Genomic DNA, 57,671 nt, shown 5'->3' on the forward strand with positions numbered 1-57,671 from the left:
CCTTGGTGAGCCGTTACCTCACCAACTAGCTAATGCGCCGCGGGCCCATCTTATAGCGACAGCCGAAACCGTCTTTCAGTATTTCACCATGAAGTAAAATAGATTATTCGGTATTAGCCCCGGTTTCCCGGAGTTATCCCAAACTATAAGGTAGGTTGCCCACGTGTTACTCACCCGTCCGCCGCTAACGTCAAAGGAGCAAGCTCCTTCTCTGTTCGCTCGACTTGCATGTATTAGGCACGCCGCCAGCGTTCGTCCTGAGCCAGGATCAAACTCTCCATAAAAAGAAATTTGATTAGCTCAAATTGTTTTGCTGGCATCATGTTTGATGTCCAAAATTTTGTTTCGTTCACCAACTCAAGGTTAGCTACTAAAAACTTTATTGATTACGTTTTGCTTGTTCAGTTTTCAAGGTTCATTTTGTTGCTGTTGTTTTCAGCGACTTTATTATCATAACTTGTATCCGATAAGAAGTCAACAACTTTTTTCAAATCTTTTTTCAAATCTTTTTTTCAAGTCGTCCTTCTTGTTAAGGACAAGTAATAATATATAATATAGCAATTTATAAATCAAGCTTTTTTAAAAAAAAGTTTAAAAATCTTTTTCTCATCGACTACAAATAAGAGAATTCCTACTATAACAATGAATCCGCCAAAAATTTGTGTGGCTATTAAATACTCTTTAAAAATTAGAAGAGCTAAAATGGCCGCGCCAATTGGTTCAAATAAGATCGCAACGGAGACTACATTTGTACTAACGTATTTAATAGACCAATTAAATAGAGTATGACCAAATAAATTAGGAACTATCGCTAATAAAATAAACCATATCCAGTCCATAGCAGAATATGGACCGAACGATTCCCCTTTAATAAGAACATAGATAAACAATGTAATTGTACTAACAGCATAAACAATCATCGTATATGTCACAAGAGATAATCTTTTCCGTACATCTTGTCCAAATAAAAAGTAAGCTGTAACGAGTGCGCACGCGACAAGAGCAAGCATGTCTCCATAAAATGCAGTACCGCTAAGTTTAAAATCTCCCCAACTAATTAAAATACTACCGACAATAGCAATAACTCCTGCAAAAATGGTTTTCAGGGTAATGTTCTCTTTAAAGAAAAAATATGTACCTACAAATGCAAACAATGGCTGTAGTGTAACCAAAACTGTAGAACTTGCTACAGAAGTGTAATTAAGTGATTCAAACCACAAAATAAAATGAAAGGCTAAAAATATACCTGCAACAGAAGAAAATAGCCAATCACGTATTCTTAATCCCTTTACCTCCTTAGCGTACTTCCAAAAAAACAGAGGAGCCATTATTAACACCGAAAAGAACATACGGTAAAACGCAATAACCCCCGCTTCTGCATTTGCTAATTTTACAAATATGGCAGATAAGGATACTGAAATAACGCCAATAAAAATAGGTATGTATGGATGAATTTTTGGTTTCTCCATAAAATCCAACCTCCAATCAATTTTGTCTAGGTAGCATTACGTCTGGATTCGGTTTTACGCTCAGGCCTGCATGAGGGCCGACACGATGTCGGTCATTTCGGTAATGCCACAGGACGTGGCGTTTTTACCGATGCAGGTCAGTTAGCCGTTATCGCATGGATACGATGATTTTAGGCTAACATCCTTTAAAGACTCCTTTCCAATCCCGTGAAATCTGCGGGAAACTTTAACTTATACTCACATTCATCTCACTACATATAGAGGTAAAGACATTTGTAGCCGACGCTTTGCTTTCGCTACATAAAACTTTTGTGGCTGTCGCTTTGCTTTCGCTGTATAGAACAATTGTGGCTGCAGCTTTCTTTCGCTACCAAAAATATGTGCAGAAAGAATTAAAAATACTTATACTTCATTACGATCGTGATGTACAATACAAAAAAGTAATGTACATATAATAATGACACCTTGCATATCTCTTAGCAATACGAAATATCTGTGGAGGGTTGCGTATGGAAACCTTGGAAAATATGATTACATATGAAGTTGGCATAAAATTAGTAATTGCAGCCACATTAAGTTTAGTAATCGGCATCGAAAGGGAATTAAAAAAGAAGCCTGTAGGATTAAAAACGAGCTTAGTTATTGCTACATTTAGCTGTTTACTCACTATTATTTCGATTGAAACCGCCTACTCAACACCCCCTAGGTCAGGAATCAATATAACAATGGACCCCCTTCGTTTGGCTGCTCAAATTGTTAGTGGAATTGGATTTCTTGGAGCAGGTGTTATTTTAAGACGCGGGAATGATAGTATCTCAGGTTTAACAACTGCAGCAATGATTTGGGGAGCTGCGGGAATAGGGATTGCAGTTGGTGCAGGCTTCTATATAGATGCTACATTAGCCGTTATTATCATTGTCTTCGGAATTGAGGTTTTATCGCCGTTTCTAATGAAAATAGGACCAAGAAGAATTCGTATGCGAGAAATATCATTGAAGGTTCAGATTAATAATGATGAAAAGAGTGAATCCTTTTTACAATTCCTAAAGGAAAACAATATTATTATCGAAAACATACGCATTCAAGATATTCCGGATCCTGAACATGTTTTTCACGAATTAGATTTACGCTTATCATTAATAGTCTCTGATAACTTACTGTCATTTTATCGTTCATTACGAACACTACCCTATATAGAAAAAATCGAGATGGAAATTTTAAACTAGTTGGAGGATTCTTTTGTGGCAGAAATATTGAAACTATTAAAAAACGGGAATAAACCTTCTCTGTTGGCAGCAGTTGTCAATGCCTTTTTAGGAATTATTAAAGGTGTTGCCTTCTTCTTTACAGGTAATGTTGCCATGTTTGCAGAAATGATGCACTCACTAGGAGATGCAGCAAACCAATTATTCGTTTATATCGGCTCAGCGCTTTCGAAAAAAGCACCGACAAAACAGTTTCCTGGAGGCTTTGGCCGAATAGTAAATTTAGTTTGTCTTTTTGCTGTTATAATTGTGGCGATCCTTTCTTATGAAACTATAAAAGAAGGCTGGCATCATTTTATACACCCAGCTGGAGAATCTAAAGGAATGTTCATTGCACTTGGCGTATTATTGATTGGTATTGTTTTAGAAGGGTCAGTTCTTGCGAAGGCTGCCGTTGAAATACTACATGACGCTGGGCAGGAGAAAACTGGAATAATAACTGCTATCCCTAAAGCTTTTCCCTATTTAAATCGCGCAAAACCAGCAACAAAATTAGTGTTTATGGAAGACTTAGTGGCTACAGGCGGTAACTTCTTGGCCTTCGCAGCTATTTTAATCGCACATTTTACAGGCTGGACAAGAATAGAAGGACTTGTATCAATGATTATTGGCTGTATGATGTTCTATGTAGTAGCGAAAGTTTTCCTTGATAATGCGCGTGGGGTTATTGGTGAAACAGACGAAGAAATGCTAAATCATATTGCTCATCTTGTTATGGATGACCCAAACATTAAAGATATTGTTCGTTTAGAGGTCGTTAAAGAAGGCGAATTTTTACATGTGGAATTAGTTGCCGAAGCTGATCCTAACCTATCACTCGCTTTTTTAGATGATGTACGCGACCATTTAACAGAGGTCATTTCAAGTCAGAAAGGCGTATCAAAAGTAGCCATTTTATTTGATGAGGATGATGGGAAACTAGCTTGGGTGCATATTGGTGAAAGACCGGAAAACTCAACACCCAAACAATAACATCATGATCCAAAATAATTTTTCTAAATAAAATAAATAGCCAATTGCCTTATTTCAGGCAGTTGGCTATTTATTATACCAGCACTAGATGACTTTGTTCTCGTTTAACTTCTTTTGTATCTTCTATTAAGTAATCTAGAATCTCTTCATTATTTACAAAAACATGATCTGTTATCATAAAAGTTAATAACATTTTTAATGCAATAACCTTTTTTACACCTTGCTGTTGAATAACGATTTTTGAGAATTTTAATGTTGCCAATCGATTAGCTAATGCATATTCTTCTGCATTTGTAATCTCTCTTCCATCTGCATAGCAACCTAATATGAAATTACCCGCATAAGAATCTTTCAATACATTAGGATGCATAGATCGGTAATGTACCTCTGCAATTGAATCATCATTATTCATCATTTGATGAGTCACCAAATAATGTTTTAAAGCACCTTTTAAATCAATCGCAATAGCTGTATCTGCTAGTATTGTTCGATAATAAACTAGCACTATTTCAGCATCTCGTAAATAAGGTTCCACTTCTACAACGATTTCTCCAGAAGGACGTACAAAAACTTGTACATTTGCTTTATTTACACCATCTGTAAAGGTAATATTCGTTTGGCCACATTGTAAACTTTTAAAGAATATACTTTGATCAACGATATATCCCGTGACAATTTGGTCATTCTCAACTTGCAGTGATTTCGTTTCAATCCCCAATACTTCTACACAATTCTGCATTTTATAAACGTGCCGCTGAAATGGAGTCTTTATGCAACCCGATGTGACATTGCAATCTTCAAGCATTTGTTTCAACATTTGTCCCTCTCTATCCTAGTTTATTATTATCTTTATTTTAATAAACATAGTTGAACAAATTCTGAACAATTTTACAATTAACGAGAACATTCGACAAGGAATTAGTTATTTCCTAAGATTTTTGTTAGGACACTTGCACAATAAAAAATATGAGACTACAACGGGTAGCCTCATGTCTATTTTCATATTAAAGAGCGTTTTGCAAAATAGTTCGCACATCTTCTTCCTGTAATTTTTTGAAGTTTCCAAAGGGTCCATTTTGCATAGCATGCTCTACAATTTGCTGGAATTTTGAATCATCAATTTCATAATCTACAAGTCGACTCGGAGCTCCTAGTGAAGTCCAGAATGCCGATAAACGATCAATTCCTTCGTATGCAACCTCTTCTGGAGACTTCCCTGATGCGTCAACACCAAAAACGCGTGTTGCAATGCCTGCAAAACGTTCTGGATTTACGGGTACACATAGACGCATCCAATGTGGTTGTAATATCGCTAAACCACCTGCGTGCGGAATATCGTACACTGCAGATACAGCGTGCTCAATATTATGTGACGCCCAATCACCGCGAGAGCCAATTGATAAGAATCCATTTAACCCAATTGTTCCGGCTAATAAAATCGTTTCACGCAACGGAATATTCTCTAAATCTTCTATTAATTCAGGTGCTGTTGCAATGACAGTTCTTAATACTCCTTCACACATTTCGTCTGTAATCGGTGTATTCGTCGTATTATGGAAATATTGTTCAAGTACATGCGACATCATATCAACCATACCGTAAACTGTATGATTTTTTGGTACTGTCACCGTATACGCTGGATTTAAAATCGAAAATTTCGGGAATACCGCAGGGCTACCCCAGCTTAGTTTTTCCTCAGTAGCCGCATTTGTAATAACAGAGCCTGAGTTCATTTCGGAACCTGTTGCAGCTAGCGTTAATACCGTTCCAAGCGGTAAAGCGTCCTGCACAAATACTTTACGCTTTACAATACCCCAAGCATCGCCATCATATTTTGCACCAGCGGCTATTAGCTTAGAACAGTCAATTACGGAACCACCTCCTACAGCTAGGACTAGATCAATATCTTCTTTTTTACAAAGATCAATACCAAGTCTTGCTGTTTCAACACGTGGATTTGGCTCAACACCACTTAGTTCAAATATTGTTTTATCGGCTTCTTGTAACTTCTCGATGACAGCATCGTATACACCATTTTTCTTAACGCTACCTCCACCATATACAACTAGCACCTTTTTACCATGCTGCGCTAACTCATTCGAAAGCTTTTCCAATGCATTTTCACCAAAATGTAACTTCACTGGGTTATAAAATGTAAATGAATCCATTCAATTCGCCCCTTTCTGCTTGGATTTTCTCATATTTATATTGGAGAAAGCAAAGAATAAAGATCCCTAAACATGAATCATGTAAGCATTATAAATACTAAAAATTTTCTCTGGTACTGAAATACCAATTTCCGATAATTTTTCTTGTATCCTCTCATAGCACTTTATACAATCCTGTTTTTTGTTTTGCCCAATTAAAAATTCTAGTAGTAGAAACATATAGTTTTCGTTAAACTCATCTAGCTCTAACGTCTTTTGTAAACAGTTTAATTTTAGTAATGAATTAATAGAAATTGTAGTAGTAATATACATTTCGAGTACATGTAAGATCCCTTGCTTTAAGCGCAGCTGGGTTTGAATAGCCCAAGAGTACTCCTCCTCCGCTAAAAAATCACCTTCATAGTAATTTAAAAGCTGCTGGATGGATATTTCATCATGCCTTTTCTGCTCTAGCAAATAAATAAATTTATCATAATCACTAGCAATTTCCACATTTAATTGATAATGATTATTGACCAATCGAATTGGATCTTGAATACCTTTTTCTTTAAGGTGCTTCCTTAACTGGTAAATAGACGTATGTAAGTTACTGGCCGCCTTCTCAAATTCTAAATCTGGCCAGAGCTCCTCTATTATGACAACATTTAACATAGGCTTTTTTTGATGAAACCATAAATATAAAAATAGTTCTCGCACTTTCCTAGTACGCCACTTCATAACCTCATGCTGGGCATCCAATAAATAAAAGCTTCCAAATGTATGTGCATATAAGAGATGTTCTTTTTTCACTTTTGCTACATCTTCTTGTAATTGCAACTTCTGCTGCGCTTTGATCAACGCCTTTATGAGCCGCTTCTCATGAACAGGTTTTAACAAATAATCCGTTGCCTCTACATCAAATGCATCCACTGCAAATTGGGCATGTGCTGTAACAAATATTATTTGTGTAGATGATGATTTCCCTTTTAATTGTTTTGCTACCTGTAAGCCATGCACATCAATCATTTCTATATCTAGAAAAACAACATCAATAGATTCTTTTTCTAGAAAAATCAGGGCATCGGCTGCATTCGTAAATGTTCCTTTAATAGAAATCTGAAATTGTGTAAGTCGATTTAACTTGAAACGTAAAACATCAATAGCCATTTTTTCATCATCTATGATAATAATATTCATGCTCCATCACCCTTCGGTAATAATATTAGAATAGTTGTCCCCTTTCCTTCCTCACTATTTAAACGAAGGCTCGCATTTTTCATTAATTTAAATTTTTTTAACGGATTTGTAAAACCAATGCGCGAACTTTCTTCATTAATTAATTGTTGTAACTTTTTAGCGGGTATACCTACCCCATTATCTTGTATTTTAATCCGAACAAATTGTCCTTCTCTCTGGACACTTACTTCAATTGTACCTCCCTCTGGCTTTTTGGAAATACCATGAAAAACGGCATTTTCCACTAAAGGCTGTAGCGATAATGCTGGAATCATAAGTTGTATAGATTCATCAATATCATATTTGACAGTTAAACGATTACCAAAACGCATCTTTTCAATATAAAGATATGCTTTTACGAGCTCCAATTCTTCTTCAATCAACACCATACTGTTACGATAATGAACATTGAGCTTTGCACGGAAGTAAGTTGCTAGGCAGTATAGTGCTTCCCTTGTATTATCCATATCGGAATAGCTCAATCCAATAATTGTATTGAGTGTATTATAGACAAAATGAGGGGTCACTTGCGCATATAAATAATTCATCTCAACTTCGATTGCATCTATTGATGATTGTCTAACCGCTAATAATGATTCTATTCGTATAAGCAATTCATCAGTTGCTACAGGCTTTCGTAAATAATCATTCGCTCCTACTTGCAAGGTTAGCACTAAATCAGAATGTTTCATAATAGCAGTTAAAACAATGATTGGTAGTTCTAACATGTCATATTGCTTGCGCACTTGCTTACATAATTCATAGCCCGACATACCTTCCATCATTAAGTCGACTAGCATACAATCCACTTGATTCGTTTTGATGTAGTCGATAGCGTCAAAGCCATTATCAACACCAATCACTGTATAGCCCTTTAGTGCTAATACATCCGCTAAAACCTTTATATTGACATGATCATCATCTACTACAAGTATTTTTTTATCGTTTCCATTATGAATCAACGGTAGCTCAAGTTGTAATATTTTGGATGTGTTGGCACGTGAGACGATTGCGAATGAGTTTTCAATACCCACTTGCTCTTCTGTTGCAAGAGGCATTGTGAATGTAAAGATTGTTCCTTCTCCTAAAGTACTTTTTACATAAATATCACCATTTAATTTATCTACAATATTTTTTGCAATGCTTAATCCTATTCCAAGGCCCTCTTTCTGATGATTATTTTTCACTTGATAAAACGAATTAAAAATGCGTTCTAAATCCTGAGCAGGAATCCCTTTTCCGGTATCGCTTACCTCGATGACCATATGTTTCTCTTGCTGATAGGCAGTTACAGTAATTTCTCCAATTTCGGTATGCTGGATAGCATTGTGTAACAGATTGTACAACACCTGCTTAAAGCGCAATTCATCGGTCAGCATGGGTGGCAATGTCAAATCTACTTCAACGAGTAATCGTACGTGACTATTAGTAGACATCACACTGCGAATTTCTGCTACTACCTCATTAATCACCGTTATTGCCACTGTACGAGGAGAGACACGTATTTCGCCAGACATATAATTGGATGAAAACAGTAAATCCTCTACTAAATAACCTAAACGCTGCGTCACATTATGAATTAAAATCACTTGCTCCTGTTGGGTACGCTTCAACGGCCCCTCAGCACCTTCCATTAGTGACTTTGATAAATTCAAAATCCCATTTAACGGTGTGCGCAATTCATGGGAGGTTTTCAGTAAAAATTCATCCTTCATTTGATTGTGTACTAATAGCTCTTTTGATAATGTCTGTGCATCCGTAAAGGCCTGATTCATACGATAGTTTAGGAGTAAAGTGAAGCCAACTAATGTACAACCCAAAAATACCAATTTACTATACTCATTAGGTACTTCTATTAAAAAATTAATGATTACTAATAACGCATAACAGCAACCTCCTGTAAAAATGATTAATATATATCGTGCACCTTCTAGTTTTTTCAAGATAACACGGATTAACATCAATTGCGTGTAGCCAGTTAACAAAATAATCAAAGCTACGTATGTAATTTGTCGAATAATCATTGCTTGTGCAGTCATTTCACTTGTATCGATATAAAATGGATTATAAATACCATATAGAAAAAAAACGCAACCTAGTGAAATAACAATTGTATTGACAATTTTTTTATTCGCCACTTGTGGATACATAGTATAAAGAAAAAGTATTTGACAAATATCGATTAGAGGGATAACACCGAGCTGTAAACGTGACTGCGTAAAGGTTTCTGCTATAGGAAAAACTTGAAAGAAAATCTTGTGATTAGTAAAGGACGACTGAAAACCTATCAGTAACATATAAAGTCCGAAAAACAATTCTTCTTTCCTTTTGCGACTTTGTCCATAGATAGTCAGATAAATGATGCCAAAAACGATATATCCAAAAATCACCAATACATCAATTAACCTCTTGTGATCGTAGAAATTCTGTATGCTCTCCCTTGTTCCAAATTCAACAGGATAAATCATTCCCGCTGTCGGATATTTATTGTAGCTAGCTACCTGTATTAATATATCAAGCTCTTGCTCGTCACTTTGCCCAATGGCAATAAATGTATCATCATTTTCTGATTGAAAGCTTGAGAAAGACGTACTTGGGTTTCCTTTTCCCCCAACCTTAATACCATTAATGAAAACACGACTAGATGAGTGAATATAGCGAAAAAACAAACCATACTGCCCTTCTGTAGGAACCTTTACTACAAGATGATATGTACCGACAAGAGGACCTTTTTCATTGAATTGAAAATAATCCTCCCATTTATCAGGAACTTTCATAGATATACGCCGCTCTTCGAAATCATCTAATGACTGTTGAGGCGATATCAGAACGTTTGGATAAAAAGACCAATCTCCATTGAGCTTAATGGTGTTATTATTTTCAAGTTGCTCATTTGAAACAACCGTCATTCCCTGTTTCACAATACTGTCATTATTTTCTAAAAAATAATGCCTATTCCCTATTACAAAAACTATGGCAAATAGCATGAAGATACTAAACACTATTACAAAATCTTTTTTCATTATTATGTTCCTACTATCGTTTGATTTATTTACATACATTCGATTGCTTAGTCATTTATTTTTTTATGTAATTTTTTCTATTATAAAATATTTGAACAAATTCTGAACAATAATTGGGAAGTTATTTAATAATTTACCCATTCACAAAGCCACGTTCAAACAATTCATTAACATATTCATAGTAGTCAGAGGTTGTTTTGACATCCGTAAATACTTCCTATTTGCGGCTTTTGCCATGTTTGATGCCACAACAGCAATTACACTTGTAGCCATAGCTGCTTTAAATAGTTTGTCGTAAAGTGTTGTGCTATTTTTCATCTTTATGTTCTCCCCTTCACTAAATATCGGCTTCATGATTTTCCTATTTAGTCTATAAGGGATGCCTGAACAGAATCTGAACAGATCTTTTAAAAATATCAACTTATTACCAAAAAAATCTTTTCAATCAATAAATAACTGAAAAACAGGCTAAAAAATACTTAGCCTGTAATTGCCCATACTTATTCAATTAATCTGCTCTTGCCCCTCTTCATCGATGAAATATGCATGAGGTTTTGCAGCCTCTTCAATTTCGTTAAACGCCCAGTGAGATGCCTTTACATCTGGGAAGCTTGGTGTTGTCACACCATGTAGTGGACCGCGTTCAAACATACGGTTCATCATCACCACGGCTTGGGCACGTGTTAAGTGCTCATCTGGTGCGAAACTTCTGTCTGCGCGACCGTTAATAATGCCTGCATTACGATTCGCTTCAATAATCCATTGCGCCCAGTGGCCTTTTGTATCATTGAATGTAATTGCTACATTTTCTTCGATATGCAGCTGCTTATAGTTCGCGACCACTGTAGCCATTTGTGCACGTGTGATATTCTCACTTGCGCGGAAGTTGCCATCCACATCCCCATTCATAATACCGCGCTCTTTGACAAAGGCAATTGCGCCAGCTGCAAAATGATTACTTGGAATATCATTGAATGGTGCCTTGCTAACTGCTTGGCCATCTGTATAGCCTAAGATACGCGCAATCATCGTTGCCACTTGGGCACGTGTCACGTTTTTCTCCGGACCAAATGTACCATTAGGGAAGCCTTTAATGTATGCTTCATGGTGGTGAATAGCTTGCTTTTCCACCTGAATAATCGTAAATGTACTAAACTTGTCCACTGTGAAACGTAAGCCAAGTTCACCCTTCGCCTTTGTCACGACTTCAGGGAATACAACTTTTTTCTCGCCATCCGAATGTTCAATAAAGACAGCTAATTGGTCTAGGAATGCTTGTCGCTCAGCTGCCGCTACTGGCACATTAACACCTTTCAATGGAAGTGTCACTTGTACTGGTCGACTTGGCATATTCGTTTCAATCGTCATTGGACGAGCTACGACACGTACATTATTGCTTTGCAGTGTTTTACGGACAACCTTCTCCACTCTTGCACGTTCTTCAATCGCCTTACGCTCACTTTCCTTTTTCACAGGTACTAAACGGAAGTAGAAATTATCATTCACACCGTCCATTGAGCTGAGTGGAATTGCAATCAGTCCATTCTCTGTAGCAAATTCTAATGATAAACCATTGTCATGTAGTAATTGAAGAGATTGTTTCGCTATTTCTATCGTTACTTTATCTACTTCATCATTGACATCCGGAATGACGATACGAACAATGTTATTGCCAATTCGGTTCGCTTTTTCTACAGCTTCCTTCGAGTTCGCTTCTGTTAATACCACAAAATCTGTGATTTCACCCTTGGCATGTTTTGTGCGCTCAATTTCTACTGTTGTTTTTTCCAGTGGGTTTTCGCCATCAATTTCTAATGCCACTTGGATTTTCGTTGTAGTTGTACCAGGTTCAGTCGTTGTTGGTGGAGCTGTCGTCCATGTATCTCCGCCACCGCCTGAGCCTGATGACGAGTCAGCGGCACGATAAACCGTAATTGTATATTGTTTGACTCCTGTACCATCTTGAACCGTAATAACTACGGTATTTGCACCGACTTGGAGTGGAACAAGACCATTTGTCGCAACTTGTCCATTCACAGTCATCGTCACTGTAGCATCTGGATTGCTCGGGAGTGCTGTAAATGTTAATTGAGACGTTGCGTAATTCACATTCATTGTGTAATTTGTGACTTTTGATGAGAAGTTTGGACTTAATGCGCCTGTTGATGGTGTTAGTGAGCCTAGACCTGATGTTGGTTGTGTAGGTTTCTTTACAAGTGCATTCTGCGCTGCTGTTAATGCTTGTAAGGCATCGTCTATTTCTGTTTGCGTAGCGCTTCCTTTTGTCAACATAGCTATTGCATCATTTAACGCTTTTTGGTAGTTTGACCAACTTTCTGGTGTATAGCTACCTGCCGATAAGTTCGCTGATTCATCTACTTTAGCTTGCAATGCTGTTTTATCTACTGTAGGAGCAGTCGGGGCATCTATTAATGCATGACGCGCTGCAACTAATTTTTCCCAAGCTGCATTCACCTCTTCTTGGGTTGCTTGTGGATTATTGAATACATCTTGAGCATCTTTTTTTGCCGTTTCAAATGCAGACCAACTATCTTGCGTATAATTCAACTCGCTAAACCCAGCGGCAATTGTAAGCTCTTTTTGCAGATTCGTTTTATCAACTGTTTTATCCGGATCTACAAACTCCAATCCATCATGTTTTGCTTTTAAAGCATTGTAAGCTGCTTCTATGTCAGCTTGTGTTGCATTTGGATTGTCCAATACAGCTTTTGCTGCACTCAATACTGGCTCTAAGTTATTCCAACTTTCAGGAGTATAATCTTCGTTTGTTAAGCCTTCGACAATCTCCACTCGTGTCGCTAAAAGTGATTTATCTGGCGCATCGACTGTTAAAAGTTTTGATACTATGCCAGATGTATGACCATTAAGTTCGGCTGTATACTCGACATTGTATATGCCGTTAGGTATATCTTTGTTCGGTGTGATGCTCCAGTTTCCATGTTCATCTGCTGTTGTTGTTAACGTTATGTTATCAGAATTTTTGATTTTTACTGTTGCACCTGGTGTTGCTGTTCCAGTAAATGTTGGTTTACCTGTACTCACCGTTTCTGTTGGTGCTGTTACTCCCACTGTTGGATTTGGAGCTGCTGTATCTACTGTCATGTTTACCGTTTGTTTTGCTATCTTGTCGCCTTTTTTTGCCTCGACTTCGATTATGTAGTCGCCATCTACTAAGTCAATGCTTGGCGTGAATGCCCAATTGCCACTTCCATCAACCGTCGCATTCCCACTCGCATTTGGTACTTCATTGCCGTCTTTATCTTTAATCACAACTTTCACCGTTGCGTCTTTATCTACTGTTCCTTTAATGTCTGGTTTCTTAGTGCTCACTTTACCTGTTGGATCCGTGATTTGTAGAGATGGTATGGCAGTGTTTGTCATAGTTTCTTCAAAGCTATTTACCGGTACACCATCTGTACCTGTTAATTTTCCTTGTCCGTCATACTCTACTTTTACGGATTTACCAGTGGAATCTGTCCCTGGTAATGTAATCAGTAATTGCTTTGGATCAGCTGGATTTACTTTCACATCGGCATCAGTTAGTGTAATTGTTTCAGTTCCTACTGTCACTGTAAATCCAGTTGCTTCAGGTGCTGTTAATTTGATGTCTTTATCAAACGACACGATAATTTGATTTTGATTCGCTGTGATTTCTTCCACTTTCACGCTTAGTGGTGCTGGTGCATCCGCTGCAAACGTGAAATATTGACCATTGGCTAATGTCGCTTTTGCAGCATAATGAGGTGCGCCATTTAAAGTAATCTCTGTTAATGTATGTTCAGTCGCTAGTGCAAAATCTGTATCGCTGCTTCCTACTCGTAATGTTGTGTTTTCTGGAAGAGCACTCTTTGGAATGGCAATTTCTACTTCACCCACACTTCCTGTATTTTGTACTTTCCAAATACGTTCAGCATGATTTTTGTGAGTTGTGCCGATTTGCTTTGTGAACGCTAGATCCTTGCCGTTATCGGCCCAAATCAAATATTGTCCATCTGTAAGCGTACCTTGATTAGCCAAATTTGTAGCTGTAAGTGCCTCAACACCAATTGCAACCTGTGTACCTTCGTTAATGCTTCGGCTTTGCTTTTGCTCAAGGTCCTCTGCATTGTCACGACCGATACCAGCGATATTTTGTTGATACTTGGTGTTTGCATCCCACACAACCGTGTTATTCGTCGCAACGTAATTGCTAGCACCATCATTTAACGTAATGCCATATTTTACGGCTAAATACGTTTCAATTTTAGCAGCATCTGCACTTATTTCCCCATCATACAAAATAACCTCTGCCACATCAGCATTGAGACCTGAGAAGTTACTACCAGAAGCTCCAGGTCCAGTAGCTCCAATAACAGGTGTAAATGTAATGGGTTTAATTGTAATTGTTGGTTGGCCTACAGTAGTCAGCTGTCCATTTATTCTTGCTAATGCCTTTGTGCCATCATCATTCATTTCATAGTTTGCCATTTGGAATATTTTTCTATTAGCAGGTCCAAAAGAGCGCCATGTAGAGTTTGCACCTGTCCCTACTGCGAAATAGTTTCCACCGCTTCCACCCCCACCTAAAATCTGAGTACCGTACTTGATTATTTCCGTAGAACCAACAAGTGCCCCTGCAGTCCCAGCTTCAGGCCATTTATAAACCGCATATCCAGACTGGAAAGTAATCTGTTTATCTCCTACTAATTTAGCAGATTGATTATAGTGAGCTGCTCCACTTGGGTTATCAAATTTTACACTTGGGTTAAAGTTCACACCATTTACGTTATACTTCGGTGTTCTCTCTTCTTGTCCTGTTGGAATATCAAGTGTAAAATTCACTGGTGCTACAGATTGATCAGCCCAATGTGTTAAATTTCCAGCACTTTCTTTTACACCTTCATTTGATTTCAACCATAGTACTGGTTGTGTACTTACACCACCCGGATTCACAGGATCCGCTGCTAGCGCTTTTTTAGGCAACCCTGTCAGCGAAACACTACTTGTCACAAGTGTAAGTGAAAGCATGACCGTAAGTGAACGCTTCCACCATTTTTTCTGTTTCGTTTTGATATGCATCCTTTTCCCTCCTACCTATTTAAAACTCCGTTGTTTTTCATTAAATATTTTCGCCCCTTTCAAATTTTTAACACCGTCATACCTCAATTTACTATAGTCTTCCTGAACAGAATCTGAACAATTAGTTCTATTTGTCTATATATCAATTCTATCTACCTGCACATATAATCTATCCATATGTTCAGATTTTGTTTAGGTAGTCATTGTATAGTAGAGACAGTGCATAGAACAAAGGAATTTTGCTTATGATTATGTTAAATATTGTAACTATTTGGTTTGTTGTTATTTTCGGTGGATTAGGTATATTGAAATATATGGTTATACAAAAGGAGCGGAAAGTAAGAAAAGCGATGTTAGAAAAGCGGCTGGAGCATCTTATCCAAACGAATAAATTCAAATCGCCCCAAGAAAAAAACGAGTCATCCTAATGATATAGGAGTGACTCGTTTTGTATTTATTTATTTATTTATTTATTTATTTATTAAACCCATCCACGGAAGCGTGAAGCTTCTGCAGTGCGGCGAACACCTACCATATAAGCTGCTAAACGCATGTTAATGTTACGTGTTGTCGCTGTTGTATAAACGTTTTCAAACGCATCAACCATTTTTTTGTAAAGACGTTCTTCAACTTCTTCTTCTGTCCAGTAATAACCTTGGTTATTTTGTACCCATTCGAAGTAAGAAACTGTTACACCACCAGCAGATGCTAATACGTCTGGTACAAGTAAAATGCCACGATCAGTTAAAATTCTAGTTGCTTCAGAAGTTGTTGGACCGTTCGCTGCTTCAACTACAATGTTTGCTTTAATGTTGTTTGCATTATCAGCAGTAATTTGGTTTTCAATAGCAGCTGGCACTAAAATATCACAATCAAGTTCTAGTAATTCTTTGTTTGAAATTGTGTTTTCAAATAATGTTGTTACCGTACCAAAGCTATCGCGACGATCTAATAAGTAGTCGATATCTAAACCTTCAGGATCATGTAGTGCACCATAAGCATCTGAAATACCGATTACTTTTGCACCTAAATCATGCATGAATTTCGCTAGGAAGCTACCTGCGTTACCGAAGCCTTGAATAACAACGCGCGCACCTTTTATATCAATGCCACGTTTTTTCGCTGCTTCTTGGATAACGATTGTTACACCTTGTGCAGTCGCACGGTCACGACCTTGAGAACCACCAAGCACTAATGGCTTACCTGTGATGAAACCTGGAGAGTTGAATTCGTCCATACGGCTGTATTCATCCATCATCCAAGCCATAATTTGTGCATTCGTAAATACGTCTGGCGCAGGAATATCTTTTGTTGGTCCTACGATTTGACTAACTGCACGTACATATCCACGGCTCAATCGTTCGATTTCATCCATAGACATTTGACGAGGGTCACAGATGACACCGCCTTTACCACCGCCATAAGGTAGATCCACGATACCACATTTCAATGTCATCCACATTGAAAGCGCTTTAACTTCTTCCTCAGATACGGCCGGATGGAAACGAACCCCACCTTTAGTTGGTCCTACTGCATCATTATGTTGTGCACGGTAACCAGTAAATACTTTTGTTGTACCATCATCCATTTTCACTGGAATACGCACTTGTAGCATGCGAAGCGGTTCTTTTAACAATTCATACATTGCTTCGTCATAGCCAAGTCTATTTAGAGCCTCTTGAATGACTTCTTGAGTTGATGTGAACAGATTTAAGTTTTCAGACATTATTAAATCGCCTCTTTGTTTTTATAATGATAGTATATCGGCATCATTGTAACATACTTCCGAATTGAAATGTGAACATTTTGTTAAACTTTAAAAACTTTTTCAATTTGCTCAATTGACCAATCTAAATCCTCTTGTGAAATAACAAGTGGTGGCGCAAATCGAATGACAGTATCATGTGTTTCTTTACATAATAGGCCTAATTCTTTAAGCTTTTCACAGTACGGGCGTGCTGCCTCTGTTAATTCCATTCCGATAAATAAACCACGACCACGAACGTCTTTAATGACTGGGTTGTTAATTTCTTTTAATTTCCCTTTAAAGTATTCACCAAGTTCGTGTGAACGCTCTGCTAATTTTTCATCTAGTAATACTTTAATTGAAGCAATAGATACAGCACATGCTAAAGGATTACCACCGAAAGTTGAGCCGTGTGATCCTGGATTGAATACACCTAAGATTTCACGATTTGCAGCTACACAAGAAATCGGGAATACACCGCCGCCTAAAGCTTTTCCTAAAATGTACATATCAGGTTCTACTTCTTCCCAATCACATGCGAACATTTTACCCGTACGTGCTAAACCAGCTTGGATTTCATCCGCAATGAATAAAACATTGTTTTCACGGCATAGCTCGCGAGCAGCTTTTAAGAAGCCTTCTGATGGAATAACGATACCCGCTTCACCTTGAATTGGCTCAATTAAAAACGCTGCTGTGTTTGGAGTAATTGCTGCTTTTAATGCATCCAAGTTACCGTAATCTACTAACTTAACATTCGGTAACATTGGACCGAAGCCACGACGATATTCTTCGTCAGATGATAAAGATACAGCAAGCATAGTACGACCATGGAAGTTACCATTACATGCGATGATTTCAGCTTTGCCATCTTCTACGCCTTTTACATCATAAGCCCAACGACGAGCTGCTTTAAATGCAGTTTCTACCGCTTCTGCACCTGTATTCATCGGTAATACCATTTGTTTATTCGTTAATTTACCAACAAGCTCATACCATTCACCAAGGTTTTCGCTATAAAATGCACGAGAAGTTAATGTTACTTTATCAGCTTGTTCTTTTAACGCTGCGATAATTTTTGGATGACGATGCCCCTGATTTACAGCAGAGTAGGCTGATAGCATATCTAAATATTTGTTACCTTCTGGATCTTTTACCCAAGCACCTTCAGCCTCTGAAATAACGATTGGTAGCGGGTGATAGTTTGCAGCACCAAAATTTTGAGTTTGTTCAATAACTTGATTTGTTTTTGTCATATAGTTTTCTCTCCTTACGTTCATGATGAAAATCTCTGGTAGACTCTGTTTTTCTATAAGTAAATTCAATAGAATAATTTCAGCATTTTCTGAATATAAAAAGCAAGAATCTGCACACTACTCCTAGGTAAGCCACCTCGACATTAGCGCCTGCGGTTCTTGTCGGACTCACTTTACCAGGAGGAGTCTCGCAGATTCTCTTATAATTTATGCCTCCACATAATTGCGTCCGGAGGCAACTTCTTCTGTCAGCCGAAAGAAGTTATAGCATTTCAGAAGTTGTTTTTGCTTGCATGTGAAGTTGTAGATAGTCAGGGCCACCTGCTTTTGAGTCAGTACCTGACATATTGAAGCCACCGAATGGTTGGTAACCAACGATTGCACCAGTACAGCCACGGTTGAAGTATAAGTTACCTACATGGAAATCTTCACGTGCTTTTTCTAAGTTCATACGATTATTTGTAATAACCGCACCAGTTAAGCCGTATTCAGTATCATTTGCAATATCAATTGCTTGATCGAAATCTTTAGCTTTTGTAATAGCTACAACTGGTCCAAAGATTTCTTCTTTCATAACGCGTGCAGAAGGATCTACGTCTGCAAATACTGTTGGTTGGATGAAGTAACCAACTGAATCATCAGCTGTACCACCTGCAACAAGGCGACCTTCTCCTTTACCAATTTCAATGTACTCTGTTACTTTATTGAATGCTGCTTGGTCAATAACTGTTGCCATGAAGTTGTTGAAGTCTGATGGGTCACCAACTGTTAACGTGTTTGTTAATTCCACTACACGGTCAACAACTTGGTCATAGACATCTTCAACGATAATAGCACGAGAACATGCTGAACATTTTTGACCAGAGAAGCCAAATGCTGATTTTACGATAGATTGTGCTGCAAGCTCTAGATCTGCTTCTTTATCAACAACGATTGTATCTTTACCGCCCATTTCAGCGATAACACGTTTAATCCAAATTTGACCGTCATTTAATACAGACGCACGTTGGTTAATACGTAAGCCTACATCACGAGATCCTGTGAAGCTGATGAAACGTGTTTTTGGATGATCAACTAAGTAGTCACCTACTTCTGCACCAGAACCTGGTACAAAGTTCACAGCTCCTGCTGGAAGACCAGCTTGCTCTAACACTTCGATAAATTTATAAGCAACTACAGGTGTTGTTGAAGCTGGTTTTAATAATACAGTGTTACCTGTTACTAAAGCTGCCACCGTTGTCCCTGCCATAATAGCGAATGGGAAGTTCCATGGTGAAATAACAATACCAATACCTAATGGAATATAGTCATAACGGTTATATTCACCTGGACGACTTTCTACAGGTTGACCTTCTTTAATACGTAGCATTTGACGACCATAGTATTCTAAGAAATCAATTGCTTCTGCAGTATCTGCATCAGCCTCAGCCCATGGTTTACCTGCTTCTTTTGTTAAAAGTGCAGAGAATTCATGTTTACGACGACGGATAATTGCCGCTGCTTTAAATAGTACGTCTGCACGAATAGCTGGATCTACTTTTTTCCAAGTTTTGAATGTTTCGTCCGCAGCTTGCATTGCTTTTTCAGCTAGTTCTTTGTTTGCTTTTGATACGCGACCAATTACTTCTGTTTTCTTTGCTGGATTATATGAAATGATTTTATCTTCTGTCGTAATACGTTCTCCACCAATTATAAGTGGATAATCTTGACCTAAATAACCTTCTACTTTATTTAATGCTTCTAAATAAGCGTTGTAATTTGCCTCTTGAGTAAAATCTGTGAATGGTTCGTGTTTGTATGAAATCATACTAAATCCTCCCTCGTGAGATATGTTTTAAGTGTGCAAAAAACATTGACGCAAAATATCTTTGCGTTTAGAATATTCTTACACTTATTATAATGCAAAATTTCGTTGCATATTTCAAGTAAAAAATTTTTTGAGGTGCACATTTTATGAAAAATTTTGAACCTTTACTCCCTTTTTATGAGTTCATTGCAACAAATGTATCTGTTGGTATTCATGCTGTAGACCTTTCTGGCAAAACAATTATTTATAATACAAAGATGAAAGAAATTGAAGGTTTCCATTTTGATGAATTAGCAGATCGCTCTGTTATTGAAATGTTTTCCTTCCGCCAGCATGAAAGTACTTTAATGCGAGTATTACAAACAGGCAAAAAGGAGATCAATGTAAAACAAACTTATTGGAATAAAAATGGTCATGAAATTACAACGATTAATGATACTTTTCCACTTTATGTTGAAAATAAACTAATTGGAGCGATCGAATTTGCTCGTGACATTACATCACTCGAAAAGCTAGTTTATCAGCCTCTTCGTCGATATGATGAACCTTTAACATTCGATATGATTACAGCTGTATCCGAATCGATGCGACAAATTATCGCAAACGCCAAAAAAGCAGCAGCTGTGAAATTACCGGTATTACTAATTGGAGAATCGGGTACAGGAAAGGATTTAGTCGCAGAGGGCATGCACCATGCAGTATCGGCTGATCCTGAAGCATTTGTAACTCTAGTGAGTCGTCGCTCTGCTCAATCTGTTTTAGACAAATTACAGGAGCTCTTACAAGATGACAAAGCATACACTTTTTTCTTTGAACGCATAGATTTTTTAAGTCTAGATATCCAAGAGCAACTTTTAGAGATATTACAATCTCTTCCACAGTCTAAATACATGCTCATCGGTAGTGTCGGAAGCGACCCTATTGCATTGATTGAGGAGAAGAAACTTTCAAAATCACTGTATTATTTCTTTGCTACAATGTCTATTACCATCCCAAATCTAACAGATCGAAAAGAAGATATTCTTCCATTCGTAGATGATTACTTTAACCGCCATCGAGAACGCTTCGCTTCAAATGTCGCGAATCTAGCACCTGATGTACAGGATTTATTCTTGCAATATGATTGGCCAGGAAATTTAAAAGAGCTTGAGCTATTACTAGATGAAATTGTGTCATTTATGACCACTGAATCAACAGTTACCTCAGATTTATTACCAATGCATTTCCGTTTCAAGGTACAGCAGCAAGACACATCTAATCACGAGCCGGAATTCTTTATGTTCCAGCAACAGAACGATGTTATGCCGCTCGATGCTTATTTGCGTGAAGCCGAATCATATTATGTGCAAAACGTCTTAAATTTATATGAAGGCAATATTACAAAGGCCGCTAGTGCACTTGGCATGAGTCGTCAAAACCTACAATATCGAATTCGAAAAATAAAAAATCAATAGTTATATTTGAATACAAAAAAACGAGGGTACCTTCATATTTGAAAGCATCCTCGTTTTTTTATCACGCATTAACAGGCAGTAATTTATATCTCAAAATTCAGCAAAAGCAAAGAAGTTAGGTAAAATAACTGCCAGTAAACGCCCGATCAGTGGAAACTAGTAATCAGTGGAGATCACTGATTACAGTTTTACTTTATTGTCCTGACTGTTCGATCCAGTCCTGTAATTTATCTTTTAGGGAATTAAAACCATTCGCATCCGATTCATCTACACGGTCCTGCAATGATTTACGTGGTAGTACATCTTTTTTACGCAATGTAGCTGGGCGCTCCTGCAAAGCACGAATCGATAAACTAATTTTTTCGGCATCTTCATCGATTTCAAGTATCTTCACTTCGACCTCTTGCCCAACTGACAAAAATTCACTAACGTCCTTTACAAAGCCGTACGTAATTTCGGAAATATGTACAAGGCCTTGTGTATCTTCATCAAGCGCAACAAATGCACCATATGGCTGTATACCTGTAACTTTACCAGTCAACACGTCCCCTAATTCATATTTTTGTCCCATAACCTTTGCCCACTTTCTTTTTGTTTGCTACGTATATATCACCATAAATTATAACATAGGTGTATTAGTGGGGCAAAAAATCTCCTTACTCGTTAATAGCACTAATTAGGTAATGCTGTCCACCATTTTTAGTTACTACAGAGGTTAATTTAAAGGATAATTGCTGTCCAATTACTCCATGTGCTGCACTTTTTACAGTGGCTCCAATATGAAGTGAGTAACCCTCTATTTCATGAAGAGATTTAAAATTTCCCATCCCATCAAACTGAACAACTTTATCTATATCCAAATCATCAGTTAGTAGTGTTTGAGCTACTTCTCGATCACCAACCCCATGAGCATATAAAAATAAACTAACGATATTTATTGGATTTAATGTGTCAATAATTGTCTCGTCTCTCGTCTCAACATACGAATTATAAAGAGATTTAGTTTGCTCAATCCAATCAGGATTAATTGCTATACTTGTTGTCCCATCCTCCGTCTGCATATACGTGTCTTCTCGCGCATATAAAATCCCCATCCATATATCGTATGGTGTTAACTGTTCTAGAGTTTTGGATTGTCCAGTCAACTTTATTTCATCTAGTATTAATTGAGCAGTTTTGCGCATTGCCTCACCATATTCACCATTCGCAATAATCGTTAGTAGATCCATGTATTCAGGCTTAAATTGACCAGTTTTTGTGCGAATTGGATTGCTGTCAGTTCCTTTAATAATGGCAAGCCACGTATTTTCAAACTCTCCCTTTAATACGTTAAAATTAACCTGCTCAGTAGATTGATCTGCTACAAGTGTTTTTTCATAGAGACGCAGAATAGTGGCAGAATCCTCTATAGAATAAAGTAAATCTCCGCCAACAAGTAAAGAGCCTGTAGCCAAGTATTTAAAATAACCTAATACATTTGGGTGAAGGCGGTCCAAATATTCGGGCGCGTCTTTTCCGAATACAGGATTAGGTCGAAAACTATAACTTTGTCCATTATATCGCAATTCCAAATATTGCCTTTTAGCCGTAGCAATTAATTTATTTAGGTCTGTAGGGAGACTTTTTGGTTTTTGTGATAATACTTTTTCATACGGAGCAAGTTTATTGGAATAATAGCCTGCAATTTCTTCTACCGAGTTAGAATATATACTATAAAAGTAATAAGATTCTTCAAACGACATAGGATTTTCGAAAGTTTCGATACTCTGTATTAGCTCCCGTGGCGTTTGTAGATTATCCAATGCATCTTTTTCTAAACTTTTTAAAAAGTCATTATTATTGGTGTTCTGTATTTCTATAAACATCTCTTTTCTTTTAGGTAAAGAATAAATTTCAGTATCTGCAATTTGAACTTTTGATATCTCACTAAACTCTTTCTCTGGTATATCGAGCTCTTTACGCATCTGCTCACGTTTTTCTTGATATTTTTTTGTAAAGTTTGAAACCCATTCGTTATATTTTTGTTCTTGTTCCTGTTCAGCTGTTTGAACAAAAGTCGATGGATCAATGACATACGACGAAATAAGAACACTTAATAAAAGTACACTTGCAATGCTTGCTATCCAGACAGCTGGCTTTTGCCATCTTAAGGGGGGCTTTTTTGTTGTTATGATTTCTGGCGAATGTTGTGTTGCATTTTCTGCTTCGATTTGTGTGAAAACGGCTTCTGGATCTAACTGTGATTCCATGCGATCATAGGATTTTTTTAGAAGCTCCATTCGTTTTTCAAATTGTTTATCATCCATTTTCAACACTCCCCTCCTGCATTAACACCGCTTTGAGCTTTTCCTTTGCACGTAATATACGAACTTTGACAGTTGATAACGAAATATTTAGTACCTCGGCTATCTCCTCATACTTTAATTCATGGAAGTAAAATAATATAAGAGGATAAAGATATTTTTCATCCAGTTCGTTAATGGCATTATGTAATAGCCTATCCTCCTCAAAATTAAGGGCATGCTTTTCTGCTGAAGATGAGGGCATTTGTTGCTGAGCACTTAGCTTTTCTTCCTTTGCCTGCTCTCGTTGTTCTTTGCGATAATAATCACGTGTTGCATTTAATGTGATTTTATAGAGCCATGTCGTAAAACGATCCTGCTTAAATTGATGTAAAAAACGATAGAGCTTCACAAATACCTCCTGCGAAACATCTGCTAAATCATCACTATGTACGCCGCATTGAAAAGCAAATTTTTCAACTGTTCGTTGATGTATTCGGATCAGCTCTATATAGGCGTCTTTGTCTCCTAGCTGAGCCCGTTCTATTAATTCAGTTTCTGTCACAGTCATCCCCCCCTTTGCACATGTAACGAATCATCCCTCCTAATTGTTACATATTTAAACAAATTTTACTTTTTTAATAATTTACCCAAACACTTATTATGCCTCTAAAATTACCCCGGTTGCACAAACGAAATTATTTTAGAATATCTATAAGTCATTTCTGAAATTTGCTTGTGTAACGAGAATATTGCTGTAAAATGAAACTTTAGTATAAGGAGGATTTATTTTCGTGTCTTCGAGAGATCAATTTACATCTAAAATTGGGTTTATTTTAGCTGCCGCTGGAAGTTCTATAGGGTTAGGAGCGATTTGGAAGTTTCCTTATATGGCGGGTACTAACGGCGGAAGTGTTTTTATTTTATTATTTATCCTATGTACATTTTTCATCGGCTTGCCGGTATTAATTGCAGAATTTATGATTGGACGTCGCGGGCAAAAGGATGCCGTCACGTCGTTCAAGGAACAAGCGCCAGGAAAACCATGGTACTTAATAGGGTGGGGCGGCATGATTATTGCCGGTCTAATACTTTCATTTTACAGTGTTGTTGGTGGCTGGATTTTAAGCTATTTAGGCCGTTCCCTAACGTTCCATTTCAATAGTTCAAATGGTAATTATGCAGATTTATTTAGTAACATTATTTCAAGCCCATTTGAAGCGGTGATTGTTCAAGGGTTATTTATGTTGTTAACTGTAGTGATTGTATCAGCTGGTATTAAAGGCGGGATTGAAAAAACTAGTACATGGATGATGCCACTGTTATTCATCTTTTTCATCGTATTAGTTATACGTTCTTTAACTTTGGACGGTGCAATGGAAGGCGTCAAATTTATGTTCGTCCCTGATTGGTCCTATTTAAATGCGGAAACATTTTTAAAAGCGCTTGGACAAGCATTCTTCTCGTTAAGTGTTGGGATTGCGGTAATGATCACATACGCTTCCTATTTGTCGAAATCAGAAAAGATTGGAAATTCAGCCATCAATGTGGCATCGATGAATATCATTATTTCTTTACTTGCAGGTCTAGTAATTTTCCCAGCAGTGTTCGCACTTGGCTATACTCCTGATCAAGGCCCTGGCCTCGTTTTTATTATTTTACCTGCTGTTTTTGAACAATTACCTCTTGGTGGTCTATTCTTAACGATTTTCTTCGTACTCTTACTATTTGCAACAGTTACTTCTTCCATTTCCATGTTAGAAATTGTCGTGGCTATCGCAATTGGAGATAAGCCTGAAAAGCGTAAAAAAATCGCTTGGATTGGCGGTATTATTATTTTTATTGTCGGTATTCCAAGTGCATTATCATTCGATATCCTATCTGATGTAAAAATTTTAGATCGTTCTATTTTCGACTTTGTAGACTTCTTGACGAATAATATTGGTATGCCAATTGGAGCCTTACTAATTTCTATCTTTGCAGGCTATTATTATACAAAAGATATTTCTCGTAAGGAGCTTGCCTCATCTAGTCTGATGTTCAATATTTGGTATATTTTAATTCGGTATGTTTCTCCAATAGCGATAGTAATTATTTTCATCCAGGGGATCTTACCTTTGTTTAAATAAAAAAACGAGGTTGTCTCTCAATTGAAAGTGACAACCTCGTTTTCTATAGAAAAGCAAAAGCATCATTGCGTCCGGATTCGGCTTTGTGCTTAGGCCAACAGATGTTTTTTGCGCGTAAGCGTAGTGCTAACGCAGCGGCAGCGGCATATGTTTTTTGCGCGTAAGCGTAGCGGCAGCGGTATGATGTTGGTCACTCAGTCATTGCTACAGGACGTGGTGTTCTTATACTGAGTTCCTTTATTTTAGCGGATGTTTTGACTCCCGCTAAAAAGAAGTTAAATAATGCATTTTGCTTCAAATTTTATCGCAATAAGTTTGTACGAAATAGCTACACAATCTTCAAATGGAATCCATTCTTCAAACGAATGCTCATATGTTTCTTGAATAACCTTTGCAAGAGTAGATGGATCATCAATACCTTGCAATGCTGCTACAACATCTGCAGTTTCAGTATCATAATGATCTGGACCTAAGTGGAATGGATCCCACTCCTCTAGCAGACGTACGGCTGCTTGATTCATTTTTATATTTTCCAAAATACTCACCTATTATCCTTTTATCATACTCGTATGATACCATAGTAAATAAAAAAGAAAAGAGTGATTTGCTTGTCTATTTTCGATCAAACTATTAAACGTCGTTGTACAAACTCTGTAAAGTGGGACGCAATGGAAAATGTATATGGGCTACAAGATGCTTCAGACATACTACCAATGTGGGTAGCTGATATGGATTTCGCTGCTCCAGTAGCCGTATCAAAAGCGCTACAAGAGCATGCTGAAAAGACAGTTTTCGGCTATAGCTTTGTTAGTGATGAAGCAGTGCAAGCGATTGTAGACTGGCAGAATGCTCATCATGATTGGCACATTGACAAAGATTCAATTGTTTTCTGTAACGGTGTTGTTGCTGCTTTAGCGGATAGTATCAAGGCATTTACAAATCCAGGAGATAAAGTACTTATTTCCTCACCTGTCTACCCACCATTTTATAACATTCCAAAAAGTAATGGCCGAGAGATTGTTAGTTGTCCTTTAGTAGAAAAAGATGGCACATTTGTCTATGACTTTGAAGCCTTTGAACAAGCACTTGCTCAAAATGTGAAAGCCTACATATTGTGTAATCCTCATAATCCTGGAGGCTATGCATGGGATGAAGTTACATTAAAGGAAATCGTACGACTATGTGCAAAATATGATGTAGTGATTATTTCCGATGAAATTCATTCTGATTTAATGTTAGATGGCTCAAAACATACACCATTAGCAAAAATCGCTGGTGATGAAATTGATCGTATTATTACGTGCATGGCACCGACAAAAACATTTAATCTAGCTGGTATTCAAGTCGCTTATATGATTGTGCCGGATAAGGAAAAGCGTATGCTACTAGAAGCAGTTCATATGGCTAGTGGGCAAGGCTCCTTAAATACCTTTGCTTCTGTTGCACTTCAAGCTGCTTATACAGAGGGTTCCCCATGGTTAAATGACATGCTTTCTTATATTTCAACTAATATGGACTATGTGATTTCTGAATTAGGGCAATTACCTGGCATCCATATTAATAAACCTCAGTCCACATATTTACTTTGGATTGATTATCGAGAATTAGGACTTGATGAAAAAGAAATCATGAAACGCTTGCTGGAAAATGGCAAGCTAGCATTAGAGCCTGGGACAAAATATGGTGAAGAGGGTCGTGGCTTCCTACGTATGAACGTCGCTTGCTCATTTGACACAGTGAAAGACGGTGTTCAGCGCTTTAAGCAAGCACTTCAGCAATAGAAAATAAATAGCGAAGGATATCTCAAGTTTTCCCGAGATATCCTTTTTTTGTTTAGAAAATATATCTCATATGGAGAATGGTACTAAGAAAACAATACATGAGGTGTTTTGGCATAAAATAAATGCGAAAATACAAATGCCCCGCAGTCCTTAAAGGCTGCGAGGCATCTCGTACAATCAATTATGCCTCGGCATAATTGTAGGCTATAGGCTAACAGATGTTTTTTGCGCGAAAGCGTAGTGCAACGAAGCGACAGCACAGATAAAACCGTGTTGCTGTCGCTTCGCTTTCGCACAGATAAATTGCCACAGGACGTGGCGTTCTTAGACTGAATCCCTCTAATTCAGTGGGTGTTTAGACACCCGCTAAATACAGTTAAATATTTTGCTGATTGTTTGTATTATTTTTCTCTGAAAGAATACGTGCTTCGATTTCCTTTGATTTCATTTCTTGTTTCTTAGAAATCTTACGGAAAACAGTAAAGACAACAATACATAAAATAAGCATTATTAAAAATTCAAAAGCTGCAGGAATGTAGCCTGATTTATCTTCTGGGAAATATAAAAATTGATACATTAAATGTTTCATGTTTTACACGTCCTTACAATTATTATTCAAAAACTGTAATTGACTCGATTTTCACATCTTCTACTGGTTTATCACGCATGTCTTTTTCTACGTCTGCAATTTTGTCTACGATGTCCATTCCTTCAACAACATGACCAAATACTGTATGTTTATGGTCTAACCAAGGAGTACCACCATTTTGAGCATATGCTTCAATAATTTCTTCTGGGAAGCCAGCACCTTGTAATTGACGAAGCATATCACTTGGAAGGTGCTTCATTTGTACGATAAAGAATTGTGAACCATTTGTGTTTGGACCCGCATTTGCCATTGAAAGGGCACCGCGAAGATTAAATACGTTTTCAGAGAACTCATCCTCGAAAGAGTTACCCCAAATTGATTCACCGCCCATACCTGTACCAGTTGGGTCACCACCTTGAATCATAAAGTCTTGGATCACACGGTGGAAAATGATGCCGTCATAGTATCCTGATTTTGCATGGCCTAAGAAGTTTTCAACAGTTTTTGGTGCATGCTCTGGGAATAATTTAATTTTGATGGCACCTAATGTTGTTTTCATTTCTACAAGTACTTCGCCTTCTAGTACTTCTGTTGTTAATTGTGGAAACATTGAAGTCTCTCCTTTAAATGTAAAATTTCAGTTTCAATGAAAATGATAGCACTATCATTTCTGACCTCATTTTAGTCTAACATACTTCTTAATGGTTTTCTTCACCAAAGTATTGACGATTTTTTGCACTTTTAATTTTTTAGCTTATCACCATACCGTGGGGTTGATTTCCGTTCCGGTTGGACGCTTCGCTTTCGCACAGACAAAACCCAGTTGCTGCCGCTTCGCTGCAGGATCTCGAGCCAACATGTTGTTTGTCACGAAGGCGTTATCACAGTACTGGTTAAGAAATATTCTTTCATATTAACCCCCTTAGTATATTTTTTATGATTGTTCATATATTCCGTTGGTCAATCGTAAAAATGGATTATATGGATAATGATAAAAAAAAACGGAGGGATTGAAATGAAATTCATACAAAAAATAAGTGTAATCGGACTGTCGGTATGTATGTTGAGTATCGTTTTTTCATCTGCCAGCATGGCAACAAAAACCGTTACAGAAGAGCACCTGAATTCAGTAAATGATAAAAATAAAAAAGAAGTTAATTATTACAAAAACGACTCCGCCAAAATATTAGCACAAGAAACAAAAACGGTACTGATTAAAACAGTAAAAGAGGATCAATCATTATTAGAGCAAAAAACAAAAGAATTTGAAGAAAAAATGAAAAAGGAACAAATAGCCTTTATTGAAGAGGGTTTGAAAAAAGCAACAACGCTTCAAGATGTAGAAAAAGTAAAAAGTGAAGCAGCCAGCTTATTAACAAAAGAAAAAGAATTGTTTAAAGCAGAAAGTGAAAAATATGTAAAACCAATGATTGATACGGAAAAAATGAACTTAGCGATGATTTCAAGTTCATATAAGACGTTTAGAGATGACTTTTTCACCTTTAACAAACACGGATTCTATTACTATGATGTCGATAAAAATGAATTTGTTCCAAACAATAAAGTAAATACAACAAAAGAGGTAAAAGAATTTGAAAAAAAACACATAGAAGATACAAAAGTAAAAGATAATCCAATCAACACCTTAATCCTGTTCATTCTCCTTGGATTGTTATGTATAATTCCTCTTTTCATAAGTAACAGACAAAAAAACAGAGCGTAATCTTTGTTGCTGCTAGTAGCCTTCGTTCTCTATCGCTAACCCTAAGGAGTTGCCAAACCTCCACTCCAATCAACTTATTTACAGGAACACGCATTCCTATAAAATAACACCCCACTTTTTAGTTTTATCGACATTCGCCTTCCTAAGAGCAAAAAGGATTTACACAAAACTGTGTGTGAATCCTTTTACTTTATTATGTCGCCCAGCCTCTACTCCAATCATTAATAAGCTTTAACAACCGTCATCTCCAACTTCATGGCAAAATTAATTATTTGATAAATACAAATAGGTCGTAACGCGTATTTGGAAACTATCCAAATTATGTTATTCTGTTGAGTGACTCATATTTAGAGTGGAGGCACACATGAAAAAGGCTTTTGGTTTTTTTATCATTTTACTGTCCTTACCTGTCCTTTGGTGGATTAGTACAAATATTAGGACAGAGATCAATGCGGCACAAGCGCATGAGGAGGAAATTGCTAGTGCTATTCATTTACCGGAAGTACAGCCACAGCTTCCAGTAACACTTATTGATCGAAACGGCAAAACATTTAGCGAGGAATATGTCGAATGGCGTCAACCTCTAACATTACAGGAAACCCCAAAAATTGCCCAGGAAATTTTTATCGCAAGTGAGGACGCACATTTTTATGAGCATATCGGCTTTGACCTCAGTGCGATCATCCGTGCAGTTGTTGCTAACTCAAGCTCAAATTCAGCTTCTCAAGGTGCTAGCACCATTACACAGCAGCTCGTTCGTATGCGTTATTTATCCGATGAAAAAACATATGAACGAAAATTAACAGAGATTTTTTACTCCTATGAGCTTGAGAAAGAATTTGATAAAGACGAGATTTTAACGATGTATCTAAATGAAGCCTATTTTAGCAATCAAGTTTATGGAATTGGTGGAGCAGCTACATATTATTTTCAAAAACCACTCCAAGAGCTATCTATAGCTGAAATTGCTTTTATTGCTGCCATTCCAAATAACCCCTCGCTTTATAATCCTTTAAAAAACTTTGATAAAACAAAAGCGAGGCAAGAGCGGTTATTAGATACACTCGCAGCGAGTGGCGCTATAACAAAAGAAGATGCCACTACATATAAAGCTGAAACTATAACGTTAAATGTAAAGAATAAAGCGCAAAGCTACCCTATGTACAGCACGTATGTCCTACAAGAGCTTAGATGGTTAGTTGCAGAAAAAGAAGGTTATTCAGATCGACTTGCAAATACACAAGGCGAGGAAGAGAAGAAAAAAATCAAAGCGCAGCTAGACAATCGACTCAATACATTATTCCAAAATGGATTAACGATTTATACCGCGCTTGACCCAGACAAACAAGCACATGATGAGAAAAAAATGACTGCAATTCTAGGCTCAGGTAAATTACAAGCAGCTGGAGCAGTTATTGATAATACATCCCGAGAAGTTGTTAGTCTTTATGCTGGGAAAAACTACGAGAAGTTTGGTTATCATCGTGCCTTTCAAGGTACGCGTCAGCCAGGCTCTGCCTTTAAACCGTTAGCGGTGTACGCTCCTTTCTTTGAAACGACAGCTCACACACCTGATTCTATAGTAAGTGGTGGCAGTTATTGTGTCGGTTCATTTTGTCCGCAAAACTATGGAGGCTTTAAATACGGTGATGTACCAATTCGAGTAGCATTTCGAAATAGTTACAATACATCGGCTCTTCGTCTCTTTAACACAGTCGGAATTGACACAGCCTTTAGTTACTTAGATCGCTTTCATTTCCGCTCCATCGTGGCAAAAGACCATGATTATGCTCCTGCCTCTTTGGGAGGGTTAACGTATGGTGTTACAGCACTTGAGCTAGCAGATGCTTATACAAGCTTTATAGACGGCTCATACGTACTTGCCCATAGCATCCGTAAAGTAACAGCATCTGATGGCACGGAGCTTTACAGCTGGGATTCAGCACGCGATCAAATTTGGTCACCGAAAACGGTTAAGTATATGCGTTCGATGCTTACAGATGTTGTTACTAAAGGTACAGGACAAGGCGTTTATAGTAGAAGTAACTATGTCGGTGCCAAAACGGGAACAACTAACGACTATCGCGACTACTGGCTTGCTGGATTAAATGATGAATACACTGCAGCAGTATGGCTTGGCTACGATAAGCCACAATCTATGGAGAGTTTAGAATCTTATAAGATTCACCACAAGCTATTTAATGTTTTACTGGAATAAAAATCAATTATGCCTCGGCATAATTGTAGCTGACGCTTTGCTTTCGCTACATAAAACATTTGTTGCTGTCGCTTCGCTTCCGCACAGATAAACAATACGTCCGGAATCGGCTTTGTGCTTAGGCCTGCGTGAGAGCCGACACGATGTCGGTCGTTTCGGTAATGCCACAGGACCTGGCGTTTTTACCGATGCAGGTCAGTTAGCCGTTATCGCATGGATGCGATGATTTTAGGCTAACATCCTTTAAGCACTCCTTTCCGATTCCGTGACATCCGCCGGAGGCTTAACTTCTTACAGCGGATGTCTTTTGTACCGAAAGCGTAGCGACAGGTACAGATGTTTGGACAACCGCTGTAAGAAGTTAAAAGGAGCAGCCCTGAGTGAAATTCTTCACTCTAGGGCTGCTCCTTTATTGTTTTAACGTTACTATGTAATTTAATAAACCACGGCATTTAATGAGCAAACGGTAAGCTTGCCAAAATACCATTATACAATTTTAAAACAACATAAACTAATAGCGATAATAGTATTGTCCACATAAAAAGCTCAAATACTAATAAGCCAATCGTTCCACCCATCGACATAAAATGACTCATTTTATAGATAAGGTAAATAAAGTAGATAAAAACAGTTAAGATAAAAATACCTACTAAAACGTAAATAAATTGAATAGCAAAGGCTGAACAGATTGCACCAACCAATAAAATGATGTATCCACCTCGTGCTTGATTAACTGTCGCACCATCATGATCCTTTGAGAAAAACAACATTCCTAGTTCATGAATAGTTTCCCCTACTAATTTTAATGCCGAAAATAACATAAAAAAGATTACTGCAAAGACAATTAGCAAGAATACACGGAGCTCGAAATCGGATAAAAACTCACGCATGCCGGAATACACACCGATTGCATGAAAAACTAGCAACGATTCACTTACTGCATACATTCCAAATGTCAAACTAAACAATAAAATCGTAATTAATGGTAGATAACCATAAATATAAGGGTTCTTCATAAATTTTTTTCCTCTATTATTATTGATAACTTCCTATTTATAATATATCCAAAATTCTTCCACTATCGCAAGCTAAATCCTATGAGCATATGCATTCATACAAAAAGTACGATATAATTAACATACTTATCTGCATAAAGGAGGATTTTTTTGTTACAAGTACTTTATATTTTCATTCCAATGCTTGCTGCAATATTTGTGCCACTTTTATATAAAAGCATTAAAAATATTCACACAGGCTGGTTTGTTCTTGCGGTACCTGCTACACTCGCGATTATTTACGCGTCTTATATCGGAAAAGTAGCAGATGGTAAAGTATTTCTTGAAGAGCTTCCTTGGATTCCATCGCTTGATATTTCCATCGTTTCTTATTTAGATGGACTTAGCTTGCTGTTCTCATTACTGATTACTGGAATTGGCTCATTAGTCGTACTTTACTCTATTTTTTACTTAGACAAACATAAAGAAAAATTACATAATTTTTATGTTTACCTATTATTATTTATGACCGCAATGCTAGGAGTAGTACAGTCAGATCATTTAATTACGCTGTACTTCTTTTGGGAACTAACATCTATTTCATCATTTTTACTGATTGGCTATTGGTATTCTCGTGATGCCTCTCGCTTTGGTGCACTTAAGTCAATGATGATTACAGTCGGTGGCGGCTTAATGATGTTAGGAGGATTCATCCTTCTTTATATAATGGGAGGAACGTATTCAATCCGTGAACTTATTATCATGGCACCTAGTTTAGTGCAGCATCCGCTGTTCACCTGGTCGCTCGTTTTAATACTTCTAGGAGCATTTACGAAATCTGCCCAATTCCCATTCTACATTTGGTTACCAGATGCAATGGAAGCGCCAACACCAGTAAGTGCATACCTTCACTCTGCAACAATGGTAAAGGCAGGTATTTATTTAGTTGCACGCTTTACACCGATTTTTGCTGTTTCTGAGCTTTGGGTATGGCTCGTTACAGGCGTAGGTATCTTAACGCTATTCTGGGGTTCATTCTTTGCTGTGAAGCAAACAGATTTAAAAGGGATCCTTGCTTTCTCTACAGTGAGTCAGCTTGGACTTATAATGTCATTGCTCGGCGCAAGTGCTTTGGCGTTTCATGGCAACGGGGCAACAGATACTATTAAATTTGCTGCCTTTGCGGCGATTTTCCACCTTATTAACCACGCAACATTTAAAGGAAGCCTATTCATGATTGCTGGTATTGTCGATCATGAAACAGGTACACGTGATATTCGTAAGCTCGGAGGCTTAATGAGTATTATGCCGCTTAGCTTTACAGTAGCGGCAATCGGAAGCTTATCAATGGCTGGTCTACCGCCATTTAATGGCTTCTTAAGTAAGGAAATGTTTTTAACTGCAATGCTTGCACTGCAAAATTTCGAATTTTTAGGCTTTGAAACATGGGGAGCACTCTTCCCGATTGTTGCTTGGATTGCTAGTATATTTACATTTGTCTATAGCTTCTATTTTGTTTTCAGAACATTTACTGGTAAATATACACCAGAAAAATTACCTCATAAACCACACGAAGCACCGATTGGCATGCTAATTTCGCCGATGATTTTAGCAGCATTAGTCGTAACAATATTCTTTATTCCGAACCTAGTTGGTGATACTTTTGTAAAGCCAGCAGTACAAGCTATTCAGCCATTCTTATATGATTCACCGAAGGATATTGATATTCATGTGGCAGCCTGGCATGGTGAAATTACACCTGAATTGCTTATGACGTTTGGCATAGTAATTGTTGGGGTTCTATTATTTGTAGCGTTACCGAAATGGCAGGGTATTTATCAAAAATTCCCACGAGCTTTAACATTAAATAATGCATACAACAAGATTATGCTTGGACTAGATGTTGGGTTAAATCGCGTATCACGTCTTTATATGACAGGCTCTATGCGTCACTACCTGCTGTATATGTTTAGTAGCATTACAGCAATTGTAATAGGTTCTTTATTTGTGAAGGATGCTTTTACAGTCTCCTTCCAAGATACTGCACCTATTCATCCTTACGAGATCATTTTAGTTTTGGTGTTAGTCGTTGGAACAGCCATTACTATTTTAGCAAAATCACGTTTAACAGCCATTATAGGTCTTGGTGCAGTGGGCTACACAGTAGCATTATTCTTCGTTATTTTTAATGCTCCTGATTTAGCATTAACACAGCTTGTCATTGAAACAATTTCTGTTGCGCTATTTTTACTAGCGTTTTATCATCTGCCTAAGCTTGGAAAACGAGAAGAGCGCATGAGATTCCAATTAAATCGCGCGATTGTTTCCATTGCAGTCGGTGTTATGGTTACGCTTTTAGCACTGTCTGCACATTCACAAAAATTGATTCCAACTATTTCGAAGTATTATGAGGAAACAGTTTATTCAAAAGCAGGCGGTGGAAACATTGTCAACGTGATCTTAGTAGACTACCGTGGCTTTGATACATTATTTGAAATTACAGTACTAGCTATTGCTGGAATGGCCATTTTAGCAATGATAAAGCTACGCATGAATAGAAAGGAGAAAACACATGAAAACAAATGATGTCATTATACAATTTACAACAAAAATTGTATTCTTCATTATTTTCTTCTTCTCCATTCATATTTTTCTCGCTGGTCATTACACACCTGGAGGCGGCTTTGTTGGTGGACTTTTAACATCGAGTGCTATTGTACTCTTAGTCCTTGCCTTTGATTTAAATACGGTTCGTAAGGTTTTACCTATAAATTATACGTATTTAACAGCAATTGGCTTACTACTTGCACTGGCAACAGCCGCTTTCCCAATGTTTGTAGGTCAACCGTTTTTTACACATTTCTTTGATTATTTCGATTTACCGCTTCTAGGCAAACAGTCATTACACACGGCTATGCTTTTTGATAGCGGTGTCTATTTGGTTGTTGTCGGCGTTACGATGACCATTATTCAAACGATTGGGGAGGATGAATAATGGAAATATTGATGGCGTTTGTCATAGGCTTTCTGTTTATGGCAGCGGTTTATTTAATCTTATCTAAAAGCTTATTGCGTATTATTATCGGGACAGGCCTTTTAAGTCATGGCGCTCATCTTCTCATTTTAACGATGGGCGGGCTAGGTGGAGAAGCACCACCTGTTTTAAAGGAAGGGGCAAAAACTTTTGCAGACCCATTACCACAGGCGCTTATTTTAACAGCGATTGTTATTAGTTTTGGGGTAACAGCTTTCTTCCTTGTACTAGCATACCGTTCTTATCAGGAGCTTGAGACAGATGATATAAGCTTAATGAGAGGAAGTGATGAGGATGAATAACTTCCTTCTACTGCCAATTATCATCCCGTTTTTCTTCGGTATGATTTTAATGTTTGGGCAAAAAAACTTAAAATACCAACGTTCATTCGCATTACTTGGTATAGGGCTCGCACTTACATCAGCGATTTCACTACTTTTAAAGGTGAAAAATGACGGTATCCAAAAGGTGACATTCGGAGATTGGCCTGTGCCATATGGCATTACGATGGTTTCTGATATGGTGTCCGCACTGCTTGTCACAACAACGCTGCTGATCGCACTTTTTGTTGTTTGGTATGGCTTCGGTTCCATCACAAAGGAACGTGAACGCTTCTTCTACTATCCTGGAATTATGTTTATTTTAACCGGGGTTAACGGGGCATTTACGACAGGCGATATTTTTAACCTTTTCGTATTCTTCGAGGTATTGTTAATGGCCTCTTATTTACTCATCGTTCTTGGGGGCGAGAAAGGACAGCTTAAAGGTTCTATTAAATATATTTTAATTAATGTTATTTCATCTGCATTATTTGTTATTACAGTTGCCTACCTTTACTCTGTAGTAGGTACATTAAACATGGCAGATATTGCAGTAAAGATTGCTGAAATTAATCAACCAGGTATCGTTACTGTTATCGCTGTACTATTTTTAATGGTATTTGGGTTAAAAGCGGCTATTTTCCCGCTATACTTTTGGCTTCCAACTTCTTATGCAGCAGCACCTATACCAGTACTAACGCTATTTGGTGCACTACTAACAAAGGTGGGCATTTATGCGATTACTCGAACATATACATTGTTCTTTGTTCATGATTTATCGTATACACATGATCTACTGATGGCATTAGCAGTTGCAACAATTATTGCGGGCTGTATTGGTGCACTTGCCTATCACGATGTAAAGCTCATCATTATCTATAATATTGTCATAGCTGTAGGTGTTATTTTATTCGGTGTATCTCAAATGAATGAAATCTCCCTAAAAGGTGCAATGTTCTATTTAATTCATGACATGCTTATAAAAGCAGCGCTCTTTATGTTAATAGGCATAGTGATTTACATTACGGGTACATCTGATTTACGAAAAATGGGCGGTCTTATGAATAAATATCCTGCTCTTGGTTGGTGCTATTTAATTGCAGCATTTGGTCTAGCAGGGATTCCTCCACTTAGTGGCTTCGTTGGAAAGCTGTTGATTGTACAGGGAGGATTTGAAGCAGGCAGTAAATGGAGCAGTATTTTTATTTTAGCTTCGTCTCTTCTCGTTTTATTGTCTGTTATTCGTATTTTCCTTTATGCCTTTTGGGGTGAAGAAAAAGAAACAACGGGTACTGTCGATAAAAAAGTCTACAATACTCTATTTGTGCCTACTGTGCTTTTAGTACTCATTACTGTAGCCTATGGTGTAGGCTCTGAATGGATTACTCCATTTATGGACGATGCGGCAAAACTATTAAGTGATCCATCTATTTATATAGATGCTGTAATGAAGGGGGATTAGAGATTTGGCATTTCAAATTATTTTAAATGTTGTACTTGCCTTCGTTTGGATGTTCCTTTCTTCTAATTACACAGCAACAGGCTTTATCGTTGGGTTCATTCTCGGTATTATATTGCTCATTATTATGCGAAGGTTTTTTACTACCCGACTTTACGTCTACCGTATATGGGCAATGATTAAACTGACGTTACTCTTTTTAAAGGAGTTAGTGTTAGCGAATATACAAGTTCTTCAAGTAGTCTTAAAGCCTAAGTTGGATATGCAGCCTGCATTCTTTGCCTATCCGACTGTTTTAACAGAAGAATGGGAAATTACTTTATTATCCAGTCTTATTACGTTAACACCTGGTACAATAGTAGTGCATGTATCAGATGATGCAAAAACTTTGTATGTACATGCTATCGATATGAGTGATGTCGATGAAGCGATTACAGCAATTCGAGATTCATTTGAGAAAGCGATTTTGGAGGTGAGTAAATCATGACAACATTTATTATTGCTTCGATTGTAGTGATTTGCTTATCAATGATTGCAGTCATTTATCGAATGGTTAAAGGACCTTCTGCATCCGATCGTGTAGTAGCATTGGATTCATTAGGTGTATCAGTAATCTCGCTAATTGGACTGTTTTCAGTACTGGTTGAAACAAGCTTCTTCCTGGAGATTATATTATTGTTAGCGATTTTATCGTTTATCGGTACTGTTGCTTTCTCTAAATTCATAGAGAAAGGAGATATCATTAAACGTGACAATTCTCGCTAATAGTTTAGTTATCTTTTTCATTTCTGTAGGGGTGCTATTTATAGTTGTGACAGCCATTGGTCTTGTCCGTTTACCTGATTTGTACACACGTGCGCACGCTGCTTCTAAAAGTGCAACGCTCGGTGTCATGTGCGTACTCATTGGCGTATTCTTTCACTTTTGGCTGATTGAAGATCACTTTAATCCCCGCATTTTGCTCGGTATACTGTTCCTGTTTATCACAGGTCCTGTCGGAGGGCATATTATGGCTCGCTCCTCATACATCGCTGGCGTAAAACCTTGGAAAGGCACAGTACACGACGAGCTGGGACCTGAAATTGATCGGATGAAAAAGGAACAAGGCATTAAATAACTTTTAAAAATAGTTGGCCAATGAATAAACTTCATTGGCCAACTTTTTTTAATTATTTGATAGCATAAAAAATTCCTTCTCTAAACCAATGCCTTCCCAAAAGTTTAGTGCTAAGTCATTTTCTAAATCTACATAGACATTTACTACAGTAGTATCATGTTCGTCATTAAACCAATTCACTAAATCATCTACTAGACGTTTAGCAACCTTCTGTCTTCTATATACTGGTACTACATAAACCTCGTCTATTTGACCGTAGTTCATATCGTAAATAAAATCCTTTTTGATCGATGCCAATCCAAAACCAATCATTTCATTATTTTCATTCGTTGCTATATAAATGGCCCCATATTTTGAATGAATATATTGTTCCAGCTGTTCTTGAATTCCCTTCCTTTCACTCTCCCCTAATTCACAATCTGCCGTTTCTATGGCATTTTCATTCCATAGTTCCAATATTTCATTTAATAATTTCTGGTTTACAACATCCTCAGTTAATAGTTGAATATGTATGCTCATTTCTTTCATCTCCTATAACGTTTGATGATTTAATCATCTCACAATATATGGAATCATTCTATTATAAACAGGTAAATCTACCAATTAATTATACTTCGGCATAATTGTTGCTGTCGCTTCGCTTTCGGTACAAAAAACATTCGCTGAAAGAAGTTAAAAAAATCTGCTCATCATAAGTAAGCAGATTCTTTAAGAAAACAGATTTAGTATATATATCCTTTTAAAGTTAATATGTCTGTGAGCTGTTCTACGCATTCTTCGATAGAATGGCGTTCTGTGTCTAAAATAATTTCTGGGTTTTCCGGTTCTTCATAGGGTGCACTAATCCCAGTAAAGTTTGGAATTTCCGCATTACGAGCTTTTTTATAAAGACCTTTTGGATCACGTTTTTCACACGTTTCAACAGAACACTTCACATAGACCTCTATAAATTCTCCTGCTTCCACAAGCTCACGGACAACTTGACGATCTTCACGGTAAGGTGAAATAAAAGCAGTTAGAACAATTTGGCCATTTTCCACAAAAAGCTTAGATACCTCTCCAATACGTCGTATATTTTCCTTACGGCTTGTTTCGTCGAATCCTAAATCCTTATTTAAGCCATGGCGAACATTATCACCATCTAAGACAAATGCTTGATTGCCCCGTTCAAAGAGTCGGCGCGCGAAGGCATTCGCCACAGAAGATTTTCCTGATGCTGATAAACCAGTGAACCATAAAATAAAGCTTTGATGCTTGTTTTGTGTACGACGCTCCTCTTTCGTAATGGACGCTTCATGCCAAACGATGTTTGAACTCACTTTAAAACCTCCTTACGCATCCCTTTAATTAGTACATCTACAACCTCTTTACGACTAAATGTACTTGGTGGTACTTCGCCATTACGTAACATTTCACGAACCTTAGTACCCGATAAAATAACATGTGCTGAGCTATCATGTGCACAAGTTTTCGTCGTTGCCATGCCTTCGCATATGTTGCAATAGAAGCTATGCTCAAACTTTAAAGGAACAATTCCTAATTCATCTTCCGTAAATTGTTCAAAGATTTTTTGTGCATCGTATGTGCCATAGTAATCACCAACACCTGCATGGTCACGCCCAACGATAAAATGCGTACAGCCATAATTTTTTCGTACAAGTGCATGGAAGATAGCTTCCTTTGGCCCTGCATAACGCATTGCAGCTGGAAACACGCCTAATTGCACGCGTTTTTCAGGATAATAATTTTGTAGTAAAACTTCGTAACTTTCCATGCGAATTGCAGCTGAAACATCGTCTGACTTCGTTTCTCCAACTAGCGGATTTAAAAATAATCCATCAATTGTTTCAAGCGCAGCCTTTTGAATATATTCATGTGCTCGATGCACAGGATTCCGTGTTTGGAAGCCAACAATTGTTTTCCAACCCTTTTCAGCAAAAAGCTTTCGTGTTTCAAGCGGATCGAATGAATAGCTAGGAAACTTTTGCTCTAGACGTTTTACTAATGTAATTTTTCCACCCACATAAATACTTGGACGTTCAAGCAACTTGTTAACACCTGGATGCTGTATATCCTCCGTGCCGTATATTAACAATGCCTCTTTCCGTTTATTTGGCTCATAAATATCGGCAACTTCAATAACACCATAAACAGCATCACCGAATACTAGTTTTGCCTCATCACCAGGCTGCAATGTTGTCGCTACATCCTTTGCTACAGGTAATGTAATCGGAATACTCCATACCACGCCTGACGCTAAACGTGTATGTTCAACAACGGATTCATAATCTTCCTGCGTTAAAAAACCTTCAATTGGACTGTAACCACCGATAGCAATTAACTCTAAATCACTCAGTGCAATGGCATCAAGCTCGATAACTTTATTTATATGCGTTACATCCTTCTCTGGATTAAAGGCTTGCACTAATAGTCCACCATGTGGTTGTAAACTCATCAAAATCTCCTCCTAGTTCTATAAAATTACTCATTTATATTTAAGTGTATTTGCATATTTTATTGATTTTTTGTCTTAGGCAAATTGAGGCTTCTGCAATTGACTGGCTTCCTTTCAAAAGTGATCGGGCATCTCCTCTGATTTGATCGGCTTCCTTTCAAAAGTGATCGGGTACTCCTCTGATTTGATCGGCTTTCCTCCTCAACCGGATATTTAAATTCCTTCACCCGCATCGTATATTGAGCGCTCTTCTTCACGCATTGTTCGCATTAAACTAATGACACCCAGTGTTCCAACAATAATACTGCCAATTAATACGATGGCATAGACATCTTTCTCTAAAAAAAGTTGTACTAAAAAATAGGAAATGGCTAAAGAAAGGATTGGCGAGACAATCCAAATACGGATTATTTTTTTCACAATATGCTTATGGAAAATTTGTTTCCCGTCTTTGGCCATCCCCATTCCGATAATCGAAGAGGATGTTACTTGTGTTAATGGTACGGGAAGCCCAAAGATAGAGCTTATACCGACTAGAAATGCACCTGTACTCGATATTAATATTCCTTCTGCCTTTTCAAAGCGCATAATTTTTTTTCCGTTTGTTTCAAGCACACGTTTTCCTAGTAGCACCGCCCCAAGCGCCACAAATGCCCCACCAAGCAATATTCCAGTTGTTACACTCATCATTCCTGCACCAACAAGAGGCCCAATTGCATTTGCTACGTTATTCATCCCTGCTGAAAATGCTTCGAAAAATCCTGCAAACACAAGGAGAATCGTTAATATTGGATGATCTTTTAACAAACCTTTAACTCGTAATTTATACAGCCACTTCCCAAAGACAAATGCAATGACAAACGCTATGATTGGCACTATTACCCAAAACGATATGATGACAAGCAATGATTTAATATATAACACTTTGTAGGCAATCCCTACACCTACAACTGCTCCTACTGTCACTTCACTTGTTGATAACGGAATGCCTAAAAGATTGGCGAGAAATAGTGAGCTTGTCGCAGAAACCAATATAATAATGACAATCTTTACTGTAATGTACTCCTGCGGCATTATGCCGGAGCTGATTGTTTTTACTACCTCTCCACCTCCAAGAACTGCCCCAGAAAAAACTCCTACTGAGCAAATGAGCAATGCTTGCCAAGCTTTTTTGATGGCACCTGCTCCGTAAGCAACTCCCATTGAGGCTGCCGCTCCACTAGCACCTATATTCATCGCAAAAAATAAACTAATCGCTATTGCTACATATTCAAGCATGGCAAAACTCCTTTACTCATGTAATCCACACTCAGTTTTACCAGACCCCTGCCATCTACCTGAACGCAAATCATCCATTGTAAATGCTGGTTTTGTACAATGCTCACAGCCAATGCTTGGATAGCCTTTATCATGTAAAGGATTGTACGCCAAATTATGCTTTGAAACATACCGCCAGATATCCTTCCATGACCAATGAATGAGTGGACAAATTTTAATGGATTTAAATTTATCGTCATGATTGATAAAGTTCATATTTTGTCGGGTTGGTGATTGTTCACGTCGTAAGCCTGAAATCCAAGCCTTTGCTCCAGCTAACGCTTCATGTAACGGCACAATTTTGCGAATTTCGCAGCATTTATTTGGATTAGACTTCCATAATTCATTACCAAATTCTATTGCCTGTTGTTCGAGTGTCAGTGCAGGTTTTTGCATAATAATGTTAAGCTGCGGATATTTTTCTTTTACTTTATCAATTGTTTCATATGTTTCCTTAAAATGAACATCTGTATCTAAAAAGATAATCGTAGCATTAGGCTTCACCTTTGAAATAAGGTCAATCAAGACAATTCCCTCAATCCCAAAGCTACATGCATAGACGATATCCTCACCATATTCAGCATAACTCCACTGTAAAACCTCCAATGCACCCTTATACGTTTCGTCTACCTGAAAATTCAATGTTGGCTCATGCCAAGTTGCATATGTTAGCATATAATCCCCCTCATAACGAAAAAGAGGCGTTCTAACGAAAGACATATATAGACATGTCTTTGTTAAAACGCCTCTAGTTTTACTAGCCAGCTTATTAGTTCATTATGTAATGATTGTTCACTAGTATTGCCTACCCCGTTCTACAATCATTTTTCTTATTACCCAATATATACTAAAGTACACCTAGTAGTCAACTAGGTTTTTGTAAAAATTCATTTCAATGAGTCCAAATTTTTTATCCCGGTCAAAAGTAATATCTTTAATTCCATGTTGACTAATAGGAAATATATGTTTAATGTATAACTAAGCTTTGAACCAAACCAATATAAAATGCTGATCAGAGGATCTGAAGGCCATCTACTTATGACGATTATAAATCGTATTGGTAGATGGCCTTTTGTTTCTCTAGACAAAAAAGGAGCGATATATTTTATGAAAAAAAGAAAACAACTTTTCCAATCGTTAGCATTGATATCTGCATTAACGCTGACATTAACAGGTTGTGGTAGTAGCTCTTCGGAAAAAGATACAGGTGCTCAGGATACCAAAAAAACTGTAGAACTATTAAATGTATCTTATGATCCAACACGTGAGCTTTACGAGGAGTTCAACAAAGATTTTATAAAAAAATGGAAGGATGAAACCGGTCAAGATGTAACGATAAAACAATCACATGGTGGCTCTGGTAAACAAGGTCGAGCTGTAATCGATGGTCTGAAGGCTGATGTTGTGACACTAGCACTAGCTTACGATATTGATGAGATTGCACAAGCTCGAGGCCTATTAAAAAAAGATTGGCAAACAAAATTTGAAAATAACTCTACACCTTATACATCGACTATTGTCTTTTTAGTACGCAAAGGCAATCCAAAGGGTATTAAAGACTGGGATGATTTAATAAAAGACGATGTATCTGTCATCACACCAAACCCTAAAACATCTGGTGGTGCACGGTGGAATTATTTAGCCGCTTGGGCCTATGCAGGGAAATTATATAACAATGATGAGGCAAAAATAAAAGAATTTATGAAAGCTCTATATAGCAATGTGGAGGTGCTGGATTCTGGTGCACGCGGCGCTACAACAACTTTTGTTGAACGTAAAATTGGTGACGTTTTAATTGCATGGGAAAATGAAGCCTATTTATCGCTTAATGAATTGGGTGATGATGAGTTTGACATCATTACACCTTCTTTAAGTATTTTAGCTGAGCCTCCTGTGGCAATTGTTGACAAAATCGTTGATAAAAAAGGTACACGCGAAGTAGCAGAGGCCTATTTAAAGCATTTATATAGTAAGCGGGGTCAAGAAATTGCTGCTAAAAATTACTATCGACCACGAGATGAAAAAATTCTAGCAAAATATCAAGAGCAATTCCCAAAACTTGAACTTGTTTCAATCGATGATTTCGGTGGCTGGGCAGAAGCACAAGCAAAACATTTTAAAGATGGTGGTACATTCGACGAAATTTATGTACCTCAATAAGGAGACCTATCTATTATGAGTAGTTTAACTGCTAATAAGAAAACACGCCGCATTATCCCTGGCTTTCACCTTTCTCTTGGCTATACCATGTTATATGTTAGCTTGCTAGTCTTATTGCCACTATCGATGATTTTTATTCATACAATGTCTCTAAGCTGGACAGAGTTTGTTAATATTGTGACCGACCCTCGTGCTGTTGCTTCCTATAAGGTAAGCTTCAGTACAGCTCTCGCTGCTGGTTTATTAAATGTTATTTTTGGCACAATCATTGCTTGGGTGCTTGTGCGCTATAGCTTTCCCTTTAAACGAATCATCGATGGGCTTGTCGATTTACCATTTGCTTTACCAACTGCTGTAGCAGGCATTGCCTTAACATCACTCTATGCACCAAATGGTTGGATTGGTCAATTTTTCAATTTTAAAATTGCCTTTACACCACTCGGCATTATCATTGCCCTTACATTTATCGGGCTACCATTTGTCGTTCGTACTGTGCAGCCTGTCTTACAAAATATTAGTGCTGAGGTTGAGGAAGCCTCTGCAAGCCTTGGAGCAACTCGTCTACAAACCTTTCGTAAAGTGATTTTTCCAGAGCTTGCTCCTGCCATTTTAACAGGTTTTTCATTAGCATTTGCACGTGCACTAGGAGAGTATGGTTCTGTTGTTTTTATCGCCGGGAATATGCCGATGAAGACTGAAATTACGCCATTAATTATTATGACAAAGCTCGAACAATATGACTACGCTGGTGCAACTGCTATTGCAGTGATCATGCTTGTCACGTCCTTCATCCTATTATTTAGCATTAATTTAATACAATGGTTGGCAAATCGTCGCTTTGTACATTAGGAGGTATTTATGGAACAGTCAACATTTATACAGCAAGTTGCTCCTGAAAAAAATAATGCAGTGACAAAGTCTGCTGCCTTACAAGAGCCTCGCTTTGTCCGATATACGCTAACTTTTATTGCGCTAGCTTTTTTAGCATTGTTCATTGTGCTTCCGCTAGTATCAATTTTTTCCACTGCCTTTCAAAAAGGAGTAGACGTATATGTAGCAGCTATCACACATCCAGATGCATTGGCGGCTATTAAGTTAACCTTAACTGTCGTCGCGATTGCAGTACCAATAAACGCAATCTTTGGAGTTATGGCTGCTTGGGCTTTAACAAAGTTCAACTTTAAAGGGAAAAATCTATTACTTACGATTGTCGATCTTCCTTTTGCAGTATCTCCTGTTATTGCAGGTTTAGTATTTATTTTGTTATTTGGCTCACAGGGACTATTTGGGGATTGGCTATTTGAACATGACATTAACATTGTTTTTGCGCTACCTGGTATTGTCCTAGCTACTGTCTTTGTCACGTTGCCCTTTGTTGCACGGGAGCTTATTCCTCTTATGCAGACACAAGGCACTTCTGAGGAGGAGGCATCCATTTCACTTGGTGCCAATGGTTTTAAAACATTTTGGCATGTGACATTGCCAAATATCAAATGGGGCTTATTGTACGGCCTTATCCTATGTAATGCTCGGGCAATCGGTGAATTTGGTGCCGTTTCTGTTGTATCAGGGCATATTAGAGGGATGACAAATACGATGCCCCTTCATATTGAAATTTTATACAATGAATACCAATTTGCAGCAGCCTTCGCCGTTGCTTCATTGATGAGCGTGATCGCCATTATTACACTTATCGTTAAAGATATTATTGCTTGGAAATCAAAATCTGCCTAAAGGAGGTATTGTCAGCATGAGCATTCAAATTAAAAATGTATCTAAAAAATTCGGTTCCTTTCAAGCTTTAGAAGATGTTTCACTTCATATTCAATCAGGGGAACTGGTTGCCCTTCTCGGCCCATCTGGTTCTGGCAAAACTTCTTTACTACGCGTTATTGCTGGGCTTGAAACGTCAGATGTTGGCGAGATTTTATTTGACGGTCAATCGATGATAGATCGTCATCCAAAGGAGCGAAATGTAGGCTTTGTATTCCAGCATTATGCGCTTTTTCGCCATATGACAGTTTTTGACAATGTCGCTTACGGTCTTAAAGTACGCCCTCGTAAAACAAGACCTTCTAAACTTGAAATTAAGGACAAAGTGATGGAACTTCTACGACTCGTCAAACTAGATAATTTTTCTGATCGTTACCCAACTCAGCTTTCAGGTGGGCAACGTCAGCGTGTTGCACTTGCTAGAGCTCTCGCCGTGGAGCCCAAGGTGCTTTTATTAGATGAACCTTTTGGAGCACTGGATGCTAAGGTACGCAAGGAATTGCGGCGCTGGCTACGAAAGCTTCACGATGATTTTCATATAACAAGCATTTTTGTTACACACGATCAGGAAGAGGCACTTGATGTTGCAGACCGAATTGTCGTGATGAACAACGGCAAGATAGAGCAAATTGGTAGCCCAGACGACGTATACACAAACCCAAAGAGCCCTTTTGTTTATGATTTTTTAGGTAATGTGAATCTCTTTAAAGGACGGTTACATAATGGTAAGCTCCTGCATGGTGAATTTGCGATTGATGTACCTGGCGTACAAGAACATACAGAGGATCATGCAGTAGGCTATGTACGTCCCCATGATATTCATATTGAGAAAACTAACGTACCTGGCACCGTCCCCGTCAAAGTAAGCCATATTCATTTGCTCGGACCTATCGTGCAGATTGAGCTACGTCGTGAAGATATAGATGAATTTTTAGAGGCAGAACTGACTAAAGAACAATTTACTAATCTGCAGCTTAAGGTTGGTGACCATGTATTTGTCAGACCAAAGCAATTAAAAGTCTTTATCCCCGAAGACTTTTCCATTTAAAAAAGCCGTGTAGCAAATTTCTGCTACACGGCTCTTAGTGTTGAAAAACAAAATGATCAAGGAAATATTGTGAAATGTTCTGCCGCTTTAAATGATGATGATTTCCGTTCTAGGCTACTAGTCACACAACTAAGCGTCCAGTCGGAACGGAAATCAACCCCTCATTTTGCCGAAGACCCAGACTTTATTTAATAAGACACAACAACATAAGCCCTGTAGCAAAGAAATTTGCTACAGGGCTACTATTTTATTTATGATGAAAATCTCGTCCGTCGTGAACAGCTGTTACATAGCCAGCACGAATAACAAAATCACCGAAATGCTCGCCATCTTGACGTTCCTTCGCATAGCGCAGAAGGATTGGACGAAGCTCCGCTAAAATCTCCTCTTCACCTATATTTTCGCGATAAATTTTATTGAGACGATTACCAGTAAAGCTCGCCCCTAAATACATATTATATTTTCCTGGACCTTTACCGATAAAGCCAATCTCAGCCATTGCTGCGCGTGAGCAACCATTCGGACAGCCTGACATGCGAATAACGATTTCTGTATCGTTTAAGCCTGCTTCATCGATGATTGTTTCTATTTTTGTAATAAGAGAAGGCAGGTAACGCTCTGCTTCTGCCATGGCTAAACCACATGTTGGTAACGATACGCAAGCAATCGAATTACGACGCAATGCAGAATAGTGTGCACCATCTGTAAGCTTGTATTGCTCAATAATAGCAGCGATTTTTTTCTTCTTTTGCGGCGTTACATTACTAATCATTAAATTTTGGTTTGGCGTTAAGCGGAAATCACCCGTATGCACCTTCGCAATTTCTCGTAATCCTGTTAGTAGCTCATAATTTTCAAAGTCCTTAATACGACCATTTTGAATAAATAATGTATAATGCCATTGGCCTTCTGCACCCTTAATCCAGCCAAACTCATCACCTGTACGATTAAAGGTAAATGGACGAGCCTCTTGAATATCCCAGCCTAGACGACGTGTTAGTTCTTCGTTAAACCATTCAAGTCCTCTAGCATCAATTGTATATTTAAAACGTGCATTTTTACGAACCGAACGATTCCCATAATCGCGCTGAATCGTAATAATTTTCTCCGCTGTTTCCAGTAGTTTATCAGGTGTGATAAAGCCAATTATACGAGCAAGCTGTGGGTATGTTTCATGATCGCCATGTGTCATGCCCATCCCTCCGCCAACTGCTATGTTAAAGCCTATTAACTTATCCTCTTCAACAATTGCAATTAACCCTATATCTTGTGAGAATACGTCCACATCATTACTTGGCGGAACAGCAATACCAATTTTAAATTTACGTGGCAAATATTGCGCACCGTATATAGGTTCAATTTCTTCATCTTGAGTGTCAACTACCTTTTCACCATCTAGCCATAGTTCATGGTAAGCTCGTGTTCTAGGCAGTAAATGCTCACTTAATTTGGCAGACCAATTATAGATTTCCTCATGTAATGCGGATTGATTGGGATTCACATTACACATGACATTACGATTGACATCTCCGCAGGCAGCTAGAGAATCTAATAACACCTCATTAATTTCCTGCATATATTTTTTGACGTTCCATTTTAAAATACCGTGCACTTGGAATGCCTGACGTGTCGTTAATTTTAAGGAGCCGTTACCATACTTTCTCGCCATTTCATCCATTACAAGCCATTGTGCTGGAGTAGCTGCTCCGCCCGGTGTACGTACACGCACCATAAATTGATAGGCAGGCTCAAGCTTTTGACGCTGGCGTTCATTACGAAGATCGCGGTCGTCTTGTAAATAACTACCATGGAACTTCATTAGACGATTATCATCCTCTGGAATACCTGAGCTTAATGGATTGTTCATCGTACGCTCTAATGTCCCGCGTAGATAATTACTGTCGGTTTTAATACGTTCTACATCACTAGGCTTCCCTGGTTGTGGAGGTAGAATAATTTTTCCTGTCATTTGTTATCGCTCCTTTATTAATAGACGTCACGTTGATAGCGTTTCTGCTGTTTTAGCTCTTGAACAAAGGCTTTCGCTTCCTCTGGCGTTTTTTGTCCCTGTTGTTCAATAACGCGAAGTATTGTTGCATCAACATCAGCAGCCATTGATTTTTCATCGCCACAGACGTAAATGATAGCTCCTTGCTCTAGCCATTCATAAAAGGCGACAGCATTTTCCTCAATTTTATGTTGAACATATATTTTTCTATCTGTATCACGTGAAAAGGCGACATGCATTTCACTGAGCGTGCCTGCAGCAAGCCAACGCTGCCAATCCGTTTGATAAAGGAAGTCAGTGACAAAATGTTGATCCCCCAAAATTAGCCACGCTTTTCCTTCGACGCCTAATTCCTCACGCTCCTCCAAAAATGCACGATACGGGGCTACACCTGTGCCAGCACCAATCATAATAATCGGTGTATCCTCATGCTCCGGTAATCTAAAGTTCGGATTTTTATGAACATATATCTTTAATGTATCTCCAATTTGAATATGTTCCGCTACACTTCCGGAGCAAACACCAAGACGTTGTCGTCCATTCGTCTCATAGCTTACTTTCCCAATTGTTAAATGTACTTCTTCACTATTTGCCTTTTGACTACTTGCAATGGAATATAGACGTGCTGGAATTTTACGTAGTAAATCTACAAATTGCTGCGCATCCCATATAAATGGTGCAAAGTCTTGCACAACGTCAAGTAAATCTCTTCCTTTTGCATAGTCCTTCCAGGAATTAGAGTCCTCAAGTAGCTTTGTAAATTGCTCATGGATCGTATAGGCACCAATTTTTTGTAACAACGGCTTTGACAGTACAGTAATTTCTAGCTTTTTTTGTAATGCATCCTTTAATGGTAGCGTTTCTTCGAAGACGGTTACATCCGTTTGTGGATCAAACTGTAGCGCAGTGATTAAAGCATCTACTAGATTTTCATCATTATCTGGTTGAATACCGATACTATCTCCTGGTTCGAAGTGGAAACTTGCACCTTCGATGGATAATTCAATATGGCGTGTTTCTTTGTTTGATCCTCGGCCGTTTAAATTAATGTTTTCAAGTACTTCTGCATAAAACGGATTTTTACGAGAATATGTAGTGTCTCCTTGTACTGTCTGATTTTGTGTAGTAGATGTAGCAGCTAAATCGGTCTGTTGCAACAACTCCTGCTGAACAGCAGAAAACCATTGTGCAGCCGTGTCATCATAATCTACATCACAATCTGTGCGAGGGACGATTAGAGTTGCCCCTAATTTTGCAAGCTGCTCATCAAAATCCTTTCCTGTTTTACAGAAAAATTCATAAGAACTATCTCCTAAGGCTAGTACAGAATAATGAAGATGCTCTAACCTAGGAGCACGCTTACTATGCAAAAAATCGTAGAACTGTATCGCTTGATCAGGCGGATCCCCTTCCCCATGCGTGCTAACAATGAGCAAAAGATTCGTTACCTTTTTTAAATTATTTGGTTTAAACGTTGCTAGCGATGAAATGGTTACGTCGACATCGTTATCTTTCAAGGCTGAGGCATATTTTTCAGCTAACCCCTGACTATTGCCTGTTTGTGAACCATATAAAATCGTCACTGTCTTGGTGCTTGGTTTTACTATCGGCGTTGCTTCTTCGACAACAGCATCAATAGTTGCTAGTGGTGCACTTAAATAGCCGTTTAACCACACCCTCTGTTCTCCTGTTAGTTTAGGAAGCAGCTCATTTAACAGCTTTACCTGCTCCTCATTAAATGGACTATTCACTACTTGCAGTTTCAATCTTGCCACCTCACGTATTCGTATCATTTTCTACTCTTGATATTTTGTCTGACAAAAACATTATTATCGAAGTCGGATTTTTTCCTTCTTTTCAATTTGGACCACATAGGAATTTTGCACAATCAATGTAATCGATCCGTGGTTCACAGTATTTAAAATTTGGCGAACATTATCTAATGCTAGATTTACATTTTCAGTTCTTTTATCTATCATTACAAAACACCTTCCTCGGTAAATTTTAACAATGGATAAATACGTTCCACTAAAACTTTCTTTACATTGTCGTCATAGCCTAAACTTTCACATAACATAACGTTCTTATTCTCATAATCTTGTAATCGCCTTGTTATGCTTTGGCGCAAAATCCCAGTAAACAACAAATACGGCACTATAAATACTGGATTGGCCCTATTCTTCTCTTGTTGTAACCACTCTTCAAACGTAGGACCCATTCCATATAAAAAACATGTGTCTACGGTTTTATAAGCATATTTATCACGTAATCTTGCCGCAATTTTGGCTAAAACACTCTTTACTTCAGGATCACTACTCCCACGACCTATAAGTAAAACACTTGCATCGTTAGTAGGGCACCTTGCTTCTAAAATTCTAGTCTGTAATGTATCAATTAATAGTTCATGGACACCAAGTGGTTCACCGTATGTAAAACGCACTTGTGGATGCTGTTTTTTTGCTTTTTCAATTTCATTCGGAATATCGTGTTTTGCATGCTGAGCGGCAAGCAATAAAATAGGCACGATCGCTATAGCTGTAGCCCCTTGGTTAATACAGCTTGCTATACCTTCAGCAATTGTCGGCGTCGCGAGTTCTAAAAAACTAATTTCTTGAATCGGTATGTCAATCTCCTGTTGTACACTCTTTAGAAAGGTTACAGCTTGCTCTACTCCTGCCTTTACTCTACTTCCATGAGCGATATATAAAATGGCTTGCATAACCCCACATCCTTACACAGAAATTTCTGCTAACTGTGGCTGTGGAATGTTTTGCTCGAACCATTGAATTGTTTCCCTCAAAGTCACAACTTTCCCTACTACAATTACGCTTGGATTTTGAATATTTTCTCGCTGCACTAGTTCTTCAATATTAGCTAAAGTACCTGTGACTGTTTTTTGTTGAGAAAATGTACCCCAATGAATGAGCGCTATTGGTGTTTCTTGATCACGGCCATACTTAAGTAGCTGCTGACGGATATAGGGAAGGTTACCGACCCCCATATAAATAGCAATCGTATCAATCCCTTTCGCCAGACTTGCCCATCGGATGGCATCATCCTTGCCCTCTCTCATATGTCCAGTAACCACTGCAAAACTTGAGCTTAAGTCACGATGTGTAACAGGAATCCCAGCATAGGCAGGAGCTGCTATCCCTGAAGTAATGCCAGGCACAATTTCAAATGGAATATTATGCTGAGCTAGCACCTCTGCTTCCTCAGCCCCCCTTCCAAACACGAAGGGGTCGCCTCCCTTTAATCTCGTCACAATCAATCCTTGCTGTGCATGGCTGACAAGTGATTGATTAATTTGCTCTTGAATCATGGCGTGCTGCTGCGGTAGCTTACCGCAAAAGATAAGCTTAGCCTCTTGTTTAGCATAGGATAGTAGATTCTTATTAATGAGTCTGTCATACAGGATGACATCAGCACATTCGATACACCGTAATCCTTTTACCGTGATAAGATCAACATCACCAGGACCAGCACCCACTATAAAAACTTTTCCCATTTGATTTCACTCCCTCTTGTCAGATAGAAAAAAAAGACTCAAATCATTCATGGACAGAGCAATGTCTGTGAATAATTTGAGCCTCTAGTTTGCTAGTCAGCTACGTATTTAATTCTTAGTAATATAATAAGAATAATATATAATGTAGTATATTCTGTCAACAGTTTATTTAGTGCCTAGAATATGATATTTATTTTATTTACTTAATTAAAGAAAAAACCAGGTGTCACTTGCTGACATCTGGTTTTTTTGAGATCTATCTTATTTGAATTAAAATCTACGAGGACCTCTAAATGGTGGACCTGGTCTGAAACCTGGTCTGAAACCCGGACCGAAAAACGGCGGTCTGAAAAACGGTGGGCCGAAAAATGGCGGCCCGAAAAATGGTGGTCCAAAAAATGGCGGCCCGAAAAATGGCGGTCGGAAAAACGGCCCACCTACTGGCATAAAGCCTCCTGGAAAACCTCCGAAGAATGTCATAAGCTTCCTCCCTTTTTTTATTCTATCTTATGTAGGAGGATGCATTTATCACATGTCTATTGCCTATTCTATTTTTCTTCTCCCAAACGTTGCACAAAATTTGCTAGTGTACGTACCATTACGCCTGTACCACCTTTTGGACCTAGGTCATGTGCAGCAATCGCATCTGATGTTCCTGCTATATCTAGGTGAATCCATGGTGTGTCACCAACGAACTCTCCAACGAAGCCTCCACCAAAGATCATATGTCCATCACGACCAGGAGAGTTATTTAAATCAGCGACATCTGATTTACGAATTCGTTTTTTATCATTTTCTGTTAAAGGCATGCGCCACACAAATTCATCAGTCTCCTGTGCAGCTTCAATGAAAGCAACAAAGAATTCATCATCATTTGAAAGGGCACCTGTTTTATCCATACCAAGTGCTGTAATTACTCCACCCGTTAACGTTGCAACATCGATCAGAGAAGTCGCTCCTTGTTGTTTAGCATATGTAGTAGCGTCTGCTAATACTAAACGTCCTTCCGCATCGGTATTTAAAACTTCTACTGTCTTACCACTATATGTCGTAATGACATCATCTGGCTTAAATGCTGTGCCAGATACCATATTATCGGTAGAACCAATAACTGCAACGACATTTTTATTAGGACGTAATTCACCGATGATTTTCATGGCACCTAGCACTACTGCTGCACCACCCATATCACCCTTCATGCCTACCATTGCATCTTTTGGCTTTAAGGAGTAGCCACCTGTATCATACGTAACCCCTTTGCCGACAAGGCCAATTGGATCGTCAAAGTCTTCAGTCGCTTTATATTTTAATGTTATTAAACGAGGTTCTTCATGGGAGCCTTGATTGACACATAAAATACCACCCATACCAAGCTCCTCTATTTGTGCTTTATCTAAAATTTCCACTTCAAAATCGTACTCGATTGCAAGGGACTCTGCGTAATTAGCTAAGTCTGTCGCTGTCAGTAAGTTTGGTGGTAAATTAATTAAACTACGTGCTTCATTTACAGCATTTGCATAAATAGCACCAACCTCAAAGCCTGCCACCACTTCATCTAAATCATTAGCAGTAGTCACAATGTGAACAGCGTCAATACGTTTCTCTACTTCATTTGATGTTGTTTTGTAATGAGGAATTGAATAATAACCAAGTCCTGTTCCTTCACCAGCTAAAAAGGCAACATCTGTTACAGTAATCGACTCTGTCGTAAACGACTCAAGCCAAATGGAATATTCTTTAACCTTTAAGGCTCTTAGTTCCTTGCCAAGCGATCCAAATGCTGCACGAACATCGCCTTCTGTTAAGTTTTTTCGCTCATCTAAACCAACAAATAATATGCGTTTAAGATTTGCGTGGCCCTTCAAGAATGGCAATTTCGTTATTTTTTTTAGCTCAGTAGATACATCCCCTGCACTAATCCACATATCAAGGGATTCTCCATAAAATGTTGAAAAGCTTGCCCAATCCTGCATTTGCTCACGATGTTTAGTGACTCCTACTACTAACACTTCAGTTGAAATCGTTTCAAATGTTTTTGCTTCTTTTACAATATGCATGTTAAATTCCTCCATTCACTATTCTATTATACCTAAGTTTCAGAAAACGCGTTATATTTGGCTTTTAGAAAATAATGAATGTTATAATAAAAACAATTATAAGTGAAGGTTGTGATGATTATGAGTTTACTTCAAAATACCCCTTTACTCGTTGCCCTTTTTGCAGTTCTCTTTGCACAGTTTGTAAAAATCCCTATTCATTTTTTTATGACAGGCAAGATTAACTGGGGATTATTTACTTCCACCGGAGGAATGCCTAGCTCCCACTCCGCTTCCGTAACAGGACTAACAACCTCTATTGCCTATGAAACAGGATTAGATTCCCCAATTTTCGCTGTAGCCGCTATGTTTTCATTTATCGTCATGTATGATGCGAGTGGAGTACGCTTCCAGGCAGGTCAGCATGCAGCCGTATTAAATCAACTACGTAAAGACTTTCAAACATTGCTACATGATTTAAAAAAATGGCCACAAATGGATGGGCAAGAAAAAATGGAAGAGCTAAAAACATTGCTAGGCCATAAACGGAGCGAGGTAGTTTTTGGGGCATTAACCGGCATTTTTATCGCCATCATCACATACCAGTTTATTTTGTGAAAACAGACACATCCTCATGTTGAGGCTGTGTTTTTTATTTATCGGAATAATTTTGAGATTTATCGGAAACTTTTCACGTTTTATCGGAATCTTTCGTGATTTTATCGGAAACTTTTCTAGATTTATCGGAAACATTCAAAAAAAAATCAGCAGGTGTATTGACACCCGCTGAAAAGTGACTTAAACCCGCATTCATCTCATCACCTATAGAGGTGGGGGACATTTGCTGAAATAAGTTAAAACATTCGATAACCACTTTTACGCAAATAAATCATGACAATTCCCGCAACAATTGAACCGGCAAAGCCACCAGATAAGATTGAAATATCTACAAACTGCAGTGCTTGCAACTTATCTAAAAGTGCTGGAAATGCGGAACCTGGCTTGAAAAAATAATCTAAAAAGCTTACATCATCGATAATAAAGATAACAACAATTGGATACACTATTGCCATTAACCATGTCATTCGCAGAAGCATATTCAATAAAAATCCAATACCAAAGAACATGACGAAAAATAACAAAATTGAAATAATTAACTGTACTAGTGAAACTGGACCATCCATGTATGTATAACCTCCGTTTTCCTCTCATTAGTTTACATGATTACTACAACGCTTTCAATGAACATATCCTTGATTTCGCTTGTTCGTCATATTTAGGGATTGTTACCATAACGTGTGGTTGATTGGCGCTTGAGGGCGTCCGTTGAGCCGCTTCGAGCAACAAATGTTTTTTGCGCGAAAGCGTAGCGCTAACGAAGTGACAGCAACGTGTTTTATCTGTGCGAAAGCGTAGTGCAGTAGCAGGATGGTTTTTGCTCGAAAGCGTAGCGCAGCAAAAAGGTTTTATCTCCGCTAAAGCGAGGCGGCAGCGGCAACAGTATGGTGTTGGTACGAAGGCGTTATCACAGGACATGATGGTTTTAGCCTTCGTTCCCCTATGTGCTGTCTCATCTGTGGCGCTAATCCCCAAGGAGTCACCCAGTCGGAACGAAAATCAACTGATTCACATGACATACCACTTTTGAGTATTATCGGAACACCTTTACGTTTTATCAACCAACTTTTGAATTTTATCTACTAACTTTCACGTTTTATCAACCAACTTTTGAATTTTATCGACATCCACCTACCAAAGAGCGAAAAAGATTCATGCATAAAACTGAGTGTGAATTCTTTTACTTTATTATGTCGTTAAGTCCACTCCCATCAACTTATAAATGGCAAACATTTTAACAAATGCCATCCGCTATTTTGATGATAAACCATAATTAAGAAATTAAAAAACTATTGAAAACTAGTATACGACTAATTTTCAATAGTTTCTCGATTTTAATTATGAAGCTGTTTGTGATAATAAATACTTTGGTGACTTCCAAAGCTCTGCCCATTTTTTAAAGGCAGCTATCACAATTATTAAGCCTAAAATTAACATAATAACAGACAATATACCATTTAACATATTGTATCCAGCAGCCGCTGTATTCCAATAAACATTTTTAATCATCCAAAGGCCTGCTGCATTTACAGTGACATATAAATAGGCTAGTGGGATAAAGCAAGTTAAGGCGTAGATTCGCTTATCTGCAACTTTTAAGACTATTGTTACACCACATACTAAACCGATTGTTGCCATCAACTGAT

50 protein-coding genes, 1 rRNA gene and 1 pseudogene (1 of these 52 running past the window's edge) are annotated in these 57,671 nt (G+C 38.0%); 20 read left to right on the plus strand and 32 right to left on the minus strand.

Translation table 11 applies throughout. The features are described 5' to 3' along the window. Positions 1-284, minus strand: a 16S ribosomal RNA gene (locus ACIQ7T_RS06445); the annotation flags it as partial. Positions 285-569: 285 nt separating this feature from the next. Continuing rightward, positions 570-1,469: a DMT family transporter gene (locus ACIQ7T_RS06450; RefSeq protein WP_402869239.1), complete on the minus strand. Its 900-nt coding sequence runs from the start codon at positions 1,467-1,469 to the stop codon at positions 570-572. 509 nt (positions 1,470-1,978) lie between these two features. Between ACIQ7T_RS06450 and ACIQ7T_RS06455 the strand changes: the two genes are divergently transcribed. Together ACIQ7T_RS06455 and ACIQ7T_RS06460 are read left to right on the plus strand one after the other, a co-directional pair. Next, positions 1,979-2,695 (plus strand): MgtC/SapB family protein, encoded by a 717-nt coding sequence (locus tag ACIQ7T_RS06455; RefSeq protein ID WP_370077979.1) that lies wholly within the window; start codon positions 1,979-1,981, stop codon positions 2,693-2,695. Between the two features lie 15 nt (positions 2,696-2,710). Next, entirely contained in the window at positions 2,711-3,706 is a 996-nt protein-coding gene (locus ACIQ7T_RS06460; protein ID WP_370077981.1) for a cation diffusion facilitator family transporter, read from the plus strand. 73 nt (positions 3,707-3,779) lie between these two features. Here the strand turns inward: ACIQ7T_RS06460 and ACIQ7T_RS06465 are convergent, their stop codons facing one another. From ACIQ7T_RS06465 to ACIQ7T_RS06490, 6 genes and pseudogenes are all read right to left on the minus strand, one after another. Then, entirely contained in the window at positions 3,780-4,523 is a 744-nt protein-coding gene (locus tag ACIQ7T_RS06465) for a hypothetical protein (RefSeq protein WP_370077983.1), read from the minus strand. Positions 4,524-4,710: 187 nt separating this feature from the next. Next, on the minus strand, positions 4,711-5,874 hold the full coding sequence (locus ACIQ7T_RS06470; RefSeq protein WP_370077985.1) for an iron-containing alcohol dehydrogenase: 1,164 nt from the start codon (positions 5,872-5,874) through the stop codon (positions 4,711-4,713). A 66-nt stretch (positions 5,875-5,940) separates the two neighbouring features. Then, a complete protein-coding gene (locus ACIQ7T_RS06475) occupies positions 5,941-7,050 on the minus strand; it encodes a response regulator (RefSeq protein ID WP_370077987.1) in 1,110 nt (369 codons plus the stop codon). Next, a complete protein-coding gene (locus ACIQ7T_RS06480; protein WP_402869243.1) occupies positions 7,047-10,112 on the minus strand; it encodes a sensor histidine kinase in 3,066 nt (1,021 codons plus the stop codon). Before ACIQ7T_RS06480 ends, ACIQ7T_RS06475 begins: the two co-directional genes overlap by 4 nt. 133 nt (positions 10,113-10,245) lie before the next feature. Then, a pseudogene (locus ACIQ7T_RS06485) lies at positions 10,246-10,290 on the minus strand (hypothetical protein); the annotation flags it as partial. Positions 10,291-10,616: 326 nt separating this feature from the next. Next, a complete protein-coding gene (locus ACIQ7T_RS06490; protein WP_370077991.1) occupies positions 10,617-15,191 on the minus strand; it encodes a DUF8202 domain-containing protein in 4,575 nt (1,524 codons plus the stop codon). 245 nt (positions 15,192-15,436) lie between these two features. Between ACIQ7T_RS06490 and ACIQ7T_RS06495 the strand changes: the two genes are divergently transcribed. Continuing rightward, on the plus strand, positions 15,437-15,619 hold the full coding sequence (locus tag ACIQ7T_RS06495) for a hypothetical protein (protein ID WP_402869245.1): 183 nt from the start codon (positions 15,437-15,439) through the stop codon (positions 15,617-15,619). Between the two features lie 53 nt (positions 15,620-15,672). Here the strand turns inward: ACIQ7T_RS06495 and ACIQ7T_RS06500 are convergent, their stop codons facing one another. From ACIQ7T_RS06500 to pruA, 3 genes are all read right to left on the minus strand, one after another. Beyond that, the gene (locus ACIQ7T_RS06500; RefSeq protein ID WP_370077993.1) at positions 15,673-16,917 is read right to left on the minus strand and encodes a Glu/Leu/Phe/Val family dehydrogenase; all 1,245 of its coding nucleotides are present in this window, start codon (positions 16,915-16,917) and stop codon (positions 15,673-15,675) included. A gap of 83 nt (positions 16,918-17,000) precedes the next feature. After that, positions 17,001-18,194, minus strand: a complete 1,194-nt coding sequence (locus tag ACIQ7T_RS06505; protein ID WP_370077995.1) for an ornithine--oxo-acid transaminase — start codon at positions 18,192-18,194, stop codon at positions 17,001-17,003. 262 nt (positions 18,195-18,456) lie between these two features. Further along, on the minus strand, positions 18,457-20,001 hold the full coding sequence (gene pruA / locus ACIQ7T_RS06510) for an L-glutamate gamma-semialdehyde dehydrogenase (RefSeq protein ID WP_370077997.1): 1,545 nt from the start codon (positions 19,999-20,001) through the stop codon (positions 18,457-18,459). Between the two features lie 146 nt (positions 20,002-20,147). Between pruA and ACIQ7T_RS06515 the strand changes: the two genes are divergently transcribed. Beyond that, positions 20,148-21,455 (plus strand): AAA-type ATPase lid domain-containing protein, encoded by a 1,308-nt coding sequence (locus tag ACIQ7T_RS06515; RefSeq protein WP_370077999.1) that lies wholly within the window; start codon positions 20,148-20,150, stop codon positions 21,453-21,455. A gap of 193 nt (positions 21,456-21,648) precedes the next feature. On the opposite strand, the gene yugI is transcribed toward ACIQ7T_RS06515, so the two are convergent. The 3 genes from yugI to ACIQ7T_RS06530 form a co-directional block, all read right to left on the minus strand. Beyond that, a complete protein-coding gene (gene yugI, locus ACIQ7T_RS06520; RefSeq protein ID WP_132361692.1) occupies positions 21,649-22,026 on the minus strand; it encodes a S1 domain-containing post-transcriptional regulator GSP13 in 378 nt (125 codons plus the stop codon). Positions 22,027-22,111: 85 nt separating this feature from the next. Continuing rightward, a complete protein-coding gene (locus ACIQ7T_RS06525) occupies positions 22,112-23,761 on the minus strand; it encodes a hypothetical protein (protein WP_370078002.1) in 1,650 nt (549 codons plus the stop codon). After that, on the minus strand, positions 23,754-24,302 hold the full coding sequence (locus tag ACIQ7T_RS06530; RefSeq protein WP_402869249.1) for an RNA polymerase sigma factor: 549 nt from the start codon (positions 24,300-24,302) through the stop codon (positions 23,754-23,756). Before ACIQ7T_RS06530 ends, ACIQ7T_RS06525 begins: the two co-directional genes overlap by 8 nt. A 229-nt stretch (positions 24,303-24,531) precedes the next feature. On the opposite strand from ACIQ7T_RS06530, the gene ACIQ7T_RS06535 reads away from it, so the two are divergent. Further along, positions 24,532-25,866, plus strand: a complete 1,335-nt coding sequence (locus ACIQ7T_RS06535; RefSeq protein ID WP_402869251.1) for a sodium-dependent transporter — start codon at positions 24,532-24,534, stop codon at positions 25,864-25,866. Positions 25,867-26,141: 275 nt separating this feature from the next. Here the strand turns inward: ACIQ7T_RS06535 and ACIQ7T_RS06540 are convergent, their stop codons facing one another. Continuing rightward, positions 26,142-26,402, minus strand: a complete 261-nt coding sequence (locus ACIQ7T_RS06540) for a DUF1871 family protein (RefSeq protein WP_132361698.1) — start codon at positions 26,400-26,402, stop codon at positions 26,142-26,144. Positions 26,403-26,474: 72 nt separating this feature from the next. Between ACIQ7T_RS06540 and ACIQ7T_RS06545 the strand changes: the two genes are divergently transcribed. Continuing rightward, positions 26,475-27,647 (plus strand): MalY/PatB family protein, encoded by a 1,173-nt coding sequence (locus ACIQ7T_RS06545; RefSeq protein WP_370078009.1) that lies wholly within the window; start codon positions 26,475-26,477, stop codon positions 27,645-27,647. A 376-nt stretch (positions 27,648-28,023) separates the two neighbouring features. On the opposite strand, the gene ACIQ7T_RS06550 is transcribed toward ACIQ7T_RS06545, so the two are convergent. Continuing rightward, a complete protein-coding gene (locus tag ACIQ7T_RS06550) occupies positions 28,024-28,236 on the minus strand; it encodes a hypothetical protein (protein WP_053484185.1) in 213 nt (70 codons plus the stop codon). A 22-nt stretch (positions 28,237-28,258) separates the two neighbouring features. After that, positions 28,259-28,846, minus strand: coding sequence for a peptidylprolyl isomerase (locus ACIQ7T_RS06555; protein ID WP_370078011.1), 588 nt, complete (start codon positions 28,844-28,846; stop codon positions 28,259-28,261). A gap of 405 nt (positions 28,847-29,251) precedes the next feature. Here ACIQ7T_RS06555 and ACIQ7T_RS06560 point away from each other — a divergent pair, with 405 nt between their 5' ends. Beyond that, positions 29,252-29,959: a hypothetical protein gene (locus tag ACIQ7T_RS06560; protein WP_370078013.1), complete on the plus strand. Its 708-nt coding sequence runs from the start codon at positions 29,252-29,254 to the stop codon at positions 29,957-29,959. Between the two features lie 364 nt (positions 29,960-30,323). Continuing rightward, entirely contained in the window at positions 30,324-32,177 is a 1,854-nt protein-coding gene (locus ACIQ7T_RS06565; protein WP_402869254.1) for a transglycosylase domain-containing protein, read from the plus strand. Between the two features lie 452 nt (positions 32,178-32,629). Here the strand turns inward: ACIQ7T_RS06565 and ACIQ7T_RS06570 are convergent, their stop codons facing one another. Continuing rightward, positions 32,630-33,193 carry a DUF5366 family protein gene (locus tag ACIQ7T_RS06570; protein ID WP_370078017.1) on the minus strand — a complete coding sequence of 188 codons (564 nt, stop codon included), beginning with the start codon at positions 33,191-33,193 and terminating at the stop codon, positions 32,630-32,632. Between the two features lie 150 nt (positions 33,194-33,343). Between ACIQ7T_RS06570 and ACIQ7T_RS06575 the strand changes: the two genes are divergently transcribed. From ACIQ7T_RS06575 to mnhG, 7 genes are read left to right on the plus strand one after another with little or no spacing between them, the layout of a single operon-like run. Then, positions 33,344-35,758 (plus strand): Na+/H+ antiporter subunit A, encoded by a 2,415-nt coding sequence (locus tag ACIQ7T_RS06575; RefSeq protein WP_402869257.1) that lies wholly within the window; start codon positions 33,344-33,346, stop codon positions 35,756-35,758. Then, positions 35,745-36,167, plus strand: coding sequence for a Na(+)/H(+) antiporter subunit B (locus ACIQ7T_RS06580; protein WP_370078021.1), 423 nt, complete (start codon positions 35,745-35,747; stop codon positions 36,165-36,167). Before ACIQ7T_RS06575 ends, ACIQ7T_RS06580 begins: the two co-directional genes overlap by 14 nt. Then, complete coding sequence (locus ACIQ7T_RS06585) at positions 36,167-36,508, plus strand: Na(+)/H(+) antiporter subunit C (RefSeq protein WP_249106769.1); 342 nt, start codon at positions 36,167-36,169, stop codon at positions 36,506-36,508. The genes ACIQ7T_RS06580 and ACIQ7T_RS06585 overlap by 1 nt, the downstream gene beginning before the upstream one ends. Next, complete coding sequence (locus ACIQ7T_RS06590) at positions 36,501-37,988, plus strand: Na+/H+ antiporter subunit D (RefSeq protein WP_402869260.1); 1,488 nt, start codon at positions 36,501-36,503, stop codon at positions 37,986-37,988. Before ACIQ7T_RS06585 ends, ACIQ7T_RS06590 begins: the two co-directional genes overlap by 8 nt. A gap of 4 nt (positions 37,989-37,992) precedes the next feature. Beyond that, complete coding sequence (locus ACIQ7T_RS06595) at positions 37,993-38,472, plus strand: Na+/H+ antiporter subunit E (RefSeq protein ID WP_370078025.1); 480 nt, start codon at positions 37,993-37,995, stop codon at positions 38,470-38,472. Beyond that, positions 38,469-38,750 carry a Na(+)/H(+) antiporter subunit F1 gene (locus tag ACIQ7T_RS06600; RefSeq protein WP_142510536.1) on the plus strand — a complete coding sequence of 94 codons (282 nt, stop codon included), beginning with the start codon at positions 38,469-38,471 and terminating at the stop codon, positions 38,748-38,750. Before ACIQ7T_RS06595 ends, ACIQ7T_RS06600 begins: the two co-directional genes overlap by 4 nt. Beyond that, positions 38,734-39,102, plus strand: coding sequence for a monovalent cation/H(+) antiporter subunit G (mnhG, locus tag ACIQ7T_RS06605; protein ID WP_370078027.1), 369 nt, complete (start codon positions 38,734-38,736; stop codon positions 39,100-39,102). The genes ACIQ7T_RS06600 and mnhG overlap by 17 nt, the downstream gene beginning before the upstream one ends. A gap of 48 nt (positions 39,103-39,150) precedes the next feature. On the opposite strand, the gene ACIQ7T_RS06610 is transcribed toward mnhG, so the two are convergent. The 5 genes from ACIQ7T_RS06610 to ACIQ7T_RS06630 form a co-directional block, all read right to left on the minus strand. After that, the gene (locus ACIQ7T_RS06610) at positions 39,151-39,621 is read right to left on the minus strand and encodes a GNAT family N-acetyltransferase (RefSeq protein ID WP_370078029.1); all 471 of its coding nucleotides are present in this window, start codon (positions 39,619-39,621) and stop codon (positions 39,151-39,153) included. Positions 39,622-39,824: 203 nt separating this feature from the next. Continuing rightward, entirely contained in the window at positions 39,825-40,421 is a 597-nt protein-coding gene (gene cysC / locus ACIQ7T_RS06615; protein ID WP_370078031.1) for an adenylyl-sulfate kinase, read from the minus strand. Next, positions 40,418-41,557, minus strand: coding sequence for a sulfate adenylyltransferase (sat, locus tag ACIQ7T_RS06620; protein WP_402869263.1), 1,140 nt, complete (start codon positions 41,555-41,557; stop codon positions 40,418-40,420). Before sat ends, cysC begins: the two co-directional genes overlap by 4 nt. Positions 41,558-41,770: 213 nt before the next feature. Beyond that, positions 41,771-42,835 (minus strand): sulfate permease, encoded by a 1,065-nt coding sequence (locus tag ACIQ7T_RS06625; RefSeq protein ID WP_370078035.1) that lies wholly within the window; start codon positions 42,833-42,835, stop codon positions 41,771-41,773. A gap of 12 nt (positions 42,836-42,847) precedes the next feature. After that, positions 42,848-43,549, minus strand: a complete 702-nt coding sequence (locus ACIQ7T_RS06630) for a phosphoadenylyl-sulfate reductase (RefSeq protein ID WP_402869265.1) — start codon at positions 43,547-43,549, stop codon at positions 42,848-42,850. 432 nt (positions 43,550-43,981) lie between these two features. Between ACIQ7T_RS06630 and ACIQ7T_RS06635 the strand changes: the two genes are divergently transcribed. From ACIQ7T_RS06635 to ACIQ7T_RS06650, 4 genes are read left to right on the plus strand one after another with little or no spacing between them, the layout of a single operon-like run. Next, the gene (locus ACIQ7T_RS06635) at positions 43,982-45,034 is read left to right on the plus strand and encodes a sulfate ABC transporter substrate-binding protein (protein ID WP_370078039.1); all 1,053 of its coding nucleotides are present in this window, start codon (positions 43,982-43,984) and stop codon (positions 45,032-45,034) included. A gap of 15 nt (positions 45,035-45,049) precedes the next feature. Beyond that, positions 45,050-45,883 (plus strand): sulfate ABC transporter permease subunit CysT, encoded by an 834-nt coding sequence (cysT, locus tag ACIQ7T_RS06640; RefSeq protein ID WP_402869267.1) that lies wholly within the window; start codon positions 45,050-45,052, stop codon positions 45,881-45,883. Between the two features lie 9 nt (positions 45,884-45,892). Then, positions 45,893-46,768 carry a sulfate ABC transporter permease subunit CysW gene (gene cysW, locus ACIQ7T_RS06645; RefSeq protein WP_370078043.1) on the plus strand — a complete coding sequence of 292 codons (876 nt, stop codon included), beginning with the start codon at positions 45,893-45,895 and terminating at the stop codon, positions 46,766-46,768. Positions 46,769-46,784: 16 nt separating this feature from the next. Next, entirely contained in the window at positions 46,785-47,855 is a 1,071-nt protein-coding gene (locus ACIQ7T_RS06650) for a sulfate/molybdate ABC transporter ATP-binding protein (protein WP_402869270.1), read from the plus strand. Positions 47,856-48,102: 247 nt separating this feature from the next. Here the strand turns inward: ACIQ7T_RS06650 and cysI are convergent, their stop codons facing one another. The 7 genes from cysI to ACIQ7T_RS06685 form a co-directional block, all read right to left on the minus strand. After that, positions 48,103-49,824 carry an assimilatory sulfite reductase (NADPH) hemoprotein subunit gene (gene cysI / locus ACIQ7T_RS06655; RefSeq protein WP_402869272.1) on the minus strand — a complete coding sequence of 574 codons (1,722 nt, stop codon included), beginning with the start codon at positions 49,822-49,824 and terminating at the stop codon, positions 48,103-48,105. Between the two features lie 17 nt (positions 49,825-49,841). Continuing rightward, on the minus strand, positions 49,842-51,629 hold the full coding sequence (locus ACIQ7T_RS06660; protein WP_402869274.1) for an assimilatory sulfite reductase (NADPH) flavoprotein subunit: 1,788 nt from the start codon (positions 51,627-51,629) through the stop codon (positions 49,842-49,844). Between the two features lie 63 nt (positions 51,630-51,692). Beyond that, positions 51,693-51,842 carry a YezD family protein gene (locus tag ACIQ7T_RS06665; RefSeq protein WP_370042262.1) on the minus strand — a complete coding sequence of 50 codons (150 nt, stop codon included), beginning with the start codon at positions 51,840-51,842 and terminating at the stop codon, positions 51,693-51,695. Beyond that, the gene (locus ACIQ7T_RS06670) at positions 51,842-52,582 is read right to left on the minus strand and encodes a sirohydrochlorin chelatase (RefSeq protein WP_402869276.1); all 741 of its coding nucleotides are present in this window, start codon (positions 52,580-52,582) and stop codon (positions 51,842-51,844) included. Before ACIQ7T_RS06670 ends, ACIQ7T_RS06665 begins: the two co-directional genes overlap by 1 nt. A gap of 12 nt (positions 52,583-52,594) precedes the next feature. After that, the gene (gene cobA / locus ACIQ7T_RS06675; protein WP_402869278.1) at positions 52,595-53,371 is read right to left on the minus strand and encodes a uroporphyrinogen-III C-methyltransferase; all 777 of its coding nucleotides are present in this window, start codon (positions 53,369-53,371) and stop codon (positions 52,595-52,597) included. Between the two features lie 270 nt (positions 53,372-53,641). Beyond that, positions 53,642-53,851 (minus strand): hypothetical protein, encoded by a 210-nt coding sequence (locus ACIQ7T_RS06680; protein ID WP_370078055.1) that lies wholly within the window; start codon positions 53,849-53,851, stop codon positions 53,642-53,644. 68 nt (positions 53,852-53,919) lie between these two features. Further along, complete coding sequence (locus ACIQ7T_RS06685; protein ID WP_402869280.1) at positions 53,920-55,428, minus strand: leucyl aminopeptidase; 1,509 nt, start codon at positions 55,426-55,428, stop codon at positions 53,920-53,922. Positions 55,429-55,542: 114 nt separating this feature from the next. Here ACIQ7T_RS06685 and ACIQ7T_RS06690 point away from each other — a divergent pair, with 114 nt between their 5' ends. Then, a complete protein-coding gene (locus ACIQ7T_RS06690) occupies positions 55,543-56,025 on the plus strand; it encodes a divergent PAP2 family protein (protein WP_370078059.1) in 483 nt (160 codons plus the stop codon). Positions 56,026-56,261: 236 nt separating this feature from the next. Here ACIQ7T_RS06690 and ACIQ7T_RS06695 read toward each other — a convergent pair whose 3' ends face one another. Both ACIQ7T_RS06695 and ACIQ7T_RS06700 read right to left on the minus strand, forming a co-directional pair. Beyond that, on the minus strand, positions 56,262-56,591 hold the full coding sequence (locus tag ACIQ7T_RS06695) for a YuiB family protein (RefSeq protein WP_370078061.1): 330 nt from the start codon (positions 56,589-56,591) through the stop codon (positions 56,262-56,264). A gap of 772 nt (positions 56,592-57,363) precedes the next feature. Beyond that, a protein-coding gene (locus ACIQ7T_RS06700; protein ID WP_370078063.1) for a carbon starvation CstA family protein crosses the window boundary here: on the minus strand, positions 57,364-57,671 show its final stretch. The gene runs 1,486 nt beyond the window's last position; the window shows 308 of its 1,794 coding nt (coding positions 1,487-1,794); its start codon lies off the right edge, out of view; its stop codon occupies positions 57,364-57,366.

This window comes from Lysinibacillus sp. NPDC096212 (assembly GCF_044763105.1).
In the GTDB taxonomy this organism is placed as follows: Bacteria; Bacillota; Bacilli; order Bacillales_A; family Planococcaceae; genus Lysinibacillus.

What these genes read in the sequence shown, in the direction of transcription:
- ACIQ7T_RS06450 (WP_402869239.1), bottom strand. Translation starts at nt 1,469, where the DNA reads ATGGAGAAACCAAAAATTCATCCATACATACCTATTTTTATTGGCGTT.
- ACIQ7T_RS06455 (WP_370077979.1), top strand. Translation starts at nt 1,979, where the DNA reads ATGGAAACCTTGGAAAATATGATTACATATGAAGTTGGCATAAAATTA.
- ACIQ7T_RS06465 (WP_370077983.1), bottom strand. Translation starts at nt 4,523, where the DNA reads ATGTTGAAACAAATGCTTGAAGATTGCAATGTCACATCGGGTTGCATA.
- ACIQ7T_RS06470 (WP_370077985.1), bottom strand. Translation starts at nt 5,874, where the DNA reads ATGGATTCATTTACATTTTATAACCCAGTGAAGTTACATTTTGGTGAA.
- ACIQ7T_RS06475 (WP_370077987.1), bottom strand. Translation starts at nt 7,050, where the DNA reads ATGAATATTATTATCATAGATGATGAAAAAATGGCTATTGATGTTTTA.
- ACIQ7T_RS06480 (WP_402869243.1), bottom strand. Translation starts at nt 10,112, where the DNA reads ATGAAAAAAGATTTTGTAATAGTGTTTAGTATCTTCATGCTATTTGCC.
- ACIQ7T_RS06490 (WP_370077991.1), bottom strand. Translation starts at nt 15,191, where the DNA reads ATGCATATCAAAACGAAACAGAAAAAATGGTGGAAGCGTTCACTTACG.
- ACIQ7T_RS06495 (WP_402869245.1), top strand. Translation starts at nt 15,437, where the DNA reads ATGATTATGTTAAATATTGTAACTATTTGGTTTGTTGTTATTTTCGGT.
- ACIQ7T_RS06500 (WP_370077993.1), bottom strand. Translation starts at nt 16,917, where the DNA reads ATGTCTGAAAACTTAAATCTGTTCACATCAACTCAAGAAGTCATTCAA.
- ACIQ7T_RS06505 (WP_370077995.1), bottom strand. Translation starts at nt 18,194, where the DNA reads ATGACAAAAACAAATCAAGTTATTGAACAAACTCAAAATTTTGGTGCT.
- pruA (WP_370077997.1), bottom strand. Translation starts at nt 20,001, where the DNA reads ATGATTTCATACAAACACGAACCATTCACAGATTTTACTCAAGAGGCA.
- ACIQ7T_RS06515 (WP_370077999.1), top strand. Translation starts at nt 20,148, where the DNA reads ATGAAAAATTTTGAACCTTTACTCCCTTTTTATGAGTTCATTGCAACA.
- yugI (WP_132361692.1), bottom strand. Translation starts at nt 22,026, where the DNA reads ATGGGACAAAAATATGAATTAGGGGACGTGTTGACTGGTAAAGTTACA.
- ACIQ7T_RS06525 (WP_370078002.1), bottom strand. Translation starts at nt 23,761, where the DNA reads ATGGATGATAAACAATTTGAAAAACGAATGGAGCTTCTAAAAAAATCC.
- ACIQ7T_RS06550 (WP_053484185.1), bottom strand. Translation starts at nt 28,236, where the DNA reads ATGAAACATTTAATGTATCAATTTTTATATTTCCCAGAAGATAAATCA.
- ACIQ7T_RS06555 (WP_370078011.1), bottom strand. Translation starts at nt 28,846, where the DNA reads ATGTTTCCACAATTAACAACAGAAGTACTAGAAGGCGAAGTACTTGTA.
- ACIQ7T_RS06560 (WP_370078013.1), top strand. Translation starts at nt 29,252, where the DNA reads ATGAAATTCATACAAAAAATAAGTGTAATCGGACTGTCGGTATGTATG.
- ACIQ7T_RS06565 (WP_402869254.1), top strand. Translation starts at nt 30,324, where the DNA reads ATGAAAAAGGCTTTTGGTTTTTTTATCATTTTACTGTCCTTACCTGTC.
- ACIQ7T_RS06570 (WP_370078017.1), bottom strand. Translation starts at nt 33,193, where the DNA reads ATGAAGAACCCTTATATTTATGGTTATCTACCATTAATTACGATTTTA.
- ACIQ7T_RS06580 (WP_370078021.1), top strand. Translation starts at nt 35,745, where the DNA reads ATGAAAACAAATGATGTCATTATACAATTTACAACAAAAATTGTATTC.
- ACIQ7T_RS06585 (WP_249106769.1), top strand. Translation starts at nt 36,167, where the DNA reads ATGGAAATATTGATGGCGTTTGTCATAGGCTTTCTGTTTATGGCAGCG.
- ACIQ7T_RS06590 (WP_402869260.1), top strand. Translation starts at nt 36,501, where the DNA reads ATGAATAACTTCCTTCTACTGCCAATTATCATCCCGTTTTTCTTCGGT.
- ACIQ7T_RS06600 (WP_142510536.1), top strand. Translation starts at nt 38,469, where the DNA reads ATGACAACATTTATTATTGCTTCGATTGTAGTGATTTGCTTATCAATG.
- ACIQ7T_RS06610 (WP_370078029.1), bottom strand. Translation starts at nt 39,621, where the DNA reads ATGAGCATACATATTCAACTATTAACTGAGGATGTTGTAAACCAGAAA.
- sat (WP_402869263.1), bottom strand. Translation starts at nt 41,557, where the DNA reads ATGAGTTTACAACCACATGGTGGACTATTAGTGCAAGCCTTTAATCCA.
- ACIQ7T_RS06625 (WP_370078035.1), bottom strand. Translation starts at nt 42,835, where the DNA reads ATGCTTGAATATGTAGCAATAGCGATTAGTTTATTTTTTGCGATGAAT.
- ACIQ7T_RS06630 (WP_402869265.1), bottom strand. Translation starts at nt 43,549, where the DNA reads ATGCTAACATATGCAACTTGGCATGAGCCAACATTGAATTTTCAGGTA.
- ACIQ7T_RS06635 (WP_370078039.1), top strand. Translation starts at nt 43,982, where the DNA reads ATGAAAAAAAGAAAACAACTTTTCCAATCGTTAGCATTGATATCTGCA.
- cysT (WP_402869267.1), top strand. Translation starts at nt 45,050, where the DNA reads ATGAGTAGTTTAACTGCTAATAAGAAAACACGCCGCATTATCCCTGGC.
- cysW (WP_370078043.1), top strand. Translation starts at nt 45,893, where the DNA reads ATGGAACAGTCAACATTTATACAGCAAGTTGCTCCTGAAAAAAATAAT.
- ACIQ7T_RS06650 (WP_402869270.1), top strand. Translation starts at nt 46,785, where the DNA reads ATGAGCATTCAAATTAAAAATGTATCTAAAAAATTCGGTTCCTTTCAA.
- cysI (WP_402869272.1), bottom strand. Translation starts at nt 49,824, where the DNA reads ATGACAGGAAAAATTATTCTACCTCCACAACCAGGGAAGCCTAGTGAT.
- ACIQ7T_RS06665 (WP_370042262.1), bottom strand. Translation starts at nt 51,842, where the DNA reads ATGATAGATAAAAGAACTGAAAATGTAAATCTAGCATTAGATAATGTT.
- ACIQ7T_RS06670 (WP_402869276.1), bottom strand. Translation starts at nt 52,582, where the DNA reads ATGCAAGCCATTTTATATATCGCTCATGGAAGTAGAGTAAAGGCAGGA.
- cobA (WP_402869278.1), bottom strand. Translation starts at nt 53,371, where the DNA reads ATGGGAAAAGTTTTTATAGTGGGTGCTGGTCCTGGTGATGTTGATCTT.
- ACIQ7T_RS06680 (WP_370078055.1), bottom strand. Translation starts at nt 53,851, where the DNA reads ATGACATTCTTCGGAGGTTTTCCAGGAGGCTTTATGCCAGTAGGTGGG.
- ACIQ7T_RS06685 (WP_402869280.1), bottom strand. Translation starts at nt 55,428, where the DNA reads ATGCATATTGTAAAAGAAGCAAAAACATTTGAAACGATTTCAACTGAA.
- ACIQ7T_RS06690 (WP_370078059.1), top strand. Translation starts at nt 55,543, where the DNA reads ATGATTATGAGTTTACTTCAAAATACCCCTTTACTCGTTGCCCTTTTT.
- ACIQ7T_RS06695 (WP_370078061.1), bottom strand. Translation starts at nt 56,591, where the DNA reads ATGGATGGTCCAGTTTCACTAGTACAGTTAATTATTTCAATTTTGTTA.